Annotated in this window: 58 protein-coding genes, 1 tRNA gene and 1 pseudogene; 29 read left to right on the top strand and 31 right to left on the bottom strand. The window is 49.9% G+C overall.

From position 1 onward, the window contains the following. The first annotated feature begins 264 nt into the window (after positions 1 to 264). The 4 genes from efpL to MPL1_RS06560 are packed head-to-tail and all read left to right on the top strand — an operon-like array spanning position 265 to position 2254. On the top strand, positions 265 to 831 hold the full coding sequence (gene efpL, locus MPL1_RS06575; protein ID WP_009726341.1) for an elongation factor P-like protein EfpL: 567 nt from the start codon (positions 265 to 267) through the stop codon (positions 829 to 831). A 15-nt stretch (positions 832 to 846) separates the two neighbouring features. After that, positions 847 to 1227 (top strand): YbaN family protein, encoded by a 381-nt coding sequence (locus MPL1_RS06570; protein WP_009726340.1) that lies wholly within the window; start codon positions 847 to 849, stop codon positions 1225 to 1227. Further along, on the top strand, positions 1227 to 1892 hold the full coding sequence (locus MPL1_RS06565; protein WP_009726339.1) for a nitroreductase: 666 nt from the start codon (positions 1227 to 1229) through the stop codon (positions 1890 to 1892). Before MPL1_RS06570 ends, MPL1_RS06565 begins: the two co-directional genes overlap by 1 nt. A 17-nt stretch (positions 1893 to 1909) precedes the next feature. Then, complete coding sequence (locus MPL1_RS06560; RefSeq protein ID WP_040576943.1) at positions 1910 to 2254, top strand: HopJ type III effector protein; 345 nt, start codon at positions 1910 to 1912, stop codon at positions 2252 to 2254. A gap of 136 nt (positions 2255 to 2390) precedes the next feature. Here MPL1_RS06560 and MPL1_RS06555 read toward each other — a convergent pair whose 3' ends face one another. Beyond that, positions 2391 to 6248, bottom strand: a complete 3858-nt coding sequence (locus MPL1_RS06555; protein WP_009726337.1) for a DUF3683 domain-containing protein — start codon at positions 6246 to 6248, stop codon at positions 2391 to 2393. 131 nt (positions 6249 to 6379) lie between these two features. Between MPL1_RS06555 and MPL1_RS06550 the strand changes: the two genes are divergently transcribed. The 4 genes from MPL1_RS06550 to MPL1_RS06535 all read left to right on the top strand — a co-directional run bounded on the left by MPL1_RS06550 (position 6380) and on the right by MPL1_RS06535 (position 8710). Beyond that, the gene (locus MPL1_RS06550) at positions 6380 to 7177 is read left to right on the top strand and encodes an undecaprenyl-diphosphate phosphatase (protein ID WP_009726336.1); all 798 of its coding nucleotides are present in this window, start codon (positions 6380 to 6382) and stop codon (positions 7175 to 7177) included. An 87-nt stretch (positions 7178 to 7264) separates the two neighbouring features. Continuing rightward, positions 7265 to 7693 carry a 50S ribosomal protein L13 gene (gene rplM / locus MPL1_RS06545; protein ID WP_009726335.1) on the top strand — a complete coding sequence of 143 codons (429 nt, stop codon included), beginning with the start codon at positions 7265 to 7267 and terminating at the stop codon, positions 7691 to 7693. Between the two features lie 12 nt (positions 7694 to 7705). Next, positions 7706 to 8095 (top strand): 30S ribosomal protein S9, encoded by a 390-nt coding sequence (rpsI, locus tag MPL1_RS06540; protein WP_009726334.1) that lies wholly within the window; start codon positions 7706 to 7708, stop codon positions 8093 to 8095. Positions 8096 to 8224: 129 nt separating this feature from the next. Further along, positions 8225 to 8710, top strand: coding sequence for an acyloxyacyl hydrolase (locus tag MPL1_RS06535; RefSeq protein ID WP_009726333.1), 486 nt, complete (start codon positions 8225 to 8227; stop codon positions 8708 to 8710). A 7-nt stretch (positions 8711 to 8717) separates the two neighbouring features. Here MPL1_RS06535 and MPL1_RS14280 read toward each other — a convergent pair whose 3' ends face one another. Together MPL1_RS14280 and MPL1_RS14275 are read right to left on the bottom strand one after the other, a co-directional pair. Then, positions 8718 to 9014, bottom strand: a complete 297-nt coding sequence (locus MPL1_RS14280) for a lysophospholipid acyltransferase family protein (protein WP_268743755.1) — start codon at positions 9012 to 9014, stop codon at positions 8718 to 8720. Between the two features lie 46 nt (positions 9015 to 9060). Beyond that, positions 9061 to 9630, bottom strand: a complete 570-nt coding sequence (locus MPL1_RS14275) for an LpxL/LpxP family acyltransferase (RefSeq protein WP_268743754.1) — start codon at positions 9628 to 9630, stop codon at positions 9061 to 9063. A gap of 82 nt (positions 9631 to 9712) precedes the next feature. Between MPL1_RS14275 and waaA the strand changes: the two genes are divergently transcribed. Beyond that, the gene (gene waaA / locus MPL1_RS06525) at positions 9713 to 10981 is read left to right on the top strand and encodes a lipid IV(A) 3-deoxy-D-manno-octulosonic acid transferase (protein WP_009726332.1); all 1269 of its coding nucleotides are present in this window, start codon (positions 9713 to 9715) and stop codon (positions 10979 to 10981) included. Further along, positions 10978 to 11427, top strand: coding sequence for a tRNA adenosine(34) deaminase TadA (tadA, locus tag MPL1_RS06520; protein ID WP_040576942.1), 450 nt, complete (start codon positions 10978 to 10980; stop codon positions 11425 to 11427). Before waaA ends, tadA begins: the two co-directional genes overlap by 4 nt. Here the strand turns inward: tadA and trhP are convergent. Further along, positions 11411 to 12769, bottom strand: coding sequence for a prephenate-dependent tRNA uridine(34) hydroxylase TrhP (gene trhP / locus MPL1_RS06515; protein ID WP_009726330.1), 1359 nt, complete (start codon positions 12767 to 12769; stop codon positions 11411 to 11413). The two genes, tadA and trhP, sit on opposite strands and share 17 nt — an antisense overlap. 290 nt (positions 12770 to 13059) lie before the next feature. Between trhP and mltF the strand changes: the two genes are divergently transcribed. Next, the gene (gene mltF / locus MPL1_RS06505) at positions 13060 to 14466 is read left to right on the top strand and encodes a membrane-bound lytic murein transglycosylase MltF (RefSeq protein ID WP_009726328.1); all 1407 of its coding nucleotides are present in this window, start codon (positions 13060 to 13062) and stop codon (positions 14464 to 14466) included. A 47-nt stretch (positions 14467 to 14513) separates the two neighbouring features. Here the strand turns inward: mltF and MPL1_RS06500 are convergent, their stop codons facing one another. The 4 genes from MPL1_RS06500 to MPL1_RS06485 all read right to left on the bottom strand — a co-directional run bounded on the left by MPL1_RS06500 (position 14514) and on the right by MPL1_RS06485 (position 19078). Next, complete coding sequence (locus MPL1_RS06500; protein WP_009726327.1) at positions 14514 to 15140, bottom strand: thiol:disulfide interchange protein DsbA/DsbL; 627 nt, start codon at positions 15138 to 15140, stop codon at positions 14514 to 14516. Between the two features lie 23 nt (positions 15141 to 15163). Then, a complete protein-coding gene (gene ccsB, locus MPL1_RS06495; RefSeq protein ID WP_009726326.1) occupies positions 15164 to 16321 on the bottom strand; it encodes a c-type cytochrome biogenesis protein CcsB in 1158 nt (385 codons plus the stop codon). Positions 16322 to 16376: 55 nt separating this feature from the next. Further along, positions 16377 to 18377, bottom strand: coding sequence for a cytochrome c biogenesis protein ResB (locus tag MPL1_RS06490; protein WP_040576941.1), 2001 nt, complete (start codon positions 18375 to 18377; stop codon positions 16377 to 16379). A 92-nt stretch (positions 18378 to 18469) separates the two neighbouring features. Further along, positions 18470 to 19078, bottom strand: coding sequence for a c-type cytochrome (locus tag MPL1_RS06485; RefSeq protein WP_009726324.1), 609 nt, complete (start codon positions 19076 to 19078; stop codon positions 18470 to 18472). An 86-nt stretch (positions 19079 to 19164) separates the two neighbouring features. On the opposite strand from MPL1_RS06485, the gene yihA reads away from it, so the two are divergent. The 3 genes from yihA (at position 19165) to MPL1_RS06470 (ending at position 22668) form a co-directional block, all read left to right on the top strand. Beyond that, on the top strand, positions 19165 to 19794 hold the full coding sequence (gene yihA, locus MPL1_RS06480; RefSeq protein ID WP_009726323.1) for a ribosome biogenesis GTP-binding protein YihA/YsxC: 630 nt from the start codon (positions 19165 to 19167) through the stop codon (positions 19792 to 19794). 196 nt (positions 19795 to 19990) lie between these two features. Beyond that, positions 19991 to 22504 carry a glycogen/starch/alpha-glucan phosphorylase gene (locus MPL1_RS06475; RefSeq protein WP_009726322.1) on the top strand — a complete coding sequence of 838 codons (2514 nt, stop codon included), beginning with the start codon at positions 19991 to 19993 and terminating at the stop codon, positions 22502 to 22504. A gap of 87 nt (positions 22505 to 22591) precedes the next feature. Next, positions 22592 to 22668: transfer RNA gene (locus tag MPL1_RS06470), tRNA-Arg, on the top strand. Positions 22669 to 22682: 14 nt separating this feature from the next. On the opposite strand, the gene MPL1_RS06465 is transcribed toward MPL1_RS06470, so the two are convergent. The 7 genes from MPL1_RS06465 to MPL1_RS06435 form a co-directional block, all read right to left on the bottom strand. After that, on the bottom strand, positions 22683 to 23102 hold the full coding sequence (locus MPL1_RS06465) for a group I truncated hemoglobin (protein WP_009726321.1): 420 nt from the start codon (positions 23100 to 23102) through the stop codon (positions 22683 to 22685). A gap of 1 nt (position 23103) precedes the next feature. Further along, entirely contained in the window at positions 23104 to 23928 is an 825-nt protein-coding gene (locus tag MPL1_RS06460) for a DUF3034 family protein (protein WP_009726320.1), read from the bottom strand. Continuing rightward, positions 23906 to 26230, bottom strand: a complete 2325-nt coding sequence (locus tag MPL1_RS06455) for a putative bifunctional diguanylate cyclase/phosphodiesterase (RefSeq protein ID WP_009726319.1) — start codon at positions 26228 to 26230, stop codon at positions 23906 to 23908. The genes MPL1_RS06460 and MPL1_RS06455 overlap by 23 nt, the downstream gene beginning before the upstream one ends. A gap of 2 nt (positions 26231 to 26232) precedes the next feature. Next, positions 26233 to 27045 carry a methylamine utilization protein gene (locus MPL1_RS06450; RefSeq protein ID WP_235045544.1) on the bottom strand — a complete coding sequence of 271 codons (813 nt, stop codon included), beginning with the start codon at positions 27043 to 27045 and terminating at the stop codon, positions 26233 to 26235. A gap of 226 nt (positions 27046 to 27271) precedes the next feature. Beyond that, complete coding sequence (locus MPL1_RS06445; protein WP_009726317.1) at positions 27272 to 28123, bottom strand: OmpA family protein; 852 nt, start codon at positions 28121 to 28123, stop codon at positions 27272 to 27274. Between the two features lie 165 nt (positions 28124 to 28288). After that, the gene (locus tag MPL1_RS06440; RefSeq protein WP_009726316.1) at positions 28289 to 29431 is read right to left on the bottom strand and encodes a PilT/PilU family type 4a pilus ATPase; all 1143 of its coding nucleotides are present in this window, start codon (positions 29429 to 29431) and stop codon (positions 28289 to 28291) included. Positions 29432 to 29607: 176 nt separating this feature from the next. Continuing rightward, positions 29608 to 30645, bottom strand: coding sequence for a type IV pilus twitching motility protein PilT (locus MPL1_RS06435; RefSeq protein ID WP_009726315.1), 1038 nt, complete (start codon positions 30643 to 30645; stop codon positions 29608 to 29610). Between the two features lie 88 nt (positions 30646 to 30733). Between MPL1_RS06435 and MPL1_RS06430 the strand changes: the two genes are divergently transcribed. From MPL1_RS06430 to pyrE, 6 genes are all read left to right on the top strand, one after another. Further along, positions 30734 to 31429 carry a YggS family pyridoxal phosphate-dependent enzyme gene (locus MPL1_RS06430; protein WP_009726314.1) on the top strand — a complete coding sequence of 232 codons (696 nt, stop codon included), beginning with the start codon at positions 30734 to 30736 and terminating at the stop codon, positions 31427 to 31429. Between the two features lie 58 nt (positions 31430 to 31487). After that, positions 31488 to 32324 carry a pyrroline-5-carboxylate reductase gene (gene proC / locus MPL1_RS06425; RefSeq protein WP_009726313.1) on the top strand — a complete coding sequence of 279 codons (837 nt, stop codon included), beginning with the start codon at positions 31488 to 31490 and terminating at the stop codon, positions 32322 to 32324. Further along, a complete protein-coding gene (locus tag MPL1_RS06420; RefSeq protein ID WP_009726312.1) occupies positions 32314 to 32880 on the top strand; it encodes a YggT family protein in 567 nt (188 codons plus the stop codon). Before proC ends, MPL1_RS06420 begins: the two co-directional genes overlap by 11 nt. Before the next feature lie 62 nt (positions 32881 to 32942). Beyond that, positions 32943 to 34094 (top strand): homoserine O-succinyltransferase MetX, encoded by a 1152-nt coding sequence (metX, locus tag MPL1_RS06415; RefSeq protein ID WP_009726311.1) that lies wholly within the window; start codon positions 32943 to 32945, stop codon positions 34092 to 34094. Next, positions 34091 to 34693 (top strand): methionine biosynthesis protein MetW, encoded by a 603-nt coding sequence (gene metW, locus MPL1_RS06410; RefSeq protein ID WP_009726310.1) that lies wholly within the window; start codon positions 34091 to 34093, stop codon positions 34691 to 34693. The genes metX and metW overlap by 4 nt, the downstream gene beginning before the upstream one ends. Further along, positions 34690 to 35334: an orotate phosphoribosyltransferase gene (pyrE, locus tag MPL1_RS06405; protein ID WP_009726309.1), complete on the top strand. Its 645-nt coding sequence runs from the start codon at positions 34690 to 34692 to the stop codon at positions 35332 to 35334. The genes metW and pyrE overlap by 4 nt, the downstream gene beginning before the upstream one ends. On the opposite strand, the gene MPL1_RS06400 is transcribed toward pyrE, so the two are convergent. Beyond that, a complete protein-coding gene (locus tag MPL1_RS06400) occupies positions 35331 to 36086 on the bottom strand; it encodes a sulfite exporter TauE/SafE family protein (protein WP_040576938.1) in 756 nt (251 codons plus the stop codon). The genes pyrE and MPL1_RS06400 overlap by 4 nt on opposite strands. A gap of 20 nt (positions 36087 to 36106) precedes the next feature. Between MPL1_RS06400 and MPL1_RS06395 the strand changes: the two genes are divergently transcribed. Next, complete coding sequence (locus tag MPL1_RS06395; protein WP_009726307.1) at positions 36107 to 36772, top strand: DUF4124 domain-containing protein; 666 nt, start codon at positions 36107 to 36109, stop codon at positions 36770 to 36772. On the opposite strand, the gene hisC is transcribed toward MPL1_RS06395, so the two are convergent. From hisC to MPL1_RS06345, 10 genes and pseudogenes are all read right to left on the bottom strand, one after another. Beyond that, the gene (hisC, locus tag MPL1_RS06390; protein WP_009726306.1) at positions 36769 to 37824 is read right to left on the bottom strand and encodes a histidinol-phosphate transaminase; all 1056 of its coding nucleotides are present in this window, start codon (positions 37822 to 37824) and stop codon (positions 36769 to 36771) included. The genes MPL1_RS06395 and hisC overlap by 4 nt on opposite strands. 9 nt (positions 37825 to 37833) lie before the next feature. Further along, positions 37834 to 39134: pseudogene (gene hisD / locus MPL1_RS06385) on the bottom strand (histidinol dehydrogenase). Continuing rightward, entirely contained in the window at positions 39134 to 39772 is a 639-nt protein-coding gene (hisG, locus tag MPL1_RS06380) for an ATP phosphoribosyltransferase (protein ID WP_009726305.1), read from the bottom strand. The pseudogene hisD and the gene hisG overlap by 1 nt, the downstream one beginning before the upstream one ends. 1 nt (position 39773) lies before the next feature. Then, the gene (gene murA / locus MPL1_RS06375) at positions 39774 to 41048 is read right to left on the bottom strand and encodes a UDP-N-acetylglucosamine 1-carboxyvinyltransferase (RefSeq protein ID WP_009726304.1); all 1275 of its coding nucleotides are present in this window, start codon (positions 41046 to 41048) and stop codon (positions 39774 to 39776) included. A 25-nt stretch (positions 41049 to 41073) separates the two neighbouring features. Beyond that, on the bottom strand, positions 41074 to 41298 hold the full coding sequence (locus MPL1_RS06370) for a BolA family protein (RefSeq protein WP_009726303.1): 225 nt from the start codon (positions 41296 to 41298) through the stop codon (positions 41074 to 41076). Between the two features lie 6 nt (positions 41299 to 41304). Beyond that, positions 41305 to 41625: an STAS domain-containing protein gene (locus MPL1_RS06365; RefSeq protein ID WP_009726302.1), complete on the bottom strand. Its 321-nt coding sequence runs from the start codon at positions 41623 to 41625 to the stop codon at positions 41305 to 41307. Beyond that, a complete protein-coding gene (locus MPL1_RS06360; protein ID WP_009726301.1) occupies positions 41622 to 42269 on the bottom strand; it encodes an MlaC/ttg2D family ABC transporter substrate-binding protein in 648 nt (215 codons plus the stop codon). The genes MPL1_RS06365 and MPL1_RS06360 overlap by 4 nt, the downstream gene beginning before the upstream one ends. Further along, positions 42269 to 42733 (bottom strand): outer membrane lipid asymmetry maintenance protein MlaD, encoded by a 465-nt coding sequence (gene mlaD, locus MPL1_RS06355; protein ID WP_009726300.1) that lies wholly within the window; start codon positions 42731 to 42733, stop codon positions 42269 to 42271. Before mlaD ends, MPL1_RS06360 begins: the two co-directional genes overlap by 1 nt. A gap of 1 nt (position 42734) precedes the next feature. Continuing rightward, a complete protein-coding gene (gene mlaE / locus MPL1_RS06350; protein ID WP_009726299.1) occupies positions 42735 to 43517 on the bottom strand; it encodes a lipid asymmetry maintenance ABC transporter permease subunit MlaE in 783 nt (260 codons plus the stop codon). After that, positions 43514 to 44317 carry an ABC transporter ATP-binding protein gene (locus MPL1_RS06345; RefSeq protein WP_009726298.1) on the bottom strand — a complete coding sequence of 268 codons (804 nt, stop codon included), beginning with the start codon at positions 44315 to 44317 and terminating at the stop codon, positions 43514 to 43516. Before MPL1_RS06345 ends, mlaE begins: the two co-directional genes overlap by 4 nt. Before the next feature lie 215 nt (positions 44318 to 44532). Here MPL1_RS06345 and MPL1_RS06340 point away from each other — a divergent pair, with 215 nt between their 5' ends. The 3 genes from MPL1_RS06340 (at position 44533) to MPL1_RS06330 (ending at position 46865) form a co-directional block, all read left to right on the top strand. After that, on the top strand, positions 44533 to 45096 hold the full coding sequence (locus MPL1_RS06340; RefSeq protein WP_009726297.1) for an SRPBCC family protein: 564 nt from the start codon (positions 44533 to 44535) through the stop codon (positions 45094 to 45096). A 6-nt stretch (positions 45097 to 45102) separates the two neighbouring features. After that, on the top strand, positions 45103 to 46017 hold the full coding sequence (locus MPL1_RS06335) for a YVTN family beta-propeller repeat protein (protein WP_009726296.1): 915 nt from the start codon (positions 45103 to 45105) through the stop codon (positions 46015 to 46017). Positions 46018 to 46097: 80 nt separating this feature from the next. Then, a complete protein-coding gene (locus MPL1_RS06330) occupies positions 46098 to 46865 on the top strand; it encodes a class I SAM-dependent methyltransferase (RefSeq protein WP_009726295.1) in 768 nt (255 codons plus the stop codon). Here MPL1_RS06330 and MPL1_RS06325 read toward each other — a convergent pair. The 3 genes from MPL1_RS06325 to MPL1_RS06315 form a co-directional block, all read right to left on the bottom strand. Further along, positions 46857 to 48182, bottom strand: coding sequence for a replication-associated recombination protein A (locus MPL1_RS06325; protein ID WP_009726294.1), 1326 nt, complete (start codon positions 48180 to 48182; stop codon positions 46857 to 46859). The two genes, MPL1_RS06330 and MPL1_RS06325, sit on opposite strands and share 9 nt — an antisense overlap. After that, a complete protein-coding gene (lolA, locus tag MPL1_RS06320) occupies positions 48179 to 48814 on the bottom strand; it encodes an outer membrane lipoprotein chaperone LolA (RefSeq protein ID WP_009726293.1) in 636 nt (211 codons plus the stop codon). The genes MPL1_RS06325 and lolA overlap by 4 nt, the downstream gene beginning before the upstream one ends. Before the next feature lie 111 nt (positions 48815 to 48925). Continuing rightward, on the bottom strand, positions 48926 to 51223 hold the full coding sequence (locus MPL1_RS06315) for a DNA translocase FtsK (RefSeq protein WP_009726292.1): 2298 nt from the start codon (positions 51221 to 51223) through the stop codon (positions 48926 to 48928). 133 nt (positions 51224 to 51356) lie between these two features. Between MPL1_RS06315 and trxB the strand changes: the two genes are divergently transcribed. Continuing rightward, a complete protein-coding gene (gene trxB, locus MPL1_RS06310) occupies positions 51357 to 52295 on the top strand; it encodes a thioredoxin-disulfide reductase (protein ID WP_009726291.1) in 939 nt (312 codons plus the stop codon). A gap of 53 nt (positions 52296 to 52348) precedes the next feature. Next, the gene (locus MPL1_RS06305) at positions 52349 to 52795 is read left to right on the top strand and encodes a universal stress protein (protein WP_009726290.1); all 447 of its coding nucleotides are present in this window, start codon (positions 52349 to 52351) and stop codon (positions 52793 to 52795) included. Positions 52796 to 52840: 45 nt separating this feature from the next. Here the strand turns inward: MPL1_RS06305 and MPL1_RS06300 are convergent, their stop codons facing one another. Continuing rightward, a complete protein-coding gene (locus MPL1_RS06300) occupies positions 52841 to 53116 on the bottom strand; it encodes a c-type cytochrome (protein ID WP_009726289.1) in 276 nt (91 codons plus the stop codon). A gap of 2 nt (positions 53117 to 53118) precedes the next feature. After that, the gene (locus MPL1_RS06295) at positions 53119 to 54363 is read right to left on the bottom strand and encodes a M48 family metallopeptidase (protein WP_009726288.1); all 1245 of its coding nucleotides are present in this window, start codon (positions 54361 to 54363) and stop codon (positions 53119 to 53121) included. Between the two features lie 111 nt (positions 54364 to 54474). Between MPL1_RS06295 and orn the strand changes: the two genes are divergently transcribed. The 3 genes from orn (at position 54475) to MPL1_RS06285 (ending at position 56105) form a co-directional block, all read left to right on the top strand. Further along, on the top strand, positions 54475 to 55038 hold the full coding sequence (gene orn / locus MPL1_RS06290) for an oligoribonuclease (protein WP_009726287.1): 564 nt from the start codon (positions 54475 to 54477) through the stop codon (positions 55036 to 55038). Between the two features lie 75 nt (positions 55039 to 55113). Then, positions 55114 to 55269 carry a DUF2256 domain-containing protein gene (locus MPL1_RS13425; RefSeq protein WP_009726286.1) on the top strand — a complete coding sequence of 52 codons (156 nt, stop codon included), beginning with the start codon at positions 55114 to 55116 and terminating at the stop codon, positions 55267 to 55269. Further along, positions 55266 to 56105 (top strand): exonuclease domain-containing protein, encoded by an 840-nt coding sequence (locus MPL1_RS06285; protein WP_009726285.1) that lies wholly within the window; start codon positions 55266 to 55268, stop codon positions 56103 to 56105. The genes MPL1_RS13425 and MPL1_RS06285 overlap by 4 nt, the downstream gene beginning before the upstream one ends. Positions 56106 to 56167 lie beyond the last annotated feature (62 nt).

Here is a 56167-nt window from a genome sequence, read left to right as displayed (position 1 = left end):
TCAGGGAAATGCGGAAATTTCTTTTTGGCAACATCAAGGGCATTAATAGGTCATCCGGGACAGAATTAAAAGATCGCTAGTTTAAAAAGTCCAATAGGTGAGACAACATGAGTGAATGAACAAGGCTCGCTAAAAGCCACAACAAAATGATAACTTTTCAAATCCTCGGTGCCTATGTACCAAGGTTCAATCAGAGAGCAACAACAGCTTACCTGAGCCCCTGTTCAGCTATAATTGGCGGTTTTTTTACGGTGGATATCAGCAATGCCAAAAGCCAGTGAATTAAAACGCGGCATGGTCATCGAAATGGATGACGCACCCTTTGTTGTGCGCGACATCCAGGTTCGTAACCCCTCTTCTCGGGGTGCCAGTACACTCTACAAAGTGCGTTTGAACCACCTGAAAACAGGCCAGAAAAGAGACGAATCTTTCAAGGGTGATGACTTTTTCAAGGCCGTTGATTGCGAGCGAAAACTGGTGCAGTTCTCTTATATCGACGATCAGAGTCACGTCTTTATGAGTGTTGACGATTACGAACAGTTTTCGATTAATAGTTCAGATATCGCCGAAGAACGCATGTATCTGACCGACGGACTCGATAACATCGTTGCCGTTCTGCTCGACAATCAACTCTTGGCAATTGAGCTACCGGCCACCGTGAGCATGACTATCATTGAAACCACTCCCGGCATCAAAGGTGCTACGGCAGCCGCACGAACCAAGCCAGCCATACTTGCCACCGGCCTTGAAGTACAGGTACCCGAATATATCGAAACCGGGGATGTGATTAAAATCAACACCGTCACAGGCAAATACATGTCTCGTGCCTAAGCTGACGAGGTCAAGGTGAGGCAACAGATTAAACACTGGCTGCTGATTAGTTTTGGCTGGCTGTGTGTGTTATTGGCGGTGCTCGGTGCGCTGTTGCCACTGCTGCCAACCACACCTTTTCTGATTCTGGCACTTGCCTGTTTTGCCGAGAGCTCACCTCGCTTTCATCAGATGTTGCTCAATCATCGGTGGTTTGGGCCACCACTGCATCAATGGCAACAAAGTCACACGATACGTCGCACTGTTAAATTCAAGGCCATGTTGTTGATTGTCATCAGCTTTGCCATCTCTATCCTGATGCTCTGGGGACGACCAGCTCTGCAACTGATGCTGGTCGCCCTCTGTCTGCTGCTGTTAGGCTGTGTTTTCAGACTCAAGGAATCGGAACCTGATTGATGTCAGTAAAAGATGCACTTCTCAAGCGGCACAGTGTGCGAGCATTTCTGCCAACACCGATTAGCCCACAGCAGATCAGCGACTTGCTGGATCTGGCCAGACATGCGCCATCAGGGGCTAACACTCAGCCTTGGCAAGTCGCTGTTGTGATGGGCGAAACCAAACATCTGCTGTCTCAACACATTCAGGCCGCTTTTGAACAAGGTGAGCCAGCCGAGCCTGATTACAGCTATTACCCCTCACAATGGCAATCACCTTATATTGATCGCCGTCGTGCTTGCGGTTTGCAGCTCTATCAAAGTCTGAATATTGAAAAAACCGACAAACAGGCACAACGACAGCAATGGGCCGCCAATTACCGTGCCTTTGATGCGCCAGTGATGTTGCTGTTTTTTATGGACAAGTCCATGCAGACGGGGTCTTTTCTCGACTTCGGCATGTTTTTACAATCGCTGATGCTGGCCGCTACCGAGCAAGGGCTTGCCACTTGCCCACAGGCAGCATTGGCTGAATATCCGGCACAGGTCAAACAGCTATTAGGCTATGCTGATGACAGCATCCTGTTGTGCGGTATGGCACTGGGCTATGAAGACAACTCCGCCGCCGTTAACCAATATAGGACCGAGCGTGCCAGCGTAACCAGCTTTACTCGTTTCTTTTCCTGATTATTTGAGGTTTATTTGTGGATTTAGCGACTTTTCTAGACACTTTGGATCAAAATCCATCGGCTATCGACTTTGAAGACACCATGGCAGTGATCGATGCTCATTATGAGTTCACCCCCACTGCCTTCAAAAATGGCGACATCACAAACGAAGCGGGGCAAAACAATGGTTCCTGCAAAATACTGGCTTTTGCAGAGCTGCACGATTTAAGTGGCTCACACACCCTGGCCTGTTTTGGTCGTTATTACCGGCAGGATGTTTTGCTCAACTCAAACGGCGATGACCACCAGAATATCCGCAACTTTATGCGTTATGGCTGGGACAGGGTTAGATTTGCGGGGGATCCATTGAAGGCAAAATAAAGTTAGCTATGACCATCGCTGCTTTTTAAGTGGTCATTTAACAGCACTGATATGCACTGCGATACCACGTGAACTGACTTTGAATGGTCGGTCCAGAATACAAGGGGGAATGCATAGACATTCCCCCTGCAGTTTTTTACAGCAATACCCGCTCGATACCGCCAGCTTTGGCCTTGTCAATGAACTGCCGCTGCCAGTTATCACCCAACACATGCTTGGCGACTTCCACCACGATGTAGTCAGTTTCGATACCAGTATCTTCACTGTAGCGTGACAGTCCCTGCTGACAGGCCGGGCATGACGTCAGCAACTTGACGTTGCCGTTCACCGCCTTATCTTCTCCCGTCAGCTGACGAATGCCTTTGGTAATTTCCTCTTCCTTGCGGAAACGCACCTGAGAGGCAATATCTGGGCGTGCCACCGCAAATGAACCGGCCTCACCGCAGCAACGATCATTCAATGCAACTTCCTGTCCCAGCAGGTTCGCCGCGACACTGGTTGATTTGTAGGTTTTCATCGGTGTGTGGCAAGGCTCATGGTACATGTACTGTACGCCATCAACACCTTCCATCTTGACCCCTTTTTCCATCAGATATTCGTGAATATCCAGCAGTCGGCAGCCAGGGAAGATTTGCTCAAACTCATATTTGAGCAACTGATCCATACAGGTGCCACAAGAGACGATAACGGTCTTGATATCAAGATAGTTAAGTGTGTTGGCCATGCGGTGGAATAACACCCGGTTGCCGGTGGAAATTGCCGTCGCCTTGTCATCATCGCCAATGGAAGCTTGAGGGTAGCCACAGCACAGATAACCTGGCGGCAATACTGTTTCAGCGCCCACCTCGTATAACATCGCCAATGTCGCCAAACCGACCTGACTGAACAATCGCTCGGAACCACAGCCGGGGAAGTAAAATACGGCATCAGACTCTTCATTGACCTTTTGCGGATCACGCAGAATAGGAATCAGTTTGTCGTCTTCAAGCCCCAACATGCCTCGGGTGGTCTGGGTTGGCAAATTTCCAGGCATTGGCTTTTTGACAAAATGCACAACCTGAGCCCGAATTGGTGTTTTGCCGGTCGTTGGCAGTGGCGCTTTCTTTTTACCATTGGCCAGAATCCCAAGGTATTTAGCCGCCTTGTGTGCCAGACGCTGTGCCTTGAAGCCCCACTCGATCATGGTCTTGCGCATCAGTTTGACCGTCAGGGGATCGGTGGCATTGAGATAAGCCATCGAAGTCCAGGTGCCCAGATTGGCATGTCGCTGACCACGCTCTTTGAGAATCGAACGCAGCTTCATGGTGACATCACCAAAGTCAATATTGACCGGACATGGATTCAGGCAGCGATGGCAAACCGTGCAGTGATCAGCCACGTCATTCATTTCTTCAAAATGCCGCACTGAAATACCGCGACGAGTCTGTTCTTCGTAGAGGAATGCCTCAATCAGCAAGCCGGTGCCCAGAATCTTGTTTCGTGGTGAATACAACAAATTAGCCCGGGGCACATGCGTGGTACATTCAGGTTTACATTTGCCGCAGCGCAGGCAGTCCTTGATGTCGTTATTCAGATCGCCAAGCGCACTGGCCTCCAGAATCAAGGCCTCCTGTTGCAGCAAACGCAATGAAGGTGTGTAAGCACGCTCGAGCCCCGAACCGGGCATCAACTTGCCTGCATTAAAGCGACCATGCGGATCAACTTTTTGCTTGTAGCTGGCAAAGGCATCAATGGTCGGTTTGTCCAGATACTGCATCTTGGTCAAGCCGATGCCATGTTCACCGGAAATCACCCCACCAAGCCGCTCAGCCAGTGCCATGACTTCGTCAACGATGCGTTCAGCTTCATGCATCATTTCATAGTCATTTGAGTTGACCGGAATATTGGTGTGTACGTTGCCATCACCGGCATGCATATGCGTCGCCACAAACAAGCGACCTGAGCGATGCTCGGCATGAATTTCATCAAGCTTATGACGCAGTACTTCCAGCGCTTGTCCCTGGAACAGTTCCTTGAGCGGTTTTTCTACTTCGTCACGATAGGAAATTCGCAGATCACGACGTTGCAATACATTAAACAAGGTATCGCCACTATTCAGATTAGCCTTGGCTGCATCTGACAACATGTCTAATACAGGCTCAACAGGTGCATCCAGATTATCAAGCACTTGCTGCCAGCGGGCCGTGACCACTTGCAGATGCTGAACTGCCGCATCCACCTTAGATTGCAAAATAGCGTCATTCTCAGCACTGTCATCCAGCTTTTTGGCCTGCTGTTTCAGTTCTTTGGGTTCATGCTGGAGATAGTCAATGACTGCCGCGGTTGTTTTCAGCTTGTTACGGGTCGATTGAACGATATTGATACGCTCGATGCCGTCGTTGTATTCGGCCAGACGTTCCAGCGGAATCACCACGTCTTCATTGATTTTGAAAGCATTGGTGTGACGAGCAATTGCAGCTGTTCTCGCCCGGTCAGCCCAGAAACGTGATCTTGCCTCAGGACTGACGGCGATAAAGCCTTCACCATCACGCGCATTGGCCAGCCTGACTACTTCTGAACAGGCTTCTGCTACAGCATCTTCGTCATCGCCGACCACATCGATCAGCAACACCATTTTAGGTGGCATGGCACGCGGAGCCTTGGTGGAATAATCGACCGCTTTGACATAACGTTCGTCAAGATGCTCCATGCCCGCCAGCAGGATTTTCTTGTTGGCATCCAGAAAATCCTTGGTTTCAACAATGGCCGGTACGGCTTTGCTCAAATCGTTGCCGAAAAACTCGAGACAGATGGTACGAATAAACTGTGGCATCCGGTGCAAAACGAACACAGCCGATGTGATCAGACCATCACAACCTTCTTTCTGAATACCCGGCAGACCACCGAGGAATTTGTTGGTGACGTCCTTACCTAAACCGGTTTTACGCAGCTCTTTGGCAGGAATCGCAATATCTTCTGGCTCTGCGATGGGCGTTTTGCCATCACCGGCAAAGCGATGAATACGAAAACGAGCCGTTTCGATATCGTGAATTTTGCCCATATTGTGATTGAGCCGCTCGACTTCCATCCAGGTAGCATCTGGCGTCACCATGCGCCATGAAACCAGATTATCAAGCGCGGTTCCCCACATGACGGCCTTTTTACCACCGGCATTCATGGCAACATTACCGCCGATAGTCGAAGCATCCTGTGAGGTCGGATCCACCGCAAACACAAGCCCATTCAAACCGGCCAGATCAGATACACGCCGAGTCACCACACCGGCTTCGGCACGAACTGTTGCGACTTCATCATCGCGACCATGCAGTTTTCGATAAACAACCTCACCCAAGCCTTCAAGCTTTTCGGTATTCACCACCACACTGTCAGCCGTCAGCGGAATAGCACCACCGGTGTAGCCGGTGCCGCCCCCGCGAGGAATGACCGTCAGTCCAAGTTCGATACACGCCGAAATAATCTGGGCCATTTCTTCTTCGGTGTCAGGTGTGACCACCGCCAACGGATATTCAACACGCCAGTCAGTGGCATCAGTAACGTGGGATACACGTGCCAGACCGTCAAACTGGATGTTGTGTTTCTTGGTTGCACGGCTTAAACGACGTAAGACAACTCGTCTGCGTTCAGCCACACTCAGCAGTTCGCGTTCGAAACGCTGTACTGCCTCACGGGCTGTTTGCTCGAGTTTAAGTGCCAGTTCGTTATCGTTTTCACGCGCTCGCTGACGAATCTGATCCAAACGGTGATACAGCGCATGGCGAAGCGATTCCCATCGCTTGCGGTTTTCGACCAAATCATCCTGGATAAACGGGTTGCGCGAGATCACCCACATATCACCCAACACCTCGAACAGCATCTTGGCACTGCGACCGGTTTTGCGTTGTTCACGCAACTGTTGCAGAATGTCCCACGATGCTTCGCCCATGAAGCGGATCACGATCTCGCGATCAGAAAATGACGTGTAGTTGTATGGAATTTCGCGAATACGGGTTTGCATAACGATTTAGTTCAGCCCTGACTATGAATACAGCGAAGTATTGAAAAGCGGCTAATTCTAACATGAACTTATTAATTAGAAGGCCCACAACCAACGTGGCTTTTGTATCTGTTGCCTCATTAAAGTGAAATATGGACATCACACAAACAATTATTCTTGCAATTCTTCAGGGCCTGACCGAGTTCTTACCCATCTCCAGTTCAGCTCATCTGATCCTGATGCCAATCATTGCCAACTGGGAAGATCAGGGCCTTGCCTTTGATGTCGCCGTACACGTAGGCACGCTGGTCGCCGTTATCATTTATTTCCGCAAGACCTTGGTGACCATCACTCAAGACTGGATACTGTCTGTTCAGCAGAAGAAAACGGTCGGCGACAGCCGACTTGCCTGGGCTGTATTGTTTGGCACCATCCCTGTAGGTTTGGCCGGACTGACCTTTAACAGTGCCATTGCTGAACATCTGCGTGACCCGCTGGTCATTGCTATTACCACACTGCTGTTTGGCGCCTTGCTTGGCTGGGCGGACTGGCGCGGCAAACGTGTCCGAGACGAACATCAATTGAATTGGAAAGACATCCTCTTTATTGGCGTTGCACAAGCGATTGCCTTAATCCCGGGCACTTCAAGAAGCGGTATTACCATCACGGCTGGCTTAATGCTGGGCCTGACCCGTCAGGCGGCTGCCAGATTTTCTTTCCTGCTATCAATACCAGTTATTTTCCTGGCGGGTGGCCTGGAAACTTTTGAATTGGTTCGAGCCAGTGTCTCGGTGAACTGGAATCACATGTTTTGGGGCGCATTGATTGCCGGAATCAGTGCTTACGCATGTATTGCCGTGTTCCTGAGATTGCTTCAAAGTATTGGTATGTGGCCGTTTGTCGTCTACCGAATGGTCTTGGGCGTTGTCTTGTTGTTGGTGATTGTTTGATCGCTGTTGACAGTCAAGGCCTGACCCCGTAATATTCTCCCTCTTTATTTAGACCGCCTGCGTAATTTTTCTGGAGCAACCTGCGGAATGAAAACCATAAGTGCAAAACCAGCCGAAGTTCGTCGTGACTGGTTCGTGATTGATGCCGACGGCAAAACTCTGGGCCGCATGGCAACCGAGATCGCCCGTCGTCTGCGTGGCAAACACAAAGCCATCTACACACCACACGTCGATACTGGCGATTACATTGTTGTCATCAACGCTGAAAAACTGCGCGTGACCGGCAACAAAATGAAAGACAAAGTTTATTACCACCACACAGGTCACATTGGTGGAATCAAATCCATCACCCTGGAAAAACAAATCGACAAAGCACCTGAGCGTGTTATCCAGACTGCGGTTAAAGGCATGCTGCCTAAAAACCCACTGGGTCGTGCAATGTTCAGCAAGCTGAAAGTCTATGCAGGCGCTGAACATCCGCACACTGCTCAACAACCTAAAGTGCTCGAAATCTAATCGGATATAGTCATGGCAGATATTTACTACGCAACAGGCCGCCGCAAAAGCTCAACCGCACGAGTTTTCATGAAACCAGGCAGTGGCAACATCTCTATCAACACTCGTTCACTGGAAGACTACTTCGGTCGTGAAACTTCACGCATGGTCGTTCGTCAACCACTGGAACTGGTAGAAATGCTCGACAAGGTTGACCTGAAAATCACTGTTCGCGGTGGTGGCAACAACGGTCAGGCCGGCGCAATCCGTCATGGCATCAGCCGTGCACTGGTTGAATACGATGACGCACTGAAAGCAGAACTGCGCAAAGCCGGGTTCATCACCCGTGACGCACGTGCTGTTGAACGTAAGAAAATCGGTCTGCACAAAGCCCGTAAACGTCCACAGTTCTCCAAGCGTTAATCGATTTATCTGCAATACCTTCAAAAAAGGGCCATCTACACAGATGGCCCTTTTTTTATGTGGTCTTATATCCATTTCTGTAAAAATTTGTTAAATAAGCACAAATTCAACACAGACTAGGCCATCAACATGCAACTACGCTCACTGTATCTGACTGCTTTAATATCCCTGCCTTTATCAGTATCTGCCGAGCAAGCTCAATGGGCAGTCAATGCAGGTGTGTTTGATGCTTTTCGAAGCAACACCTCAGCAGAAGTCGGCTTTGAATATCGCTTCTCAGCACAACCCAACATACTTGGCTTAATCCCCGCCATAGGCTTTAGTTTCAATGATGATGGCGCTTATTGGGCACATGCCGGTATGCGTTATGACTTTTCCCTGAGCAAAAACTGGCTGCTGACGCCAAACTTTTCCATCGTCGGTTATGAAAAAGGCGCTGGTAAGGATCTCGGTGGCGGTTTGCATTTCCGAACAGGCCTTGAACTTGCCTACCAGTTAGAATCCCACTCTCGTATTGGACTCGGTATTTATCACTTATCCAACGCGAACCTGCATCGAAGAAACCCTGGTGCAGAGTCCGTGTACCTGACTTACAGTTTCAGTCCTAAAAAATGAGCGAATATTATCCGCGGTAGAAATTACCCTTGCCGTCTGGCTGGGTCTTGAAGCGCCGATGCACCCAGAAATACTGGTCTGGACGCTGGCGAACCTGATCTTCAACCCAGTCATTGATGCGCTGGGTATCAGCGAGTTCATCATCGGAAGGAAATTGTTCAAGCGCAGGAAACACCTTAATTGTGTAGTGACCTTGATTGTCCCGAATTGGCACAAAAGGCACCACGGCGGCGCCACTCATGCGAGCCATGCGCGCAGTTGCCGGAACAGTGGCAGCCGATATCCCGAAAAATTTTGCCTGAATACTGAAACGTCTGCCGTAATCCTGATCGGGGGCATACCAGACAATTTTATTTTTTTTTCAGGGCGCGTAACATGGCTCTAGGCTCTTCCTGCAAAATTGTGCCTTCGCTGTGCAGCGTTCTGAACTTGAGCATCACTTGATTAAACAAGGGGTTTTTTAACTCGCGAAACATCACATAGGCCGGAAATTTTCGCATAATCAACCTGCCGCCCATCTCCATGCTGGTGAAGTGCCCAGTCAGCAAGATGATGCCTTTACCCCGGGACAGTGCAGACTCAATATGTTCCAGCCCCTCGTAAACCACTCTATTTTGTAGCTGACGATCACTGCCCCACCAGCTCATTGCCGTTTCGATTGGCATGGTGCCCATGGTCAGCATGTTTTCCTTAAGCAGCTCTGCTCGATCAGCCTCAGTCATTTCAGGAAAACACAGCTCGAGATTACGTGCTGCTATGCGTTCACGTGATCGCATAAAGGGACGCAATAATGCCCCGAGCCAACGACCAATGCGTAGCTGTAAGCTTGCCGGTAAAAACACGGATAAACGCATCAGTCCAAGCCCCAACCAGCTTAGCCAGAAACGCGGATGCAAAAATGCCGACTGGAAGATTTTCATCAATGACTATCAGAATTACACACTGAGGCTATGCTATCATTCTTGCTCGTTTTACGCCTGATAAAAGCCATGCGAGGCTGACTTGAAAGCCATTTATACCCTGCTGTTTCACCTGGCATTGCCCCTGATCCTGCTGCGCCTGCTATGGCGTGGCATTAAAGCACCCGCCTATTTTCATCGCTGGCCGGAGCGATTCGGAAAAGTGGCGGCCATGCCTGCATCGCAACCCATCATCTGGGTACATGCCGTGTCTGTTGGTGAAGTGGAGGCAACTAGACCACTGATCAGTGGCCTTCGGGCAAGTTATCCTGAGCACCGCATTTTGATCACCACCATGACACCCACCGGAAGTGAGCGCGTCAAAAAACTCTACACCGGTGAAGTCGATCATTGCTATCTGCCTTATGACCTTCCCTTTGCCATTCGACGTTTTCTAAAAGCCAAACACCCTGAGTTTGGCATCATCATGGAAACCGAATTATGGCCAAACCTTGTCGATCAATGTCACCAACATCACATTCCACTGGTGCTAGCCAATGCGCGTTTGTCAGCACGTTCAGCCAAGGGCTATCAGCGATTCAGCAAACTCACCGCACAAATGCTCAAGCAGTTTTGCTTTATTGCTGCACAAACCCAGGAAGATCAACAAAGATTTCGGGCGCTGGGCGCTGAGTATGCGGATGTGCATGCGACAGGTAATCTGAAGTTTGAAATCAGCTTGCCAGCCAGTGCGACAGAACAGGCAGAAGCGATTCGCAGCATGTGGGGTAATCGTCCGGTATGGATCGCTGCCAGCACACATGAAGGCGAGGAAGAGTTGGTGCTGAACGCCAGCCGCAAGGTGCGTGCTGAATTTCCAGATCTATTATTGTTACTGGTTCCTCGCCATCCGGAAAGGTTCGATCGCGCGGCTGCCTTGAGTCGTAAAGCAGGTTTTAAGACCTTGCGCCGCAGCGAAGGTAAACCCTGTGGCCGTGATATTGAAGTGTTAGTCATCGATACCATGGGTGAACTGCCGACATTTTATGCAACCTGTGATGTTGCCCTGATAGGGGGAAGCCTGATTCCACACGGTGGTCATAATCTGCTTGAACCCGCAGCACTAGGCCGCCCGGTATTGACCGGGCCGCACTTTTTCAATTTCAACGAAATCACTAAGCAATTCCTGGATAGTGGTGCTGCGATGTTGGTACGCGACAGTCACGAAATTGCTCAAACAATGATTACGCTGCTTTCCAATGCAGAACAACGTGCCAGTATGGGTCAGACTGCCATTGGCCAGATTCAGCGTAATCAGGGTGCAAGTATGCGCCTGCTCAATCTGATAAAACGCCATATCAAACAAGCATGACCGATCACGCGTATTGGATGCAGCAGGCACTGCGCCTGGCCCGTCAGGCGGAATCTGAGGGTGAAGTCCCGGTAGGTGCGGTAATAGTGCTGGATGACACTATTATCGGAGAAGGCTGGAACCGTCCGATAAAAAGTGCAGACGCCACTGCCCATGCTGAAATACAGGCACTGCGCATGGCTTGCACCAAGGTCAATAATTACCGCATTCCCGGTGCAACCATGTATGTCACGCTTGAGCCGTGTCTGATGTGTGCCGGCGCACTGATTCATGCCCGCTTGCAAACACTGGTCTATGGCGCTGATGAACCCAAAACAGGTGCTGCAGGCAGCAATATTGACGCCTTCCAGCTTGCCAATCTGAACCATCGAGTCAAGGTGGAAGGTGGGATTCTGGCTGAAGAATGCAGCTTGTTACTGAAACAGTTTTTCAAGTCCCGGCGTTAAGCGATTTTGCCAGCAAACCTGGCCCCTGCCATGGTTGTTGCCAAGGCAAACTCACACGATGGCCACTGCCCGCGGCGCGCTCAATGGCTTGTCCTTGCTGATCAAACAATTGAGTAGCAGAAAAACTGATATTACCCTCCGGACAAATCATCTCCAGGGAATCACCGACCGAGAATTGATTGCGCACATCAATTTCAAGACGCTGGTTATCGGCATCATAGGCCACTACCTCACCCACAAACTGCTGACGTAACTGACTGGAATAACCATGCAGATAGTTCTGCTGTTCCTGAGTGGGATGCCGCTGGTAGAAACCATCGGTGTAGCCTCGATTAGCCAGGTTATCCAACTGACTGATCAGCGTTGGGTCAAAACTGCGTCCAGCCAGTGCATCATCAATTGCCTTTCGATAAATTTGTGCTGTTCTGGCCACATAGTAAATTGACTTGGTGCGACCTTCTATTTTCAAGCAATCAACACCCATTCGGGTCAAACGCTCGATATGCTGAACTGCGCGAAGATCCTTGGAGTTCATGATGTAGGTGCCATGCTCATCCTCGAAAATCGGCATCAGTTCGCCGGGACGGTTGGCTTCTTCGATAAGATATATCTTGTCTGCTAATGGATGACGCTGTTGCTGACCGCAGTCAGAAAAACTTTGTGACTGCATGGCTGACAGGGCATCAAAATCAATTTTCTGTGGCGCGTCATCCTGCTGATCGCTGGCGTGGGTTTTGTAATCCCATCGGCAGGCATTGGTACATGTCCCCTGATTAGGATCACGATGATTGAAGTAACCGGACAGCAGACACCGGCCCGAATAGGCAATGCACAGCGCCCCATGGACAAACACCTCCAGCTCGATATCCGGGCATTGCTGGCGAATTTCTTCGATTTCATCCAATGACAACTCTCGAGACAATATCACCCGAGTCAAGCCAAGACTCTGCCAGAACCTGACGGCCTGATAATTCACCGTATTCGCCTGAACCGATAAATGAATCGGCATCTCTGGCCAGCGCTCACGCACCATCATGATCAAACCGGGATCAGCCATAATCAATGCATCTGGCTGCATGGCAATGACGTGTTCCATATCAGCCATATAGGTTTTTATTTTGGCATTGTGGGGCATCAGGTTACTGGCCACAAAAAACTGCTTGCCCGCGGCATGCGCCTCGCGAATACCCTGCTCCATTATCGCCAGTTTATGAAAATCATTGTTGCGCACCCGCAAGCTGTAGCGTGGCTGCCCCGCATAGACAGCATCTGCGCCAAAAGCAAACGCATAACGCATGTGTTGTAGACTTCCGGCAGGTAACAAAAGCTCGGGTGCTTTCATCTTATTTGTCCCTACAAAAAAAGCGTGAATTATAATTCAATTGACAGATAATCCCACAAAAACAATAAGATTAATCCTGGCATCGGATGGAAGCCCGCTGCTTTATCAACTCCACCGAGCAAGCCGATGATTTGACATTCGTGTTGATGAGCAGACTGATGCTCGCCATGGCAATGCGGACAAAAAAGCCGTCAAACCGAGCGGATGTGATAAGGTCGAAGGTCTGGCAATTCACTGGGCAATCACGAGTGCAACAGGTGATAGTTCCCAGTCAAAATTACGGAAGTTAATTGTTGAAAAAGCTTGGTTTCTTTATCGTCACAATCTGCCTTCTGGTGGCTTGCAGTGATGCCAAACCGCATCTGGAGGAGATTCTGGAGCGTGGCGAGCTGCGAGTCTTAAGTCGTTATGGACCGACGAGTTATTTTGTCCAGGGTGATCAGCTGGCCGGTTTTGAATATGAGCTGGCCCAGCAGTTTGCAGATTACCTGAATGTCCGTTTGAAAATCATCGTGCCAGACAGTCTCAGCAGTATGCTGACTCAGCTGGAACAAGGTCGGGCTGATATGGCCGCAGCCGGATTGACTGTGACACCCGAGCGCCGACAACGTTATCGTTTCGGCCCGGTGTATCATGAGGTGACTCAACAGCTTGTTTATCGTGCTGGCACCAGCCGACCTTCAGATATTACTGAGCTTGGTGGCCGGATACTTGAAGTGGTGGCCGACAGCAGTCATGTTGAAAATCTGCAACTGTTACGTCAGGAAATTCCCGACCTGTACTGGGCCGAGAACCATGAACTGGACAGCTCCGCCCTGCTGGAACTGGTTCAACTGGAAATGATCGACTTCACCGTCGCAGACTCGAATGAATTGGCCGCCAATCAGACCCTGTTTCCCGAGTTACGCGTGGCCTTTGATATCTCTGACCCACAACCACTCGCCTGGATGATGCCCGCTTCAGAAGACGGCACGCTGCATCGTGAAATGATTGCTTTTTTCAACTATCTTGATGAAAACGGCGAGCTGGACAAGCTTATTGAGAAATACTACGGACACATTCGACGTTTTGATTACGTTGATACTCGGGCAATACACCGGCGACTGATAACGCATTTGCCACAATTTCATCACTTGTTCAAAGCAGCTGGCGAAATGTATGGTTTTGACTGGCGGTTATTGGCCGCGATTGCCTATCAGGAGTCGCATTGGAATCCAAATGCTGTGTCAGCCACAGGGGTAAGGGGGTTGATGATGCTCACTCAGGCCACTGCAACCGAACTGGGTGTCGAAAACCGTGAAGATCCCAAGGAAAGTATCTTCGCAGGCGCTCGTTACCTGGTACAAATGAAAAGTCGCCTACCTGATCGCATCAGTGAGCCGGATCTCACCTGGTTGGGGTTGGCCGCATACAATATCGGACTGGGCCACCTAGAAGATGCTCGCCGACTGACGGAACAAAATGGTGCCAATCCTGACCTGTGGACAGATGTGCGAGAACACTTGCCATTACTTGCCAAACAGAAATGGTACAGTCAGACCCGTTTTGGTTACGCGCGTGGCGGCGAGCCTGTTCGCTATGTCGATAATATTCGGCGTTACTACGATATTTTGCTACATCATCAAATCAGCGCTGACAGCCCGCCGGTCACTCCGGCAACCAGTGATCCAATACAATCATTACCTGCGGCCTTGTAGGCAAAAAAAAGCCGGCAAAGCCGGCTTTTTTGTATCAGCTGCAGCAACTATTTGCTGATCAGATAATCGACAACCGAGGTCATATTTTCCAGGCCACCCGCCATCGGCGCATCGGTGCGATATTGACCATTGACGATAATTGAAGGGACACCCTCCACGCCTGAATTTTGACTGACCAACAAGGCCTGACGAACTTTACTGCGCACCGGCATTGAATTCATGACTTTAAGAAAGTTGTCGCGGTCGATACCCTGCTCGGCAACAAAGTCCAGCAGCAACTTTTCTGTATCCAAACGACGCTTGTCGACCTGAATGGCATCGAACAGTTTTGGATGCAGCGTTGCCAGATCACCGGTAGCCTCTGCGGCGTAGAACACACGCGCCATTTCCAGCCAGCTATCACGGAAAATGGCTGGAACATGAACCAGATTCACATCTTCAGGCAGCGCCTTTTCCCACTGCTTCAAATAGGGCTCCAGGCGGAAACAAAACGGGCAGGTGTAAGAAAACAACACGGCCACTTCAGTCGAACCTGGTGAAAACTTGGCCAGACGTTCAGGCGTTTTCTTGTAGTGCGTACCTTCAACGTAATCAGCTGCTGTGGCTAGCGATACTGACGCCGCCAACAAGCCAGCTCCCATTACCGTCTGCATGAATTTCATTATTTTTTTCATTCCGTTTTCCTTACAAGAAACGACTACAAACCACCGTAAGAGTGCAATCCCGACAGGAACATGTTCACGCCGAGAAATGCAAACAAGGTAATAAACAAGCCAACAATTGCCCACCAGGCCATCGGACGACCGTGCCATCCTTTGGTGAAGCGCATATGCAACCATGCGGCATAGTTCAACCAGACAATCAACGCCCAGGTTTCCTTGGGATCCCAGGACCAGTAACCACCCCAGGCTTCAGCAGCCCAAAAGGCACCAAGAATGGTAGCAACCGTGAAAAAGGCAAAGCCAAGTGCAATTGACTTGTGCATCAAATCATCCATTGCAGCCAGAGAGGGCATGGATTTTACAAAATGGCTCTGTGGATTTTTCTCGGCACGTGACGATACCAGCAAATAGGCCACGCCTATCATGGCTGCAATTGCAAATGCACCATAACCAATGAAGTTGGTCGGTACATGGATCTTCATCCAGTAGCTCTGTAATGCTGGCACCAGTGGTTCGATTTCATGCGCATTACGGTCAAAGGCGTACCACAACAGGAACATCACCGCCGCTGTGATGATCAACATCACAAAACCACCAAGACCACGTGTTTTGTAGCGACGTTCGTAAAACAAATAAATCATCGCGGTAACGACGCAAAACAGAATAAATACTTCGTAGAGATTACTGACTGGAATGTAACCAATATCGGAGCCAAGCATATGCGATTCACGCCAGCGCACCATCAATCCGGTCATCCCCATTGTGGTGGCGATCCAGGCAAAACTGCTACCCAGCTTCTGGGTGTAGTCGGAGCGAGCAATTAAACCGCCAAAATAGGTAAACGTGGCCGCAATGTAAAAAGCGCTCATCCACATAAAAGCCGATTGGCTGGCGAGAATATAATTGAGCCAACCATCCTGTTGTGCCATGGACAAATCACCGCCATAGCGCTGCAAGGCAAACAGACTGAGAATCGCTACAGCCAGTGCATGCCAACGAAATGGCGGCCAGACTTTACCCAGCCAGGCCATGCTGAAACCAGTGATAAAGAGGATGGTGACTTCGTAAACATCGAGGTGATCACCATATGCGACGAGGATAAATACTGTCGCCAGCAAAAGCAGTGTCCACCATGCTCCTACCGCTAGCCAGGATTGGGAATCCGTTTGGTTTTGTCGAATTGTTTCACTCATTGGCAACTACTCACATTAGGCCAGCGCCTGCACTGGCTATGAACATTCAGGCGAGTCAGAGTTCCCGTTTGTCGGGTTTCAGCAGTTGCTGAATCTCGTCAAAGAACCCATCAAAATCCCTTGGATTACGATTTGTCATACCCGCCAGCAAGACCCGGCTGCCGGTACCTTCTGCATCAAGCCAAACCCAAAGTCTTCGCTGAGGCAGGTAAAAAAGAATAAATAAACCCGCCATCAACATAACTGAACCGAAATATACAATGAACTGACCCGGCGCACGGGCAATCTGCAACCCACTTGCCTGGATATGTTCGTAATCATGCAGCATCAAAAACACCGGTGAGTGATAACGCGGCAGACTGCCGATGGCATCTACGGCATCCTGAAGGAAGAAAATATTCTGGTTGTCGGTGTTATCGAGTTCATGCCCTTCAACACCGGCAAAATAGACTCGCGCCAGCATTTCTCTGAGCATGCCCAGATAGGCAGGTGCAAGTGTCTGACGTTCGATTTCAGGTAAGCTGTTTTCTACAAACTCGCGAACCTCATCAAATCCACCACGCACAAACATGCCCACCAGCGTCATTAGGGTTTGTTGCAAGCTTTCCTCAAGATTAGCATCTGGCTCTGGCAAATCAGCCAGGGCATCCCGAGTCATCATCTGGGCAATCTCACCCACCAGCTCTCTGTCTCTGAGCCGCGCCAGATACTCCATAAAACCTTCCACACCATCATTGGCATCGGCCGGTAAGTGCAGATAACTGAAATTTTCAGACGGACTGCCACGCACACCACTTAGGTAAAATCTCCTTCCCTCACGCTCAATTGGGAACATATAGTTTTCGTATTCAGTGGCCTCACCGGTATGTGATCGCAAAATAAAGCCGATGCTTGGCCCGTAGTTTCTGACACGACGCGGCTCTTCGTCCGTCGGATCTGGATTAATGTTGAACAGCCGGAAATTGGTCATTTCAAGCCTATACTGTCGGTCACCCCAGCGCATATCTCGGTTGTCAAAAACTTTGGTATCCAACATCACCGGGTCACCCGCACGATGATCAAAAGGCCATGCTTCCACTTGAAGTATTGAACCGCCATCAGCAAAGCTTGCCTGGTAGATGGCATAACCTTTGTGAACCAAAGGATGATTCACTGCGATTGTTTGTCTCAGCGGTTCATCCAGTTCCGGATCATGAATCACCAGATCACTTTCAAAAGACTTGGGCTGGCCGTTGTCATAGTGCTCAATCCGGAATTCTTCCAGCTCAATTCTGAACGGCAATGCCTGAACCAGATAACCGTCTCGCATCGGTAGAAAAACGACTTCCGAACTTCTGCCTTCAGGAATGCTCACACTGCCTCTGAAAGCCTGTTTGCCGACTGCGAGTCGACTTTCCTGGGGAATCTGGCTTAGCGGTAAATCACGTGTCTCAATTTGGATCTGGCCTCGCCATTCAGCCAGTTTGAGTGGCAAATTTCCATCCATCAATCCGCCGACACAGATCACCACAATCGCAATATGTGTCAATAAATAACCAAGGCGGTTAATGCCTCCGCGCATCGCAGAAACCAGCAGCGCTCCGTTTCTGTCGGTTAGCCGGGTTCTAAAACCTTCGTCTTTGAGTTGTTGCTGAAAATTTGCAGCCAATGTGGCGGGTGCATCGGCGCTGGCCCATTGCTCGTTGTGTTTCATTGAAGCGAGTGACTTGCGTTGAACCTGTGTCCGCAAGTTACGCATATCTTTGAGCATTGAAGGTGTGTGACGTGTGACACAGATAGCTGTAGATATCACCAGCAGCGTCAAAATCACCAAAAACCAGGGGGCGCTGTAGACATCGTAGAGACCGACGCTTTCGAATACTTCAAACCAGAATGGGCCGAACTTGATCAGGTAATCAGTATAAGGCTGGTTTTGCTGCAGCACTGTGCCAATCACCGAAGCGATAGCGAGCGTGATCAGCAGAGTGATTGCCAACTCCATAGTGCCGAGGAAGCGGAGTAAGCGACGTGGGAAACTGTTTTTCCCAAAAAATTTCAGACTAGATTTTTCAGACATAGGCTCGCAGTTAATTGCCAGTCTTGACCTGACAGGTCAGACACAGTCGCATGGTGTGACACCATGCAACTGTCTGGAGTTGCGATGATGGCTTAATGCAAGCCGCGGACGTATGCCGAGACAGCTTTGATCTCTTCAGCAGACATCTTCTTGGCAATGTCGCGCATCATCTCATTGGGATCGTTGTCTCTGGAACCATTGGCAAATGCGTGTAGCTGTTCCTCAACATAGGCGGTGTGTTGCCCTGACAATGCAGGCCATGCTGCAGCTGGCATACCACGACCTGAAGGGCCATGACAGGCAATACAAGCCGGAACACCCGTGTTGGGGTTACCGCCACGGTAAATTTGTTCACCCAGCTCGACAAGATCTTCAGGGACTGCACCTAATGCAGGCTTTTGACGTGCGTAGTAAGCAGCAATATCCGCCATATCCTCGTCAGACAAACCCGCGGCCATGGGAGACATCAATGCGTTGTCACGAGCACCGGACTTGTAGTCCTGAAGCTGTTTGACTATATAGCTGGCAGCTTGCCCAGCCAGATTGGGAAAGGTGTCCATTGGACTGTTGCCGTTGGGGCCGTGACATGCTGCGCAAGACTCTGCCTTTGCCTGACCGGCTTGTGGATTACCCACGGCCATTACTGAAGCTGACACACCGAGTGTCGTGGACAGCAGCGCTGCCATAAACAACTTTTTCATTGTCATTCCTGATTACACTTTCGGTCGATAAAACTTCCGATATGCTACTCTTAATCGGTCAATTTTGCACCATAGAGTGATACACAATGACCCAACTTTACCGGCATGCTTTTTATGATGGTAGTGCCACCCAACTGTCAGAACTGCCTGAAGATAATGGCATGGAAGTAGCCTTTGCCGGACGCTCAAATGCAGGAAAATCCAGCGCAATCAATACCTTGACCGGAATCAATGCGCTCGCCAGAACAAGTAAAACGCCTGGCAGAACCCAGATGATCAATTTTTTTCGTCTGGATTCGCAGCGAGCGCTGGTCGATCTGCCCGGCTATGGTTATGCCAAAGTCCCGGAAAAAATGAAGCTTCGCTGGCAACAAACGCTCGCGAAATATCTGGAAACGCGACAATCTCTTAAAGGCTTGGTGTTGCTGATGGACAGTCGACATCCACTCAAAGAGTTTGATCTGCAAATGCTGAACTGGGCCAAGCAGGCTAGCCTGCCTGTACACATCTTACTGACCAAATCTGACAAGCTCAGTCATGGCGCAGGAAAATCGACTCTCAATGCCGTTAAACAACAACTCTTAAAAGCCGAACTGCCTGCCAGCGTGCAATTGTTTTCATCACTGAAAAAATCTGGTCGAGATCAGGTCATTGAGGTGCTCGATCAGTGGTTTGACATCACCACACAAGCACCTGCTGAGGAAACTGCATCCTGAACGAATCGCGTATTCAATATTGGCGCTTGACGACTGACCCTGAAAGTTTTTACTGTTAGCTCATGACAGCCAGACAACAGGCTGATGGCGTGCGGGAGAGTCACCCGCAGCTTCTCGCGGTTTCCCGGTAACGATGCCGACCATTTGCTCCCTCTCTGCGTCGCCCACGCAGAGACCTCAATAGGATGTTTTTGTCATGACACCACGCTACGCCTGCAAAGTTACGCCAAAACCCGAACTGTTTGAAAACGAGGAACTGTCGATGGAAACCTCGGCACTGGTCGAGGATTTCAAGCGATATTACGGTGTCTACCTCGCGCAGGATAAAGGCAGCGCCTCAGGACACTATTTATTTCATGCGCTGGCGCTGACCATACGTGATCGCTTGTTCTCTCGCATGAAACAAACCAAGCATGCCTACGCGGCCTCACAGTGCAAACACGCCTATTACTTGTCAATGGAATTCCTAATGGGCCGTGCTATGGGCAATGCGGCACTCAACCTGAATCTGAATAAAAATATCGCCGAAGCCATGCACAAGCTGGGCATTGACTTCGAGGAGCTGGTGCAGCAAGAACATGATGCTGGACTTGGTAACGGCGGTCTCGGGCGCCTGGCAGCGTGCTTTATTGACAGTTGCGCGACCTTGCAACTGCCGGTGACTGGTTACGGTATCCGTTATGAATACGGCATGTTTCAGCAAGGCATCAACAATGGCAGACAAATTGAAATGCCCGATCATTGGCTGCGCGACGGTAACCCTTGGGAGCTGGAACGTCCTGAATTTACCCAACGGGTCAAATTTGGCGGCCACACCGAATATCAGCGCAACCTTGACGGTAGTTTGAGTGTTATCTGGGTCAATACCAATGACGTGCTTGCGGTACCCTATGATATCCCGGTACCAGGCTATCAAAATGGCACTGTCAATAAACTGCGACTATGGAAATCAGCCGCCACTGATGAGTTCAATCTGGAAGACTTCAACGCCGGTTCCTACACTGAGGCAGTAGCCGCTAAAAATGAAGCTGAAAACATCAGCATGGTGCTCTACCCCAACGATGCCAGTGAAAACGGCAAGGAACTGAGGCTGCGTCAGCAATATTTCCTGGCCTCAGCCAGTCTTCAGGATATTCTTGATTACTGGATCACAGCTCACGGCAATGACTTCAGTGATTTCGCCAACAAAAATTGCTTCCAGCTAAACGATACCCACCCAACGGTTGCCGTTGCCGAGCTGATGCGCCTGCTGATGGACGAACATCAACTCGACTGGGAAAGTGCATGGCAGATCACTTCCAACACAATGGCCTACACCAACCACACCCTGCTGCCTGAAGCGCTGGAACGCTGGCCGGTTAATTTGTTTAGTCGTCTGTTACCAAGAATTCTTGAGATCATCTACGAAATCAATGCAAGATTCCTCTCTGAAGTCGCCAGTCATTGGCCCGGAGATAAAGAACGATTAGCACGGCTTTCGATCATTGAAGAAGGCCATCAACAACAAGTACGCATGGCGCATCTGGCTATCGTGGGCAGTTTTTCTGTCAACGGCGTCGCCGCCCTGCATTCGGAACTGCTGAAAAAAGGTCTTTTCAGCGATTTTTACGCACTATGGCCGGAAAAATTTAACAACAAAACCAATGGTGTCACCCAACGCCGCTGGATGGCCTGGTGTAACCCTGCCCTGAGCTCGCTTATCAGCGACAAAATTGGCGATGCATGGTTGACCGACCTTACACAACTTCGCCAGCTTGAACCTTTGGCAACTGATCCAGCTTTTCAGGCACAGTGGCATGCAGCCAAAAGAGCCAATAAACAACGACTGTCGGCGTTGGTAGAAGAAGCCTGTGGTGTGCAATTCAATCCAGACGCCTTGTTTGATATTCAGGTGAAACGTATACATGAGTACAAGCGCCAATTACTCAACATCCTGCATGTCATTCACCTCTATGACCGTATCAAACGTGGCGATACACAGGACATGGTCAAACGCTGTGTGCTGTTCGGAGGCAAGGCGGCTCCCGGCTATGCCATGGCCAAAGACATCATCAAACTTATTAATAACGTCGCCAACGTGGTCAATAACGATCTAGATGTTGGCGATATGCTCAAAGTAGTGTTTTTGCCAAACTACCAAGTGTCGGCGATGGAGGTTATTTGTCCGGCGGCGGATCTGTCCGAACAAATCTCCACGGCAGGCAAGGAAGCCTCGGGCACCGGCAACATGAAGTTCATGATGAATGGTGCCATTACCATCGGCACACTGGATGGCGCCAACATCGAAATTCTTGAAGAAGTGGGTGACGAAAACTTCTTCCTGTTTGGTCTCACCGAACAGGAAGTGAATGATATGCGCCATCACTATCAACCCAGAGAAATCATCGCTGCGGATAATGATCTGATGCGTGTGGTGAACCTGCTTGAAAGCGGCCACTTCAATCAATTCGAACCCGGCTGCTTTGATAATGTCATTAACGCTTTTACCAGCCCTCACGATCCATGGATGACAGTGGCTGATTTTAGAAGTTATATCGACGCACAGGCACAAGTCGACATCGCCTATCACGACAAAAAACGCTGGCTCACCATGAGTATCCTGAACTCTGCCAACAGCGGGAAATTCTCTACCGACAGAACCATGACTGAATACAATCAGGACATTTGGAAACTGCCACAAATCAATCCATCGGACTTTGCAAGCTCGTAAGTCTGGGGGCTGCGCGCCCTGATTATTGCTGGCATGCCAAACACAAAAAACGTATAATTCGCCACCTGAGCCGTCATGGCTCAGTGTGCGCCTGTAGCTCAGTTGGATAGAGTGTCAGTTTCCGAAGCTGAAGGTCACAGGTTCGATTCCTGTCAGGCGCGCCATTTCTAATGTCTACTCAGATATAAATCATTTCATCCCGAAGCGGGGCCAGTCGGGCAAGCAACCGGTTTTGCACCCGATGACTGACGCCCACCTCATTCATCGCCGCAATGAGCAAATCTACCGTGTGATTAAAGTCGCCTTCTGTAATGTTCATTCCGGTATGAATATCGACCATGTTATCGCCATCATAAACACAGGGGCCATCACTGATATCGCAGAAGTGCAAGATCAGCTTATCCCTGAAACGACTGACATGAGTGTCAGCAAAATAAGCAAAGATTCTCTCGTCATTACCAATTTGGTTGATGAAGGCTTCTACGATCGCCTCAATACCCTCTTGCTCTCCTAATTGTTGATACAAGCTGGCGTTTGAATTGTGGTGCGAACAGGCTGAAACTACCAATAACACAGTAGTAAAAAGTAGTTTATTCATTTCAGAAATTCCCGGTAACTGACAGATACCAGCCGCGCTGATTTTTAGCACCGGCTATGTCACCCAGATCCAGCCATGCCGCGGTTACGTTGAGATGTTTATTTGGAATCCAGGCAACAAAGATGTCTTTCCAGTCGTCCTCACCCAAACCAAGGTTATCTGGTTTTTGTCGATATTCGACACCGACGGCTACATGCCTTCCCAACAGTACCGCTGTTGAGGCCTCCAACTGTAATCGCCGTCCCTGGTCAGAGCCTCCGTGTCCCAAAATACCTAGTTCATTGGCCGAAGTGTGCCGTGCCGTCAAGTTCCATAGCCAGTTGTACCCCGCAAAAGCGCCCAGATGGAGTTTACTGGCCGCAACATAAAAATCCGTTCCATGACTACGCTTGGCACCGAGCGCGTTGGCGATTTCATCATCCCGAAGGCGCTTGTGCATAACACCCAGACTCACCTGAGGGAAACGTGAATAAACAAGGTCGCCATAGACTCTGGTTTTAATACCAAAAACATCCTGACGAATGGTTAGATCAGCTGCATTGATGCGAAAGCGCTGCTTGGCAACTGAGAACTCAACCCGGTCGTAAAAATTAGCTTGGGCTCCACAAACATCCAGCCGATAGTCACTGACGTCGCCTCGACTGCAAAATACATTACCGGCAATTTCATCACGAGAGGCATACCCCGCGAGTTGTGCCCATGGCACTATGCCGCCGCCAGCACTGCCTTCGATTTGGGATACCCCTGGCGTGGCAATCAGCTTCCCATCTGCAGCATGAGCGATTGAGCCAGCCCACATCAGGCTAAAGATGATCAAGATACGCATATTGTTCCATCCATCGAGTTATTTCATCTGCCACAATCGGCTTGCATAGGTAATACCCTTGAATTGAGTCACAGCCCATCGCTCGGAGCAGTGCGAGGCTTGCCTTATTCTCTACACCTTCGGCGACCACTTTAAGGTTGAGATCATGGGCCAACTGAATAGTGGATTTAACGATCATTTGATCTCGAACCGAGCTGTCCAGGTTGAGAATAAAACTTTTGTCGAGTTTCAATTCATCAACGGGTAAAGATTTGAGTTGAGACAGGGATGATTCACCAAGCCCATAATCGTCTATTGCCACTTTGATGCCGTTATTTCTTAACCGGTCAATATTAGCCAGCCCAATTTCTTTGTTTGAGAGGATGTCTCGCTCTGTCAACTCAAGGGATAGCGGCGCTCGCTGGCTTCCCTCGCGTGATTGAGTGCTGGCAGCGAGTTGATTTAGCAGACGATAACTGAAATCAGGAGAGGAAAAACTGGTCGCGGCAACATTCACCGCCACTTCGAGATCAATACGCGCTTGCTGCCATGTCTGCAGCTGTAAAAATACCGTTTCGAAGACCCACTCTGTTAAACGGTTGATTAGCCCCGACTGCTCTGCCAGTTCGATAAATAAATCGGGCGAAATAAACCCCTCATCCGGATGTTGCCAACGCGTCAAGGCCTCTACCGCCATGACTTTATTGGTCATCAGATCCATTTTTGGTTGATAGACCAGATAGAGTTGATCTCCGCCTCGTTCAAGCACTTGTCCCAATTCATCGACCAGACGTAGACGGCGTAAGTAGGCTTCATCATTGCCTTGTTGATAGAATTTCAATGGCAGGCCGTGACGTCGAGCATTTTCGAGCGCTATTGTGGCTCGTCGCAACAATACCTCAGCGGAAAAGCCGTCTTCTGGACACAGAGCACAACCAAAAGACAGTTTGAACCGAGCTTGAAGGCCGGAGACAAGATACGGCTTACTCAGAGTGTGATGCATCACATCAATTCTGCTACGTAAATCCTCGCTGCTGGTATTCAACACAGCAATGAACTGAATACCGTCATATCGAGCAACAAACTCATCGGTTTGGGTGCAAAAGGTCGTCAACCGCTCAGAAAAATGTTTCAGGCAATCATCACCAAACTCTGGACCAAACCGATCATTAAAGTCTCTAAAGTTGGTCAGTGAAATCATAACCAACGCAAAACTGCTTTGCTGATTGGCATAACTATCCATCAACTCAAATGCCGCTAGTCGATTGAGCAGACCTGTTTGCATATCGTGTTCAGCACGATAACGAATCTCATCTTCCCGATGACTAATTTCCCATGCCATGCTTCGGAAAGAGCTAAACAGTGACGATAATTCGAGTATTCTGAATTTTGGTTCGGCCTCAACGAGTTTGTATTGCCCTCTGGACATCGCACTCGCCCAATCAGCCAGGAATTGCAGGGGTTGGGTCAAGGTGCGTGCGAAATACTTACTGGCTAACGCAGAAAACAGCAGAATCAACAGCGTGACAACCATGATTTTCCACATCAGGTTGTCATACTCGTCATAGATTTCAGCAAGATCGAAGCTCAGCCAGATTTGGACCGCCTCATCCTCCAATGTGCTGTTGTGAAATCGAGGTCTTTGCCAAAAAAATAGAGGACTTGTGCTGTTTGCAAGAAATTGACGCACACCATCTGGAAAATCTTCATGTAGCGATGTCAGACGAATCTCAGGATCTGCAAACACACTGATTTCAAGACCGGTCAAGCGTCGTAACTCCAACACTGAAGTCCGGTCAACCCTGAATCCGACCAAGGAATAGGCCACTAATCGTGGCGCATACACAGGTAAGGCCACAACCTGATAGAGACTCCCAGACAGCGGAAGCAGTATTTCCTTTCCGGGGTTTTGGTAAGCGTTTCTCAAGGACGCAGCACCGGAGATTGCATTCTCGTGGATAGCGGTGCTTGCGACGACTTCTCCTTGCAAATCCACAATCACCATCAAATCCGCGCCAATGCGTTGCCCATGGTTCTCCAGCATACTGGCCAGCGTATCCGCATCAGCAGTCATCACAGCTTGCCGAAAGCCAAAATCATTGATTAAAACTCTTGAAGCCGCGCTTAACGTCGCATTGCGCGACTCGATATATTGATGATATACGTGATGCGCTTGATCTATTTTCTTTTGGATCTGAACTTTATTGAAGTTGTCGGCCGAACGCCATGTGGCCAGCTGAATCATCAGTGTCGCCACAATTAATAGAGCAATGGCAAACAGCATTACAATGTCTGCCAGTGTCTTGTGTTTGGCTCCAGACATGACTATTGAACGCTGCTGAATTTGTCACCGAAGGTATCTCTAGCAGGAAGCACGTCAAGTGTCTCAACAGAGAGGCTAATAAGAGCAGTCAGATCATCTTGAGTGAATTTTTCTGTCCTGCGCAGTTCAGGGCTGGAACTCTGCTCGGGATGCCAGATGGTCACAGTCACGGCTTCAAGGCCTTCAGGCACACTGAGCCTGGCCCGACCAGTCTCATCGGATACAGCGACATTTCGACTGTTCGCCACATAAATGTATCCAATCATCGAATCATGGATGTTGCAACCAATGAGAACAACACCAGGATTGGGAAAATCTACAGGTCTTTCTGGCCGATCCGCATACAAGCGTAACTCAAAAGTTTTAGCCTCAGAGAATGAATAGACGTGATGACGGATGTTATCACTGTTGGGAAAATCAATTTCATCGCCGGCTTTAATAACCAAAAACTCTGGCACAAATGCCTTGTTCACTTGATCGATGATATGCAATGTTGAGGAACGCGCCTCTGGTTCAGTAACTTCAATTTCAATCACTGCACCGGGAAGCGGTTGTTGGAGATGATTGTGAATCTGCATATCTATCATTGTTTCAGCAGACACAACCGTGCAGAAGCCGACAGCCATCACTAGAGCCGGCAAGTGTTTCATCAATCTATCCATGTTTATGTTCTTCTTCGTCAGTGTTGACCGATTGTGCATGACGCGACACAAACATTCAACACAATAAAATTGTGGGCAATATGATTGCGAAACATATTCAAAGAAGGGGTATAAATTGATATACATCCCTCTGAGTTTTTGTTTCGATAGCATCTACTTCATCGAAACGTGCACCCGTTAATTGTGGATATTCGGGACCACCACAACTAAGTTATTCATCGAGTGCACACTTGATCAACACTGTTCTGCGATCAGATTTATTGTGAACCTCAAATGAAAAGCGTTTGCTGTTCGTGAAACAGCCAATGAATGTTTTGTGAATATAGGCAAAAAAAAAAGGCCCTTTTCAGGGCCTTTTTTGTTTTGCAGTCGGTGTTGATTAGTTGTTGACGATAAACTCAACACGACGGTTCAGAGCACGTCCCTCAGCTGTGGTGTTGTCAGCAACTGGGTAGCCTTCACCCATACCGACAGGGATCAGACGGTGACGGGTAATGCCTTGGCTTACCAGATAGTCAACCACTGACTCGGCGCGTTGTTGTGACAGACGCAGGTTGTAGTCTGCGCTACCAACGCTGTCGGTGTGACCTTCAACACGTACTTCAACACGCTCGTCTGTATCTCTCAGAGCAGTCACGGCTTGGCCGAGGGTACGTTCTGCAGCAGGTGTCAGCTTAGCACTGTCGAACTCGAAAGTTACGCCAGTCAGTGACAGCAGCACAGTGTCCTTAATCGGGCAACCGTCTTTGTCAACCATCATGCCTTGTGGAGTGCCTGGGCACAGATCACGGTAGTCAGGTACACCGTCGCCATCACTGTCAAGCGGGCAACCAACGCTGTCTACTTGAACACCAGCTGGAGTGCCAGGGCATTGATCAATACCATCAACCACGCCGTCGCCGTCAGAATCCATTGCACAACCACGTGCATCAAGCAGAGCACCTGGAACTGGTTCGATTTCACAAACTACAGGAGCTTCTTCTACTACGGGTGCAGCTTCGACTTTGTCGTTAGGACAAAGCAGCAGCGCCAGCATACCACCCACAATTGCGCCACCAGCGGCAGCTTGACCACTGCTGCTTGATGTTGCGGCACCTGCAGCACCACCCACCAGAGCACCGGCGGCTGAACAGAGAAGATAATTATCACTACTACGCTGGTTTGGGCCAGCACAGCCCGCTAACAGGCCGAGGCTGAGCACGGCTGCTGTCATTTTGGTGAATAGATTCATAGACAAGTTCCTTGGTTAATGGCTTTTGAAAACTTCTTATACCTGCTGAACACCTATCCGCAGGCCCTGCGCCACAGACACAGGATTGCACACAATGATATTACGAATTAATTTCAGTGTCTAACAGATTAAATCGTAAGCCTTATTGACCTTTTTTGTGTGTGGTTATATCCGACCGATGACAGAATTGTCATCTACCTCAATTGCCAGCGTTGGCATGTCCGGATCCTGAGGCAACTCGCCTGCTTCCGCGCCAAGTTTGATCATCAAACGAACCTCATTGGCTGAATCGGCATTTTTCAGTGCATCTTCGTAAGTGATTTCGCCAGCCTTGTACAAATCATAAACAGCTTGATCAAAGGTTTGCATTCCGAGTTCTGTTGAGCGTTTCATGACGTCTTTGATTTCTGATACCCGTCCTTTTTCAATAAGACTGCCGATCAAAGGTGTGTTGAGCATGACTTCGACAGCAACCGTGAGGCCACTGCCATCTTTCTTGCGGATCAGGCGTTGCGCGACTACAGCTTTAAGGTTCAGAGACAAATCAAGAAACAGTTGCTTGTGACGATCTTCAGGGAAAAAGTTGATAATCCGGTCCATCGCCTGATTGGCATTATTAGCGTGTAAGGTAGACAGACAGAGATGCCCGGTTTCGGCAAACGCTACCCCATAGTCCATAGTATCGCGAGATCGAATTTCACCAATCATGATGACATCGGGTGCCTGACGCAGCGAGTTTTTCAAGGCGATGTCATAGGATTCGGTATCAATGCCCACTTCCCGTTGAGTGACTACACAACTGGCATGTTTGTGGTCAAACTCGATGGGATCTTCAATTGTTAAAATGTGGCCTGTGCTGTTTTGGTTGCGATAACCAATCATCGCAGCCAGCGTGGTGGATTTACCGCTACCGGTGGCACCGACAAAGATCACCAAACCGCGTTTGGTCATCGCCAGTTCCTTGATGATTTCAGGTACGTGTAACTCTTCGATAGTCGGTATTGTGTCCTTAACCAGGCGAAGCACCATGGCAATGCGACTGCGTTGATAATACGCACTGACACGAAATCGTCCTGCACCTTTGGTATCAATGGCGTAATTACATTCCTTTTCCCGCTCAAAGATTTTTTTCTGCTCGTCTGTCATGGTGCTGAGCACGAGTTCTCGAGCCTGCTCATCGTTTAAAGGGTCTTGAGACAAAGTGGCCATCCGGCCGCTGACTTTGAGTGTCGCAGGCCGACCAGAAGTGATAAAAATATCGGAAGCGCCATGCTTGGTCGCGGCCTTAAGAATAGTAATAATGTCCATGACAACTCCTGGGTCTGTGATCGCTCATCGCCATCGCTTCAGGCGGTTCACTCATTCTATATAGTTATTGCCAAGCTGCAGAATAAGCTCCTGCTCATAGGCTTGAGACACTCATTTCTTTTCCTGCAGACACCGACTGGAAGCTGACTAGTCATGCCGAAAAAGATCAACCGCTGCTAACGAAACAGATCTTTGTTCACCGCTCGCGGTTGTGCTTCATGTTTGGTAATCAGTTGTCTGCGTACCAAATCCTGCAGACATTGATCCAGCGTTTGCATGCCCAAGGCACCACCCGTCTGAATGGCAGAGTACATCTGCGGCACCTTGTCTTCACGAATCAGGTTACGAATTGCCGGTGTTCCAATCATGATTTCATGCGCCGCGACGCGTCCCCCGCCGACTTTCTTGAGAAGCGTCTGGGAGATGACCGCCCTGAGCGATTCGGACAGCATGGAACGCACCATATCTTTCTCGGCGGCTGGAAACACGTCGATAATCCTGTCGATGGTTTTGGCTGCCGATGATGTGTGCAGCGTGCCAAACACCAAGTGACCGGTTTCAGCCGCCGTCAGTGCCAGGCGGATGGTTTCCAGATCACGCAACTCACCGACCAGGATAATGTCGGGATCTTCACGAAGCGCGCTACGCAGGGCTTCACTAAAACCCAGCGTATCGCGATGCACCTCACGCTGGTTGATCAGACATTTTTTACTTTTGTGGACAAACTCAATTGGATCCTCAATGGTCAGGATATGTTCGTTATCCTTCTCGTTTCGGTAGTCGATCATCGCTGCCAGAGTGGTAGATTTACCTGAGCCAGTCGGTCCGGTAACCAACACGATACCCCGATGATTATCCGCAATTTGCTTAAATATATCGGGTGCAGCCAGCTGTTCCAGCGTCAGAACCGTGGAAGGAATTGTCCGAAATACCGCTGCTGCGCCGCGATTCTGATTGAAAGCATTGACACGAAATCTTGCAAGTCCAGGCACTTCAAATGAAAAATCCGATTCGAGGAATTCTTCAAAGTCCTTGCGCTGCTTGTCGTTCATGATGTCGTAAATCATCGCGTGGACTTCTTTGTGCTCCATCGGCGGCAGGTTGATCCGCTTGACATCGCCATCGACACGAATCATCGGAGGCTCACCAGAGGAGATATGCAGATCAGAGGCTTTGTTCTTTGCACTAAACGTCAGCAATTCAGTAATATCCATTCACATCCCCTAATCTGGTGTTGGCTGTAGCGGCCATCCACTGAAACCGCAAAGTTATAAAGTAGCGCGCCAACCCAAGGCTTGCAACATGACAGAGATAAAAAAGAGACTTAGTACCATTGTTCAGCAAATTCGTGATGCTGAACAACAGGCTGGCCGACCTGAAGGCAGTGTCAAACTGCTGGCTGTGAGTAAAACCTGGCCCGCTGAAAGGCTCAGGCAGCTTGCCGAGGCCGGGCAGCAGGCTTTTGGTGAAAACTACCTTCAGGAAGCTCTCGATAAAATAGAGCAACTCGCTGATTTATCTATTGAGTGGCATTTCATTGGCCCAATCCAGTCCAACAAAACGCGCGATATTGCAGGGCATTTTCAGTGGGTGCACAGTGTGGACAGATTGAAAATTGCACAGCGGCTGAATGATCAGCGTGATCCCAGTGCAGCACCACTCAATATCTGCATTCAAATCAACATTGATGAAGAAGATACTAAATCAGGCATCGCTGCCGATGAACTGAACGCCCTGGTGACAGCCATCTTGCCACTGAAGCAACTCAAACTCAGAGGGCTTATGATCATCCCGGCGCAACACGATAGTGATGAACAGCAGCGGCAGAGTTTTCAGAAGGCACGCGCATTATTCGAACAATTGAAAACGCTGGCCCCGGATGTCGATACACTGTCCATGGGTATGTCTGGTGACATGCCCATCGCAATTCAGGAAGGCAGCACCATGGTACGCATAGGAACCGCATTGTTCGGCGAACGAAACCGCCAAATTAGCTGACTCGTTATATAATCAGCGCAGCCAGACAACCCGTTTTATTCAGGAAAACTGTTTGATTATGAAAGAATGCATCATCAGCTTTATCGGCGGCGGCAACATGGCTCGATGTCTGATCGGCGGTCTCATTGCCAACGGCTTCCCTGCCAACAAGATTCGAGTCGCAGATCCCAACAGTGAAACACTCAACTCACTAGCAGCCGGTTACTCAGTCAACATCTATCAGGATAACGTCGCGGCCATCAAAGATGCTGATGTCGTTGTACTGGCCGTGAAACCACAACAAATGCAATCGGTGGTTCGATCGCTTGGTACCCACTGGAAACCGGAGTGTCTGCTGATATCGATTGCGGCGGGTATTCGGCTGAATGCCATCAGCCGTTGGCTTGCGCACGCTGATGCCGCTATCGTCCGCACCATGCCGAATACGCCTTCACTGGTTCAGGCCGGAGCCACCGCCTTGTTTGCCAACAGTCATACCCGTCATGATCAACGAGAGCTGGCCGAAGGCATCATGCGCGCTGTTGGCCTCGCAATCTGGCTGGATGATGAACAGCACATGGACGCCGTCACAGCATTGTCCGGTAGCGGTCCCGCTTATTTTTTCCTGGTCATGGAAGCAATGGAATCCGCTGCCAAACGACTTGGACTGGATGAAAACACAGCCAGAATGCTTTGCCTGGAAACAGCTTTCGGCGCAGCTAAAATGGCACTTGAAAGCGGTGATAACGCGGCGACATTGCGACAAAAAGTGACCTCACCTGGTGGCACTACCGAGCGGGCTATTCATGAACTTCAAGATGGTGGACTCACAGGTTTGTTTGAAAATGCTATGGTGGCTGCAGCTTTGCGCTCCAGAGAACTCGCCGATCAACTAGGACAGGACCATGAGCAATAATTATTTCACCAATCCCCTGGTGTTTCTGATTGAAACCGCATTCTTTCTGTACATGATCCTGCTGGCATTGAGATTGCTGATGCCATGGGCACGCTGGGATTATCATCATCCCATCTCACAATTCATCGTTCGTTTTACCCAGCCACCATTAAACTTGCTGAGAAGCTTTATCCCGGCAATTGGCCGACTGGATACGGCCACACTGGTACTGCTGATTATCGTCACCATGATAAAACTACTTCTGGTGTCGATGCTTTTTGGTTACTTGCTCGGCCCTATGGCGTTGATTCAACGTTCGATTGCCGAGATTTTCTCACTGTTTATCACCCTGTTCACCGTCACTATCCTGATTGAAGTGGTATTGAGCTGGATCACGCCTCCCGGCAGTCATAATCCGGCGGCTAACCTGATTCGTCGACTCAATGCACCGCTGCTGGAACCGGTCAGAAAAAAAATGCCGTCCACTTCCGGGCTGGATCTGACACCTCTGGTCGTGGTGATAGGTTTGCAATTGCTGCACATGCTGGTACTGCCATTACTGTTGCTTGGCCTGTGACTTTATTGCACTGGGATCCTGCTGACATTAGACTTTGTCATTTATTTCGGGAATAGAACACCATGCCGGACACATTGCCAGCCGACTCGGTCGGCCTGGTATCACCCGCCACACTGCATGTGGACAAACCACTGCAGCTAGACTGTGGGCGCACACTCAACAACTATCATCTGATCTACGAAACCTACGGCACGCTCAACCAGGAGAAAAGCAACGCGATACTGATCTGTCATGCGCTATCTGGTGATCACCATGCTGCGGGTTATCACAGCATGCAGGATCGCAAACCTGGCTGGTGGGACAGTGCGATAGGACCCGGAAAGCCGATAGATACCAATCATTTTTTTGTTGTCTGCCCGAACAATCTGGGTGGCTGTAAGGGGTCGACCGGCCCCAATACCATCAACCCTGAAACGGGACGCCTGTATGGTCCTGATTTCCCGATTGTCACGGTTGCAGATTGGGTGCGCAGTCAGGCCGTATTGGCTGATCACCTCGGCATACAACAATGGGCTGCGGTAGTGGGTGGCAGTCTTGGTGGCATGCAAGCATTACAATGGGCTATCAGCCTGCCGGATCGACTGCGCCATGTGTTGATTATTGCCGCCGCGCCTAAATTGTCTGCACAAAATATAGCCTTTAATGAGGTTGCCCGTACCGCCATCAAATCTGATCCTGACTTTCATGAGGGTCACTATGCGGAGCACAACACCATCCCGGCACAAGGCCTTGGCCTGGCTCGCATGTTGGGTCACATCACCTATCTGTCTGACGAAGCCATGGGCCAGAAATTTGGTCGTGAATTGCGCAGTGGCGCACTGCAATATGGTTACGATGTCGAATTTCAAATCGAAAGTTATCTGCGCTATCAAAGCTCCAGTTTTGTCGGTCGCTTTGATGCCAATACATATCTTTTAATGACCAAAGCCCTTGATTATTTCGACCCTGCACGTGATTTCAATGATGACCTGACTGCCACAGTCGCTTCGATTCAGGCACGCAGTCTGGTGATTTCCTTTACCAGCGACTGGCGGTTTTCACCGCTGCGTTCGGTAGAAATCGTCAATGCCATGATTAAAGCCGGCAAACATGTGACTTACGCAGAAATAGAAGCCAATCAGGGGCATGATGCGTTCCTGATGCCCATCACGCGCTATATGGAAATTTTTGGCAGTTACATGAAAAAAATCGCTTCTGAGGTGCCTTCAGCATGAGTCTGCGGATAGATTTGCAAATTATCAGCGACTGGATCCCCGATGGTGCTCGGGTACTGGATCTGGGCTGTGGCAACGGCACGCTGCTCAAACACCTGCAGCAGCGAGGTATTAGTGGCTATGGACTGGAAATCGATAATGGCAACTTTGCTGAGTGTATCGCTTCGGGTGTCAATGTCATTCAAGCCGATCTGGATGAGGGTCTACCGTTATTTGCCGATCAGAGTTTTGATTTTGTCATTCTGTCGCAAACGCTTCAGGCAATGGCCAGACCGGACTTTTTGCTGGATGAAATCATGCGTGTCGGCAAACAAGGCATCATCGGCTTTCCCAATTTTGGTCACTGGCTATGCCGCTGGCAATTGAGCATTAATGGCAAAATGCCTGTCTCGAAAAGCCTGCCCAATGCCTGGTACGACACGCCCAACATTCACCTGTGTACCATTGCTGACTTCGAAAAAATGTGTGCTGACAAGCATCTGGAAATCATCAATCGCAGCATCGTCAATCATGCCCATAAGGACACGCTGGGCATAAGATTATTACCTAATCTGTTTGGACAGATTGCCGTCTATCACATTCAAAAGCAGAATTCATGAAAGCCTACCAACAGCAATTTATCGACTTTGCACTCTCCACTGGCGTATTGCGTTTCGGTCAGTTCACGCTTAAATCAGGTCGTATCAGTCCATATTTCTTTAATAGTGGCTTGTTCAACAGTGGTGCCAGCCTGGCTCGCCTTGGACGCTTCTACGCACAAACCATTGTTGAATCAGGCATTGCCTTTGATGTGCTGTTTGGTCCGGCCTACAAAGGCATTCCGCTTGCCTCAACTACCGCCGTCGCCTTGGCGGATCATCATCAGCGTGATGTGCCCTATGTATTTAATCGCAAAGAAGCCAAAGATCACGGTGAGGGCGGACAGTTGGTCGGTGCACCACTCAACGGCAAAGTATTGATTATCGACGATGTGATTTCGGCGGGAACCTCCGTCCGGGAGTCTGTGGAGATCATTCGCGCAGCAGGTGCTGAGCCTGCTGGGGTGGTCATCGCTCTGGATCGCCAAGAGCGTGGCAAAGGACAAATGTCAGCAATACAGGAAGTTGAACAACAACATGGGATTCCGGTGATTAGCATTATCAACCTTGATGATCTGCTGCGCTATCTGGCTGAGGACTCAAGTTTGCCGGTTGAAACGCTGCCAGCCGTTAAAGCTTACCGAGCAGAATACGGCGTCTAACCCGCGATTAATTTGATCGCAATCAACAAGGTAATCACCTCAAAAGCACGTTTAATCCAGCGATTGCCATGCTTGATAGCCAGATGTGAGCCCAGATAACCGCCCAAAAGTGAACCTGCCAGCAACGCAGGCAGCCAATCCCAACGGATTTCAGCCAGCATCCCCAGCGTAATCGCGCCCGTTCCATTCCAGAATAAGCCCACCATAATCAGCGTGTAGGCAACCGCACGCTGATAATCCATACCAAACCACAAGATCAGCCAGATTGTCACAAACAAGCCACTTCCAGAAGTCAGCGAACCATTGATAACACCCAGCAGGAATAGGACAGTACCACCCTGAAGAAACTGTTTACGCTGCCGGTTTTTAGGTTGGTATTGCTGACCAAGTTGCGGTTTGAATATCGAATAAATGCCAAGGCTACCGGTCAACAAGCCCAGTGAAATCTCAGCGGCACGGTCAGGCACATGCAAAATCAGCAGCCCACCCAATACCACACCCGGTAAACCAGCAAACAGCAATAGCAGTACAAACTCGCGTTCAAGCCGACTGGAGCGCCAATAGCGAATCGCAGCGCCCAAACCCAGCGCAACACTGGCGACTTTATGGGTCGCCAGCGCCACCGAAAAACTTAAACCCAGAAATATCAATAGCGGGAACTGGATGAGTCCTGCCCCTCCTCCGCTGAATGCCGAAAAGGTATTGGCTATCAAAGAAATTAAAAACAGGATAAATTGGTCTATAACACTCAACTAACAGATCTCTTCTATTGATGAACAGCTCACTTCGCATCCTCTCTTTGATCACAGCCCTGAGTCTATTTAGCTTGTCTGTGACCGCTGCTCCACTATATCGATTTATCGACGAGGATGGCACAACCACGCTGAGTCGCAGTCTACCACCCCATATTGCGCCAAAAGGCTACGACATCCTTGATGAAAACACCATGCGTTTGATTGAGCGTGTGCCGCCGGTGCTCACTGAAGCCGAACGGGCAGAGCAACAGCGTCTTGAACGAGAGGCAGCAGCACAGCGAGCCGAGGCAGAATTATCCGCAAGAGAAGCCGCTGAAGCGCGTCGACTCCAGCGAATTTATGATCGAAACCTGTTAAGTACCTACCAGTCAGAAGCTGAACTGATCTCGGTCAGAGATACGGATCTGCAACACAGACAACAACGCATCGAACGGCTTCAGGCGACACTTCCAAAACTGGAAAACCAATTACGAGAACAACAACGCCTGGCTGCTGAATCCGAACTCAGTGGCCGTCCGGTCAGTGACAACCTGAAAAGGCGAATATCAGCGCTGGAACAGGAAATCAACCACAACCAGGTGACCATCGCCAATCAACAAAACGAGCTCGAGCAGCTTGAGCTGCAATATGAAACGGAACGGCTGAGACTGTTGGAGCTACTGGCTATTCGAAACGACAATTAAACCAGCGTATCGAGAACACTCAACAACAGCTGGTTTTCTGACTCTGTGCCCACGGTGATACGCAGGAATTGATCAATCCGGGGCTTTTTAAAATGCCTGACAATCACACCTTCTGCCCTGAGCGCTGATGCCAGTGACTGTGCGTCGTGACTTGGGTGACGTGCAAATACAAAGTTTGCCGCTGATGGCAGAACTTCAAAGCCCATTTCTGTGAGACCAGTCGTTAACTTTTCACGGCTGTGAATGACTTTCTGACATGTCTGTTCAAAGTAGGCCTTGTCTTCGTATGCTGCCACACCGGCAGCTGAGGCCAGCATATCCAGTGGATAAGAATTAAAACTGTCTTTGACTCGAATCAATGCTTCAATGAGATCGGGATGGCCCGCAGCAAAGCCAATTCGCATACCTGCCAGCGAGCGTGACTTTGACAAGGTTTGTGTCACCAGCAAATTCGGATACTGGTCAATGAGTGCTATTGCCGACTCACCACCAAAGTCTATATAAGCTTCATCAACCACCACCACACTGTCTTTGTGGGTGTTCAGCAGTGTTTCAATCGCTTCCAGCGACAATAGGCAGCCGGTGGGCGCATTGGGATTTGGAAAGATAATGCCGCCGTTGGTTTGTGCATAATCAGCGACATCAATCCTGAAATCATCGGTCAGCGGAACACTACGATAATCGATCTGGTAAAGCTGACAATAGACCGGATAAAAGCTGTAGGTAATGTCCGGAAATAATATCGGTGAGTCGTGCTTTAAAAGCCCGTGAAACACATGCGCCAGCACTTCGTCTGAACCATTACCAACAAAAACCTGTTCAGGCAGAATGCCATGATAATCAGCAATCGCCTGTTTTAATGTCTGTGAAGCCGGATCCGGATAAAGTCGCAACCGGTCACTGACGCCAAGTCGAATCGCTTCCAGTACCTTTGGCGATGGTCCGTAAGGATTTTCATTGGTATTCAACTTGACCAGATTACTGCCGCGCGGTTGTTCCCCAGGAACATAAGGGTCGAGTTGATGAACGATACGACTCCAAAAACGGCTCATAGCCTTGACCTAGTCCTTAAGACGATATTCAGCAGAGCGTGCGTGTGCCGTCAATGACTCACCACGCGCCATTACAGAAGCAATTCTACCCAGCTGCTGCACACCTTGTTCAGACACCTGAATCAGGCTGGAGCGCTTCTGGAAGTCATATACGCCCAGAGGTGAACTGAATCTCGCAGTTCGCGATGTCGGCAAGACATGGTTGGGTCCCGCGCAATAGTCGCCAATCGCTTCAGGGGTGTATCGACCCATAAAAATTGCACCGGCATGGTGAATTTTCTTGGCCATGGCCATCGGCTCATCAACGGATAACTCAAGATGCTCCGGAGCGATAAAGTTACAAACCTCTATGGCCTCTTCCATATCACGCACATGAATCAATGCGCCACGATTATTCAATGATGTTTCGATCATTGCTGCACGTTCCATGGTCGGCAGCAGCTTCTCGATTGAGGCTTTGACCTGTTTCAGGAAGTCCGCATCTGGTGACAGCAGAATTGATTGCGCATCTTCGTCATGCTCTGCCTGTGAGAACAAATCCATGGCGATCCAGTCTGGATCCGTTTTGCCATCACAAATCACCAAAATCTCTGAAGGCCCGGCAATCATATCAATGCCGACCGTACCAAATACCATGCCCTTGGCGGTGGCAACGTAAATATTGCCTGGCCCGACAATTTTGTCGACTTGCGGAATGGTCTCTGTGCCGTAAGCCAGCGCCGCAACCGCCTGAGCACCACCAATGGCAAAAATACGATCAACCCCGGCTACCGCAGCAGCAGCCAGCACCAGCTCATTGACTTCACCATCCGGCGTTGGCACCACCATGATCAACTGTTCAACACCGGCAACCTTGGCTGGAATGGCATTCATCAGTACAGACGAAGGATAGGCAGCTTTACCGCCAGGCACATACAAGCCGGCTTTTGACAGAGCAGTCACCTGTTGACCCAAGACTGTGCCATCGGCTTCCGTATACGCCCATGACTCCTGTTTTTGATGCTGATGGTAACGACGAATCCGTTCTGCCGAAGTTTCCAAGGCTTGTCTTTGATCAGCAGGCAAGTTGCCCAGTGAGGCATGAGCCCGATTCAACGGAATTTCCAGTTCGGCCATGGTGGTGGCCGTCACACGGTCAAAACGACGGCTGTATTCCAACACGGCATCATCACCACGCTGTTTACATCTGCCAGAATTTGTTTGACTGTCGTGGTTACTTTTTCGTCGGACACGCCTTCCCAGGCCAACAATGCTTCCAGTTGTGGCCAAAAGTCAGTGTCTGCTGTTTTTAGCTGTCTTACATCAGTCATCAGTTTCTTTCTCTTACCGCCGTGCGGATTTGTTCAATAAATGTCTGGATGGTTGCGTGTTTCATTTTCATAGAAGCCTTATTGACCACCAGTCGCGAGCTGATATCCGCAATATGCTCCATTGGCTCAAGGCCATTGGCACGCAGTGTGTTTCCTGTGTCGACCACATCAACAATGCGATCGGCCAAACCGACCAATGGCGCCAATTCCATCGAGCCATAAAGCTTGATGATTTCTACCTGTTCGCCTTTTTCAGCATAAAAACGCCGGGTACTTTCAACAAACTTGGTGGCCACCCGCAGACGACGATTCACAACTTCGGTGCCTGGTTTGCCCGCAGTCATCAATTTGCAACAAGCGATTTTGAGGTCAACAGGCTCGTAAAGTTCTGCCTGTGGGTGTTCCATCAATACATCTTTACCTGCCACCCCGAGGTCTGCGCCACCGTATTCTACGTAGGCAGGTACATCTGAAGCGCGAACAATGATCAAACGAACATTAGGCTGGTTAGTAGACAGGATCAGCTTACGACTGGTTTCAGGATCTTCAAGCGGTTCGATCCCGGCAGCCTTGAGCAAAGGCAATGTTTCCTGAAAGATACGCCCCTTGGACAGGGCCAGCGTCAATGTATCAGGCATATCATGCTCTCATTGCGTTGGGCACTCGACGAATTCTGGCCCCCAGCTGTTGAAGTTTTTCCTCAATACACTCGTAGCCACGGTCGATGTGGTAGATGCGTTCAACATCTGTTTCACCTTCGGCAACCAGCGCTGCCAGCACCAGGCAGGCTGAAGCGCGCAGATCGGTTGCCATGACCGGGGCCGCCGTGAGCTGCTGTTGGCCCTGGCAGACTACGGTGTTACCTTCAATCTGAAGCTTGGCGCCCATTCGCTGCATTTCCTGAATGTGCATGAACCGGTTTTCAAACACCGTCTCAACAATAGTTGCTTGTCCTTCAGCGACACTGTTGAGTGCGGTAAATTGTGCCTGCATATCTGTCGGAAATGCGGGATAGGGTGCGGTACGAATATTGACGGCCTTCGGACGACGACCTTCCATATCCAGGCTGATCCAGTCATCACCAACTTCTATTTTTGCGCCTGCTTCTTCCAGTTTAAGTAAAACCGCTTCCAGCAAGTTGGCATCAGTATTTTTCAACTTTACCCTACCGCGGGTAATCGCGGCAGCAACTAGGTAGGTGCCGGTTTCGATTCTGTCCGGCAAAATCTTGTAATGGGCACCTGAGAGTCGCTCAACGCCTTCAATCTCAATTGTGGCAGTGCCTGCTCCGCTGATTTTTGCGCCCATTCGATTCAGGTAATCAGCGAGATCGACGACTTCAGGTTCGCGTGCAGCGTTTTCAATAATGGTAGTGCCTTTTGCCAGCGTTGCCGCCATCATGAGATTTTCTGTACCCGTCACCGTCACCTGATCCATGAAAAGGTGAGCACCTTTAAGGCCATTTGGTGCAGTGGCTCTGATATAGCCATTCTCAACCTTGATATCGGCCCCCATTTGCGTTAATCCACGCAAATGCAGGTCAACCGGACGAGAACCAATGGCACAACCACCGGGCAGCGAGACATCAGCCTTGCCATATTTGGCCAGTAGTGGTCCAAGCACCAGAATGGAAGCACGCATGGTTTTAACCAGGTCATACGGCGCTTCCGTGACGGTCAGCGTTGTCGGGTCAATTTCCACTCCAGAACGCTCATCAACCGTCAGTGAAACCCCCATTCTGCCAAGCAATTCAAGTGTGGTGGTGATGTCATGCAGATGAGGCACATTGCTGATGCGTACCGGCGAGTCAGCAAGTAATGCACCCATCAAAATCGGCAATGCAGCATTCTTTGCACCAGAGATGCGTATTTCTCCATCCAGTGCAACACCGCCTTTAATTAAAAGTTTATCCATGTAGTGTATTCAGTGATGCTGCAGCCTAGCGCGGCGCAGATGTTTTAAGAGCCAGTGCGTGTAGTACGCCACTGGTAAAGCTGTCGCCAAGTGTTGCCTGAACCATTTGATGCTGCTGAACCAGTGATTTTCCGGCAAATGAGGCACTGACAACTCTAGCCTCAAAATGTTGGCCATCATCACCCAATACTTCGACTTGTGCATCAGGCAGTCCTGCCTGGATCATGTTCTTGATTTCTGTTGCGTTCATTGTTGCTTAGTCACCCAGTGGGAGAAACTCTTCAAGCCCGCTGGCATTAGCGATCGCCAGCATCTGTTTGGGCATGTTGCGAAAACAGACTTCTTTCACACTGCCATTAGCATGGCGCATCAGATCGATCAGCAAAGCCAGCCCCGAGCTATCGCTTCGAGTCACCTGCTGCAGATCGACTTCGATTTTGTCAGCGTCGTTGAGCAGTTGTTTTGCCTGTTTGAGCATGGGCGGCACCGTATCCATCACCATTTCACCGCCGATGCTCAGCACCTTGGTCTGCGGATCAAAGTTCAAGCTATAGGCTTCAGTCACTGCTGACTTCATGATCTGATTCGCTCGTTACGCTCAGACAGGCTCTGAATCAGGGCTTCTATACCGCCATTGCGAATTTCATTGGCGAAGGTAGAACGGTAGTTGGTAACCAGGCTGATGCCTTCAATACGCACATCATAAACCTTCCACTCTCCATCTTTATTCTTATAGAGCGCCAGATTAACTGAGACGGGAGGGCGGCTGGACTGGATGACTTGCATAGGCACATTGACACGACCACTGTCCAGATCATCACGAAATGGCAAAAAGCGCAGCTCTTCGTCGGTGTATTCCAGCATTGCCGTGGCGTAAGTACGCACCAACAGCAAACGGAATTCTTCGACAAACTGTTCACGCTGTTCTGGGCTGGCTTCATTCCAGTTACGCCCCAGTGCCAGACGGGACATTCTGGCAAAATCGAAATGAGGTAGAACGACTTCCTCAACTAAATCGTAAATCTGCTGATGGTCCTTTGCCAGCTCCTCTCGTCTGTCGAGAAGCACCGCCAGAACCTTTTCGGAAGCTGTTTTGACAATAAGCTGAGGCTCTACCAGATCATCAGATGCCTGCGAAACAGACGCAAAAATGCTCATGGACAGCATTACAAGGGCAGCCAGCAGCCACTTGAAACTGTTTGATATCGATGTATTCATCATTAGTTACCTTCCGCCACACTGTATAGGAATTGACCAATCACCTGCTCAAGCACCAAGGCTGATTGGGTCAACATTAATTCATCCCCATCCTGGAGGTAAAAGTCATCAGCACCGGCATCCAGGCTGATATATTGCTCACCTAACAGACCCGCAGTGAAGATACTGGCAGATGTATCTGCCGGGATATTATCGAACTGCGGATGCATGTTAATGGTGACTTTTGCGTTATAGCTGATGGGATCCAGCTCAATCGCTGCCACCCGACCAACACGCACACCGGCCATTGTCACCGGTGATCTTACTTTGAGACCACCAGTATTCTGAAATTGCGCCGTTATCTGATAACCACGCTCATCAGAAAAATCTGCGAGGTTGCTGACTTTCATTGCCAGCATGAATAACGCACCAATGCCCAGAGCAACAAACAAACCGACCAATATTTCGGTACTTTTCTTCTGTAACATCTTAAATATCTCCAAACATCAACGCGGTCAGTACAAAATCCAGCCCCAAAATCGCAAAGGCAGAATGGACTACCGTGCGTGTTGTTGCTCGCCCTACCCCTTCAGAAGTGGGGGTAGCGTCATACCCTTCGTAAAGGGCAATCCAAGTCACCACAAAACCAAAGACAATACTCTTGATGACGCCGTTCATCACGTCGCCATACCAATCTGTTTTGGTCTGCATTTGCGACCAGAAAGCGCCATCATCAACGCCCAACAGACCATGTCCCACAATAAATGCACCGATAACACCGATGGCACTGAACATAGCGGCCAGCAACGGCATCGAAATAAAGCCGGCAAGAAAACGGGGTGCAATCACCCGTCTTACCGGGTCAACAGCCATCATTTCCATACCTGATAACTGTTCGGTGCTTTTCATCAGCCCTACTTCTGCGGTCAGTGCAGAACCCGCGCGACCCGCAAACAGCAGCGCGGTTACGACGGGCCCGAGCTCGCGGACCAGTGACAGCGAAACCAGCACACCCAGAGATTCTTCGGCACCAAAATCAACCAGCGTGTTGTAGCCTTGCAGACCCAATACCATGCCGACAAACAAGCCTGAAATCAGCACAATCAGCACCGACAATACACCCACTGAAAACAGCTGCTGAATGACCAGCGCAGGTCTCAAAAACAAGCCTGGCAGTCCAGCAAGTGTGTGCATAAGGAAAAGATGACCACGTCCCAGACGCTCAAGCGTTCCGAGTCCCCAACGGCCGAGGCTGCGAATAAAACCAATCACGACTCATGCTCCGATTGCAAAAGATCGGCGTCAAACTCTGACCCCGGGTAGTGAAATGGCACAGGACCATCTGGCAAGCCATCCATGAACTGTCTGACCCACTGCGAAGAGGAATTCTTGAGTTCCTCAGGCGAACCTTTTTCGATCACTTTGCCACCAGACAGCAGATAAATCTCATCTGCGATTTGCGATGCTTCAGCCACATCATGAGACACCACAATGCTGGTCAAGCCCATTGCATCGTTGATGCGACGAATCAGATTGACCAAGGTACCCATGGAGATTGGATCCTGCCCGGTGAATGGCTCGTCGTACATAATCATCATCGGGTCCAGAGCGACTGCTCTCGCCAAAGCGACGCGTCGCGCCATACCGCCAGACAACTCGCTAGGCGACAGCTTTCTGGCATTTCGCAGACCGACAGCCTGCAGTTTCATCAGTACCAGATCACGAATCAAGGGCTCTGGCAATTTGGTGTGTTCTCGCAGTGGAAAAGCGACATTGTCGAAAACATTAAGATCTGTCAGCAATGCGCCACTTTGAAACAGCATACCCATTCGTTTGCGCAATTCGTAGAGCTTGGAGCGTGACAATTTGTGGACGTTTTGACCATCGATTTCGATGTATCCTTGATCAGGACGAAGCTGCCCTCCGATCAATCGCAGCAATGTGGTCTTACCTGTACCACTAGGCCCCATGATGGCTGTGACCTTGCCACGGTCGATATCGATATCAACACCGTCGAAGATAGCCCTGTCACCACGATAGAAATGCAAGTCCCTGATTTTAATCAGCGGCACTGTATTCTCCAGACCTGAGTATAAAAGGTTAACAATTTTGGTGAATTCACTCTTGCAAGTCAAATCTGACGGTGGAAAATCTCCAACGCATCCGCTAGAGTGTGCAATCCAGCTTCTGGCGATAGGCACAGATTCAGGTCGATTTCTGTTCAGTTTATGTTCAGAGTCATCTCTGTAATGTCCATATCGAACCCTACAAAAATGGAGAGAAATAAATGAAGAAGTTTTTGCAGTTTGCTGTTGCAGCTCTGGTCGCCTTACCCATGATCTCTGTCGCTCATGGCCCTACCAGACAAACCACCAGCGAAACCATCACCATCAACGCCCCTGTCGACAAAGTATGGGAAGTTATTCAGGATTTCGGCGGCATTCACAAATGGCATCCAGAAGTTGCCAGTACTGAAATGCAAGGTGACGAAACCCGCATTATCACCCTGACCAGAGACGGCAGCCCAACCATCACTGAATCACTGACTCGGGTTGAAGAAGATAAAAAAACCATTCGTACCCGTATCAATGAGATGAGTGTTATCAAAACCATCGAGTTCAACAGCGTTGAAACGCCATACTACACGCTACCTGTATCTACATATAGCAGCTGGTTGAGCGTCAAAGAAGTTGGTGGAAAAGCTGAAGTTCAGTGGAGAGGCGCGTTCTACCGTTCATTCATGAACAATCCGCCAGTTCCAGAAGGCCAAAGTGATCGTGAAGCAGTTGAAGCTGTTTCCGCATTCTACGCAAAAGGCCTGGAAGGTCTGAAAGCGGCTCTGGAAAAATAAGCCATCATGTACAAGTTCAAAATCGCGGCCCTCATCAGGGCCGCTTTTTTTCTGCCTTTGCTGACGATTCTGACAGCCTGTAGTTCCGAAACTGAACAGAAAAGCGGTTACGCCTTTATCACCAATCAACTAGCCAACAACGTCAGCATTATCGACCTCGAACAACGGCAAGTGGTCAAAACTATCGAAGCTGGCAGCAGTCCGGCCGGTATTGCCCTGAGTGGCGATGGCCAGTGGCTTTTCATCAGCAACCCCGACAGTCAAGATATTTCGGTGATCAGCACCGACGATCTTGAATTAAAACGTCATATTCCCGTTGGCGCCGGGCCGGTCGGCATTGCCAGTAACCATGATGGCAGCGAGGTCTATGTTTCCGACTGGTATCAACATATCGTCAGTGTCATCGACAGTCACTCCGGCAGCATCAGTCATGAAATCAGAGTAGGTGAATCACCCGCAGGCGTCGTGGTAGACAATCAGGCTAAACGCATCTATGTAGCCAATCGCGATGACAACAGCCTGTCGATTATTGATCAGCAGAATCATCAGGTGCTGCACACACTCAGCACAGGCAACGCACCTTTTGGTCTTGCGTTGAGTAACGATGGACAATGGTTGTTCAGTGTCAATGTGCAGGACAACAGCATCAGTATGATTGACACCCAAACCGCCAGCATCATCGATCAGTTTGAGGTGGGGGAATGGCCATATTGCGCGGTCGTCTCACCTGATGACACTCGGCTTTATGTCACCAATCAATACGACGACAGTATTTCAGTGATCGACTTAACCAATCGACAAGTGATTGATGAAATCTATGTGGGTGCGACCCCAGAAGGCATTGATGTGACAGCCGATGGTCGACATATCTACGTGGCAAACTGGCAGATGGTACGGTTTCGATCATTGATACCGAATTGAATGAGGTTATCGAAACCATTGAAACCGGCGAAGGCAGCCGGGCTTTTGGTCGCTTCATCACGCACTGAGTTGTCACACTGTTGAGCGAGCATCACCAGCCACCTTGCAGTATCAGCTTTACTAATGAAGGCTGTGCTGCAAGCGCCGCCAAGCTGGCTGCTCAACTGCAATTACCCTTGCAGCCGCTGGACAGTGCGCAGTTGCAACTGGTTGTCACGCCAAGCCAGCTTGAATTAAGACTTACTGCCGTCGGTGGTCCGGTGTTTATTGATTTTACCTCTGGCAAGCTGGCACATCGGCGTCGCTTTGGTGGTGGCCGTGGTCAACCGCTGGCAAAAGCCCTCGGACTCAAGCCAGGTTATCAGCCTCACATAGCCGATTTTACTGCCGGTTTGGGTCGAGATGCCTTTGTCATGGCGACACTCGGCTGCAGGGTCACGCTGATTGAACAAAATCCCCTGCTATACCACCTGCTTGATGATGCACTGAGTCGAGCCGCGGCTGATCCCGACACCGCTGATATTGCCGCTGCAATGCAACTCATGCACGGCGATGCCTGCGAACTCATGCCAATTAAGCCATTACCGGAAGTTGTGTATCTGGATCCAATGTATCCAGCTCGGGATAAATCCGCACTGGTCAAAAAAGAGATGCAACTGCTGCATCAACTGGTAGGCCCGGACCACAACGGTGACAGGCTCCTGGAAACAGCCAGGCGTTATGCCGCTAAACGCGTCGTGGTCAAACGGCCAAAAAATGCAGACTACCTCGCCAACCAAAAACCTACCGCCAGCGTCAGTAGCAAAAACACTCGCTACGACATATACATGCCGCTTACTTCAGGATGATCCTGCCTGTTCATCCAGCTCACGAAGTTTGGCTAGCTTTTCCGCAATCTTGATTTCCAGACCACGATTCACCGGCTGATAATAGCTGCGTGCTGGCATGTTCTCGGGAAAGTAATTTTCACCAGCAGCATACGCATCCGGTTCATCATGTGCATAGCGATAGGCTTTACCGTAATCCAGCTGTTTCATCAGCTTGGTTGGCGCATTACGTAAATGTAATGGTACTTCTGCCGAGCCATGCGTTTTGACATCCTGCATCGCCGCTTTGTAAGCCACATAAACGGCATTACTTTTGGGTGCCGCAGCCAGATAGAGTATTGCCTGAGCGATGGCAAGCTCACCTTCCGGTGTGCCCAGTTTTTCAAAGGTTTCCCAGGCATCCAGTGCAATGCGCAAGGCACGAGGATCAGCATTGCCAATGTCTTCTGCGGCCATTCGGACGATACGTCGCATCAGATAAACCGGATCGCAGCCACCATCCAGCATTCTGCACAGCCAATATAGCGCTGCGTCAGGTGCTGATCCGCGAACAGATTTATGCAAAGCCGAAATCTGGTCGTAAAAAGCCTCTCCGCCCTTATCAAAACGACGCAACGTGCCGGACAAAACTTCCATCAAGTCTGCTTCACTGACTTCGGATTGCCCTTTACTTGCAGCCAGTTCCACAACAATCTCAAGCAGATTGAGCACTCTACGACCATCACCATCGGCAGCTTGCGCCAGTTGATCACGTAACGCTGGTGCGAGTTCGATTTCACGGCCGGCCAAGCCTTTGACGGGTTCTGTCAAAGCACGGTCGATAATCAAGCGCAAATCCTCAGCACCCAGCGATTTGAGCACATACACCCGGGCTCTTGATAACAAGGCATTGTTAAGCTCAAAGGATGGGTTTTCGGTGGTCGCACCAATAAAAGTGAAGGTGCCATCTTCAACAAATGGCAAAAAAGCATCCTGCTGTGATTTGTTAAAACGATGCACCTCATCAACGAACAGCATGGTGCGTCTGCCCTGTTCCCTTTGCAGTTGTTGTGCACGAGCCACAGCTTCGCGTACTTCTTTAACACCGGCCAGTACCGCAGAAATTGTCAGAAATTCCGCATCACAATAACCGGCGATTAATTTTGCCAGTGTGGTTTTACCGGTTCCGGGGGGGCCCCACAGGATCATCGAATGGGGGTGGCCGGTAGCAATCGCTTGTTTAAGCGGTTTGCCTTCTCCCAGCAAATGTTGCTGACCGATGTAATCTTCCAGCCGTTGGGGACGCATCCTGTCTGCCAGTGGTCGACTGGCAGGATCAATCTGATCAAACAGGCTCACTCGTCAATCTCGCCCACCACATCAACACCGGCAGGTGCCACAAACTCGAACGTTGAGGCTGGCAGATTCGGGTTGGTTTGCATCGCTCTGAAAACCAGCAAAGTTCGCTGGTCAAAACTATCGGTCATCACCATCTGCTGCAAACCCTCATCACTGAAAGCAAGGCTCAAACGCTGAAAACCGGCATCCGCCTCAAGCGGTGTCAGCTCCAGCCAATAAAGGCCATCATCGCTGGCGACTTCGACAATATTGTAGTTATCTTCTGGGACCGATCGACCTGATAACAAACTGGCGGGAGAATCCGATAAGGCATCTTCCTGCGCGTTGACGGTGACCTGCTCAAGGTCGATGTCATAAAACCACAGGCGCTTGCCATCAGCGACAATCTGCTGTGCAAATGGCTGTTCGTAATCCCAGCGGAATTGACCAGGACGCTGTAAATAAAATTTGCCGCTGGCTTCCTCAACAACATTACCCTGCGAATCCACGACTATCTGCTCAAAATTGGCCTGCAAAGTAGTGACTTCTTCAACAAAGCGATGCAATTGTTCTGTGGCAGGTCCAGCCATGACAGCGACAGGCCAGATCACCAATGCCAGCAAAGCTTGTTTGATTGTTCGCAGCAGTATCATTATTTTCACTCCGGAAATATTTGTTTCAGCAATTTGACAGCGAAGCTGACAGTTTGGTGCCGGTTCCGACTTGGCACATCAGTGCTTGTATGGTCGCATCTGAAGATCGCTTTAGTCTCTCGGTGGCGGTGCCAGTACTTCGCGACTGCCGTTGCTTTGCATCGCAGAGACAACACCGGCCATTTCCATGGCTTCAACAATACGAGCAGCACGGTTGTAACCGATTTTCAAACGTCGCTGAATACCGGAGACCGAAGCTCTACGACTTTCTGTGACAATCTGAACTGCCTGGTCATAGAGTGGATCAGATTCGCCATCACTGGCATCACCGACCATCATCTCGCCATCTTCACCCGCAGGATCCTGGGTAATCTCTTCAATGTAGTCTGGAGCAGCCTGCGATTTCAGGTAATCGACCACTTTGTGCACTTCATTATCATCAACAAAAGCACCATGCACGCGCTCAGGCAAGCCGCTACCCGGCGGCAGATAAAGCATGTCGCCCTGCCCCAGCAACTGTTCCGCGCCCATCTGATCCAGAATGGTTCTGGAGTCGATGCGTGATGACACCTGAAAAGCCATTCGCGTCGGAATGTTGGCTTTGATAAGCCCGGTAATGACATCAACCGATGGACGTTGTGTTGCCAGGATCAGGTGAATGCCGGAGGCACGGGCTTTTTGCGCCAGTCTGGCGATTAATTCTTCAACCTGCTTGCCGACCACCATCATCATATCGGCCAGCTCATCAATGACCACTACAATAAAAGGCAGCGGTTTAAGTGTCGGTGGCTGTTCGCCCGGTTCAACCTTCGCAATCGGATCGATGATAGGTTCACCACGCTCGATGGCTTCCTGCACTTTTTTGTTATAGCCGGCAATATTTCGAACACCAAGTGCCGCCATCAACGGATAGCGACGTTCCATTTCAGCCACACACCAGCGAAGCGCATTAGCCGCTTCTTTCATATCCGTGACGACAGGCGCCAGCAAATGCGGAATATCCTCATATACCGACAGCTCCAGCATTTTCGGATCGACCATGATCATGCGAACTTCCTGAGGCGTCGCCTTGTAGAGCATGCTCAGAATCATCGCGTTCACGGCCACTGACTTACCCGATCCCGTGGTACCGGCAACCAGCAAATGAGGCATTTTTTCAAGATTGGCAACCGCTGGACGACCAGCGATATCTTTACCCAGCGCCAACATCAGCGGCGATTTATTGTTCTCATAATCTTCACAGGCCAGAATTTCACGCAAGCGCACCACTTCGCGATGCTCGTTGGGGATTTCCAGCCCAACGACCGGCTTGCCAGGTATCACTTCAACAATCCTGACACTGCTGACAGACAATGCTCGAGCCAGATCTTTTGCCAGGCCGCTGATTCGGCTGACTTTTATACCGGCTGCCGGCTGCAATTCAAATCGGGTGACCACTGGACCGGGTTGAACTTCAACGACTTGTACTTCAACACCAAAATCACGCAGCTTCAATTCCACCTGTCGAGACAGTGCCTGTAACACCTCTTCGCTGTAGCCCTGTTGCGTTTCCTTGGGCATGTCCAGTAAGGAAAGTGTTGGTCGTCCCGGTACATCGGCAGTTTCAAACAATGGCACCTGACGTTCTTTTTCCTCGCGTTTGCTGGCTTCCTTGGGCTGTATCACCGGCTCAATTCTGACCTTCGGTTTATGCTGGAATTTTTCGGTTTGCTGACGGAAAGATTCTTCCCGCTGTTGGCGGGTTTTATGCGCTTGAACCTGATTGTTCAATTGACGCAGTCGGCCATTGGCAAGAATCATCAATCGCATCACCAAGGCTCCCAGGCGATCAATGACCATCAACCAGGACAGTCCAGTAAACAATGTCACCCCGGTAAGCAGTAGAGCCAACAGCAGCAAGCTGGTGCCGGACGCGCCAAACACGGCTTCAAAGCCATGCCCGACCACATCGCCCAAAACACCGCCAGCCCCCAAAGGCAGCCATTCGGCATAATCAGCAAAACTCAAAGCAGAAATGCCACTGGCTGCACACAAGGCCATCAACAGTCCCAAACCTTTAAGTATCCAGAAGTGCAAGGCGTCCGGAGAGTCTGCACGCTTGCCCCAGCTGAATAACAGCCAACCACTAAAGCCCACCATTAACGGTGCGAGGTAAGCAGGGAAACCAAAACCGTATAGCAGCATGTCGGTAATCCACGCGCCGACGATTCCACCTCGATTGGCGACAAGATCGTTTGTGCCAGTGGTAGACCATGCAGGATCAGTCGGTTGATAGCTCAGCAGCGAAAGCAGCAGATACGCAGCGATTGCCAGCGCAAGAATCAAAGCTGCCTCGCGCAGGCGAAAGACAACTGCGCCGGCAGTCGTTTCTCGTTTATCTTTGTCGTTTACGCGTGTTGCCTGTGCCACTCTGATAATTCCAATTCAGCCAATAGATTAACGGCTGATTCTAACACAGCTTTTAAACTTTGATGCTTGTCCCGGTCTTCGACTATGAGTTACCTTATCCGTCTGTTGAAATTTCATTTTTTGGAGAGCTTCCATGGCTGACAGCAAACACTGTCGTTTACTGATTCTTGGCTCAGGCCCTGCGGGTTACACAGCGGCAGTTTACGCTGCTCGTGCAGCGCTGGAACCCGTGCTGATCACAGGTCTCGAACAAGGCGGTCAGCTGACTACAACTACCGACGTTGACAACTGGCCAGGTGATGCCGAAGGCGTGCAAGGTCCTGAATTGATGCAGCGTATGCAACAACATGCTGAACGGTTTGGCACTGAAATTATCTTCGATCACATTCACACTGCCGAATTGACTCAGCGTCCCTTCAAATTGATTGGCGATGCCGGTGAATACACCTGTGACGCACTGATTATTGCGACCGGCGCCTCTGCCAAATATCTTGGCATGGAGTCAGAAGAAGCCTTTAAAGGCCGGGGTGTTTCAGCCTGCGCCACCTGTGATGGCTTTTTCTACAAAAATCAGCCTGTTGCAGTGGTTGGTGGCGGCAACACAGCCGTAGAAGAAGCACTGTATCTGTCAAATATCGCCTCCAAAGTCACTGTCATTCATCGCCGTGATAGTTTCCGGGCCGAGAAGATCCTGATCAATCAACTGCTCAAAAAAGCCGAATCAGGCAATGTTGAAATTCTCTGGGATCATGTACTCGACGAAGTATTAGGTGATGACGCGGGTGTCACTGGTGTGCGTGTTAAAAGCACCAAAGATGAGGCCACTCAGGAAATTGATCTGCAGGGTGTATTCATTGCGATTGGACACCAACCCAATACTTCGATGTTTAAAGGGCAAGTGGAAATGGAACATGACTACATCATCCTGAAAAAAGGCCAACAAACCAGTATTCCTGGTGTGTTTGCAGCCGGTGATGTGTCCGACCCGATTTATCGACAAGCCATCACCTCCGCTGGTGCTGGCTGTATGGCCGCACTGGATGCGGAACGCTATCTGGAAAGCCAAAAGTAAACACAAGACCAAGACCGGACACTGTCCGGTCTTTTTTGTTCAGGGAGGCCCTCATGGCGCATTATCAGCATATTCTTATCGCCGCAGATTTTTCCGAACACAACGAGCGAGTACTGGAACAAGCCGCAATGCTTGCCAGAGAACACAACGCGCAGCTCAGCATCTGCCACATTGTCGAAGATTATCCTCTGACTGATTTTGCCTATGAACCTATGGTCAGCGTTGATAGTGAAATGCGGGAAATGTTGCTAGAGGCTGGTAAAAAGCAGGTGGCGGCGCTGGCTGACAAACTCAATATTTCTGAGGCTCAGCAATGGGTCGAGTTTGGCAACCCACGGCATGACATTGTGAAAATCGCCAATGAGAGACAAGTTGATTTGATTGTGCTTGGCTCGCATGGTCGTCATGGCTGGAAGTTACTATTGGGTTCCACAGCAGACGCGGTCTTGCATCACGCGCTGTGTGATGTGTTGGCGGTGCGGCTCAAGCAGAATTCATAAGCCAATTTTTAAAAAGGCACTGACTCAACAGCCCTGACAGAGGCTTTAGAAACGATAAAACTGCCGATTCAAATAATCTGTTACCGCACGCACCTGGTCTGGAGACCAGCTGACTCCGGCGGCCACTGCACAATACCCCACGCGTTTTTCCAATGCTTCAAAACTGCCGATTTTTCGGTCGGCCTTGGTGTACATTAAATCCGGCTTACCACCGGTCAACGATGAGTGACACTGCACACATGAACTGTCATGCAACTGCTTGCCCTGTGCCAGTACCAAAGGACTGACACAGAGCATGACCAGCAGGGTCAGCAGACGCATAATCAGGCTCGACCTGTTTGCAGCTGTGCAATACGCATGGCCGCGGGAGGATGTGAGTCGTAAATCGCCGACACTAATGGATCCGGTGTCAGAGTGCTGGCATTTTCCTGATACAAAGCAACCAGCGCATCAATCAAATCATCAGCATTGGAAACACTGGCCGCATAGGCATCTGCCTCATACTCATACTTACGCGACATCGATGTCAGCAGCGGATGCAGGAAGAAACTGAATACCGGAATCACCAGCATGAACAACGCCAAGGCTACTGCATTGGATTCTGTTGAAACACCAAGACCGGTGTAAAACCAGCTTTGTGCCGAAGCCCAACCGAGCAACGCCAGACCAATCAGACTCAACACCGCCAGCAAGATCATGTTTTTCACAACATGCTTACGACGGAAATGCCCAAGCTCATGGGCTAATACCGCTTCGATTTGATCTTCGTTAAGTGTATTCAGCAAGGTATCGAAAAATACGATGCGCTTGTTGTTGCCAATGCCAGTGAAGTAAGCATTGCCGTGACCACTGCGACGCGAACCATCCATGACAAAGATGCCCTGACTTTTGAAGCCACAACGCGCCAACAATTTTTCGACCCGCTGTTTCAATTCGGCATCTTCAAGTGGCGTAAATTTGTTAAACATGGGCGCGATGAACGCCGGGTAGGCCCACATCATGATCAATGCAAAGCCCATCCAGGCTGCCCACAGGAACAACCACCAGTAAGCACCGGTACTGCCCATCAACCACAATGCCGCCCAGATCAGAGGCGCGCCGATTATCAGCATCAAAGCGCTTTGCTTAAAGATATCCGAGAAAAACAGCTTCGGAGTATTGCGGTTGAAGCCAAACTTTTCTTCAAGAACAAATGTTTTGTACCAACTGGTGGGCAAGTCCAGCAAAGAGCCAATCAGGAAGAAACTCAGCAGCAAGGCAATGCCTGTAGTCATTTCAGACCAGCCCAGATTTGCCCAAAAACCCGCCAGCAGCGCAAGTCCACCGCCTAATGTCCACAACAGCAAAATCACCATGCCGTAAAGACTTTCGCTACGGTTAAAACCGCCTTTGGCTACTGTGTAATCTGCCGCTTTCTGGTGAGCCGACAAGCTGATTTGCTCCTTGAAAGCTGCTGGTACCGCATCACGATTTGCAATCACATGCCTGCGTTGGCGCAGTGATAACCATATCTCGATGCCAGTCATCAGCAACAAGGCAACGACAAAAATCACCGTAAATTCATTCATTTTCAGTTCAAACCCGTTAGAATCAGAAGATGTTGAGCACCTTAGCCTTTGATACAATCTCTGGCAAGTAAGTTCACGCCCTCATTGTTCAGTCATATAAAGTCGGAGACCATGGCCAAAAGCAAAAAGAACCTGATCTGGATCGACCTGGAGATGACCGGTCTAGATACCAACAACGATTATATTATCGAAATCGCCACCGTAGTCACCGATAGTGAGTTGAACATTCTCGCTGAAGGCCCGGTTATTGCCATTCATCAACCAGACAGCATTCTTGATCGAATGGATGACTGGAATACCCGCCAGCATGGACAATCCGGCCTGACTGAGCGAGTACGAAACAGTGTCACCAATGAACAACAAGCAGAAACCATGACGCTGGAATTCCTGAAAAAATACGTGCCTGCCGGTGTGTCACCGATGTGTGGCAACAGTATCTGTCAGGATCGACGCTTCATGGCGCGCTGCATGCCTGAACTTGAAGCCTACTTTCACTACCGCAACCTTGATGTCAGCAGCCTCAAAGAACTTGCCAGACGCTGGGCGCCAAAAGTGGAAAAAGCTTTCAAGAAAAAATCCAGCCATCTGGCCATGGATGACATCAAGGATTCTATCCGCGAGTTACAACACTATCGAGAGCACCTGATCAAGCTGCCTGAAGCTACGGCCGAATAGCCGAAACCGCATCAATTTCACACGCTTTTCACAGCAAGGTCATAGCATGCAGCGGTAATTAAATACCGCTGACTCATGCCACATCACAAGCTAACGCTCCCGGAAAAAACCTGCCCCGTTTGCCTGCGTCCTTTTTTGTGGCGCAAAAAATGGGCGCGCGACTGGGACAGAGTCATCTACTGTTCAAAACGATGCCGCTCAAGTGGCCGCCATGACAGCAAACTGACATGAAGCTCTCCGACGCACTGCCGCAATCCCTGATATTGCTTGATTGCGAAACCACCGGTGGCAAAGCTGGCAGAGATCGCATTACCGAAATCGCTCTGATAGAAATTGCCAACGGTGAGGAAATCAGCCGCTGGCAAACGCTTATTAATCCGGGCATCTCTATACCGCCCTGGATCACCCGAATCACTGGCATTGACAACCAGATGGTCGCCAACGCGCCCCGCTTTGAAGACATTGCCGAGGAGCTCTGGCAAAGACTGCAAGGCAAAGTGTTGATGGCTCATCATGCACGCTTCGATAGCAGCTTCTTGAAGCTCAGCTTCAAACAGATCGGCATTCGCTACTCGCCGCAGGTACTGTGCTCGGTCAAACTCAGTCGAAGTTTGTTTCCAGAGCACCGCTCACATAGTCTGGATGCCATCATCAAACGCCTGTCGCTCAAGGTTGCTGAACGACATCGGGCTATGGATGACACCGAAGTGATTCTGGCTTTGCTGAAACACATTTCGACCCAGTGCGCGCCAGAAGCTGTTCGCAGTGCTTGTCAGCAGCAACTTCGTCGCCCATCACTGCCAAGTCAGCTCGATGCCAACACCATTGATGACTTGCCTGAAGCACCCGGTGTTTATCGCTTTTATGATGCCGAAGGGCAACTGCTCTATGTCGGTAAATCCATCAATATCCGCCAACGGGTACTCAGCCATTTCACCGATATTACCGATCGCAAAGGCATGGATTTATATCGACAACTCAGTCATATCGAATTTGATGAAACCCCTTCCGATTTTGGTGCCCAGCTACTGGAAAACCAGCAAATCAAACAACTCACACCTCGCTAACAACCGCAGGCAAACCAAAAACAAATATCTGTGGACCATCACACTGCACGAAATGCCCAAGG

The sequence above is a fragment of the Methylophaga lonarensis MPL genome, from assembly GCF_000349205.1.
In the GTDB taxonomy this organism is placed as follows: Bacteria; Pseudomonadota; Gammaproteobacteria; order Nitrosococcales; family Methylophagaceae; genus Methylophaga; species Methylophaga lonarensis.
Note: the sequence above shows the minus strand (reverse complement) of the source record. Positions and strands in the feature narration are given on the sequence as shown.

Bases quoted from the DNA above. Each gene is read 5' to 3' on its own strand.
- efpL (WP_009726341.1), top strand. From the start codon at position 265: ATGCCAAAAGCCAGTGAATTAAAACGCGGCATGGTCATCGAAATGGAT.
- MPL1_RS06565 (WP_009726339.1), top strand. From the start codon at position 1,227: ATGTCAGTAAAAGATGCACTTCTCAAGCGGCACAGTGTGCGAGCATTT.
- MPL1_RS06555 (WP_009726337.1), bottom strand. From the start codon at position 6,248: ATGCAAACCCGTATTCGCGAAATTCCATACAACTACACGTCATTTTCT.
- MPL1_RS06550 (WP_009726336.1), top strand. From the start codon at position 6,380: ATGGACATCACACAAACAATTATTCTTGCAATTCTTCAGGGCCTGACC.
- rplM (WP_009726335.1), top strand. From the start codon at position 7,265: ATGAAAACCATAAGTGCAAAACCAGCCGAAGTTCGTCGTGACTGGTTC.
- rpsI (WP_009726334.1), top strand. From the start codon at position 7,706: ATGGCAGATATTTACTACGCAACAGGCCGCCGCAAAAGCTCAACCGCA.
- MPL1_RS06535 (WP_009726333.1), top strand. From the start codon at position 8,225: ATGCAACTACGCTCACTGTATCTGACTGCTTTAATATCCCTGCCTTTA.
- MPL1_RS14275 (WP_268743754.1), bottom strand. From the start codon at position 9,630: ATGAAAATCTTCCAGTCGGCATTTTTGCATCCGCGTTTCTGGCTAAGC.
- tadA (WP_040576942.1), top strand. From the start codon at position 10,978: ATGACCGATCACGCGTATTGGATGCAGCAGGCACTGCGCCTGGCCCGT.
- trhP (WP_009726330.1), bottom strand. From the start codon at position 12,769: ATGAAAGCACCCGAGCTTTTGTTACCTGCCGGAAGTCTACAACACATG.
- MPL1_RS06500 (WP_009726327.1), bottom strand. From the start codon at position 15,140: ATGAAAAAAATAATGAAATTCATGCAGACGGTAATGGGAGCTGGCTTG.
- ccsB (WP_009726326.1), bottom strand. From the start codon at position 16,321: ATGAGTGAAACAATTCGACAAAACCAAACGGATTCCCAATCCTGGCTA.
- MPL1_RS06490 (WP_040576941.1), bottom strand. From the start codon at position 18,377: ATGTCTGAAAAATCTAGTCTGAAATTTTTTGGGAAAAACAGTTTCCCA.
- MPL1_RS06485 (WP_009726324.1), bottom strand. From the start codon at position 19,078: ATGAAAAAGTTGTTTATGGCAGCGCTGCTGTCCACGACACTCGGTGTG.
- yihA (WP_009726323.1), top strand. From the start codon at position 19,165: ATGACCCAACTTTACCGGCATGCTTTTTATGATGGTAGTGCCACCCAA.
- MPL1_RS06475 (WP_009726322.1), top strand. From the start codon at position 19,991: ATGACACCACGCTACGCCTGCAAAGTTACGCCAAAACCCGAACTGTTT.
- MPL1_RS06465 (WP_009726321.1), bottom strand. From the start codon at position 23,102: ATGAATAAACTACTTTTTACTACTGTGTTATTGGTAGTTTCAGCCTGT.
- MPL1_RS06460 (WP_009726320.1), bottom strand. From the start codon at position 23,928: ATGCGTATCTTGATCATCTTTAGCCTGATGTGGGCTGGCTCAATCGCT.
- MPL1_RS06455 (WP_009726319.1), bottom strand. From the start codon at position 26,230: ATGTCTGGAGCCAAACACAAGACACTGGCAGACATTGTAATGCTGTTT.
- MPL1_RS06450 (WP_235045544.1), bottom strand. From the start codon at position 27,045: ATGCTATCGAAACAAAAACTCAGAGGGATGTATATCAATTTATACCCC.
- MPL1_RS06445 (WP_009726317.1), bottom strand. From the start codon at position 28,123: ATGAATCTATTCACCAAAATGACAGCAGCCGTGCTCAGCCTCGGCCTG.
- MPL1_RS06440 (WP_009726316.1), bottom strand. From the start codon at position 29,431: ATGGACATTATTACTATTCTTAAGGCCGCGACCAAGCATGGCGCTTCC.
- MPL1_RS06435 (WP_009726315.1), bottom strand. From the start codon at position 30,645: ATGGATATTACTGAATTGCTGACGTTTAGTGCAAAGAACAAAGCCTCT.
- MPL1_RS06430 (WP_009726314.1), top strand. From the start codon at position 30,734: ATGACAGAGATAAAAAAGAGACTTAGTACCATTGTTCAGCAAATTCGT.
- proC (WP_009726313.1), top strand. From the start codon at position 31,488: ATGAAAGAATGCATCATCAGCTTTATCGGCGGCGGCAACATGGCTCGA.
- MPL1_RS06420 (WP_009726312.1), top strand. From the start codon at position 32,314: ATGAGCAATAATTATTTCACCAATCCCCTGGTGTTTCTGATTGAAACC.
- metX (WP_009726311.1), top strand. From the start codon at position 32,943: ATGCCGGACACATTGCCAGCCGACTCGGTCGGCCTGGTATCACCCGCC.
- metW (WP_009726310.1), top strand. From the start codon at position 34,091: ATGAGTCTGCGGATAGATTTGCAAATTATCAGCGACTGGATCCCCGAT.
- pyrE (WP_009726309.1), top strand. From the start codon at position 34,690: ATGAAAGCCTACCAACAGCAATTTATCGACTTTGCACTCTCCACTGGC.
- MPL1_RS06395 (WP_009726307.1), top strand. From the start codon at position 36,107: ATGAACAGCTCACTTCGCATCCTCTCTTTGATCACAGCCCTGAGTCTA.
- hisC (WP_009726306.1), bottom strand. From the start codon at position 37,824: ATGAGCCGTTTTTGGAGTCGTATCGTTCATCAACTCGACCCTTATGTT.
- hisG (WP_009726305.1), bottom strand. From the start codon at position 39,772: ATGCCTGATACATTGACGCTGGCCCTGTCCAAGGGGCGTATCTTTCAG.
- murA (WP_009726304.1), bottom strand. From the start codon at position 41,048: ATGGATAAACTTTTAATTAAAGGCGGTGTTGCACTGGATGGAGAAATA.
- MPL1_RS06370 (WP_009726303.1), bottom strand. From the start codon at position 41,298: ATGAACGCAACAGAAATCAAGAACATGATCCAGGCAGGACTGCCTGAT.
- MPL1_RS06365 (WP_009726302.1), bottom strand. From the start codon at position 41,625: ATGAAGTCAGCAGTGACTGAAGCCTATAGCTTGAACTTTGATCCGCAG.
- MPL1_RS06360 (WP_009726301.1), bottom strand. From the start codon at position 42,269: ATGATGAATACATCGATATCAAACAGTTTCAAGTGGCTGCTGGCTGCC.
- mlaD (WP_009726300.1), bottom strand. From the start codon at position 42,733: ATGTTACAGAAGAAAAGTACCGAAATATTGGTCGGTTTGTTTGTTGCT.
- MPL1_RS06340 (WP_009726297.1), top strand. From the start codon at position 44,533: ATGAAGAAGTTTTTGCAGTTTGCTGTTGCAGCTCTGGTCGCCTTACCC.
- MPL1_RS06335 (WP_009726296.1), top strand. From the start codon at position 45,103: ATGTACAAGTTCAAAATCGCGGCCCTCATCAGGGCCGCTTTTTTTCTG.
- lolA (WP_009726293.1), bottom strand. From the start codon at position 48,814: ATGATACTGCTGCGAACAATCAAACAAGCTTTGCTGGCATTGGTGATC.
- trxB (WP_009726291.1), top strand. From the start codon at position 51,357: ATGGCTGACAGCAAACACTGTCGTTTACTGATTCTTGGCTCAGGCCCT.
- MPL1_RS06305 (WP_009726290.1), top strand. From the start codon at position 52,349: ATGGCGCATTATCAGCATATTCTTATCGCCGCAGATTTTTCCGAACAC.
- MPL1_RS06300 (WP_009726289.1), bottom strand. From the start codon at position 53,116: ATGCGTCTGCTGACCCTGCTGGTCATGCTCTGTGTCAGTCCTTTGGTA.
- MPL1_RS06295 (WP_009726288.1), bottom strand. From the start codon at position 54,363: ATGAATGAATTTACGGTGATTTTTGTCGTTGCCTTGTTGCTGATGACT.
- orn (WP_009726287.1), top strand. From the start codon at position 54,475: ATGGCCAAAAGCAAAAAGAACCTGATCTGGATCGACCTGGAGATGACC.
- MPL1_RS13425 (WP_009726286.1), top strand. From the start codon at position 55,114: ATGCCACATCACAAGCTAACGCTCCCGGAAAAAACCTGCCCCGTTTGC.
- MPL1_RS06285 (WP_009726285.1), top strand. From the start codon at position 55,266: ATGAAGCTCTCCGACGCACTGCCGCAATCCCTGATATTGCTTGATTGC.